Source organism: Cohnella herbarum (genome assembly GCF_012849095.1).
GTDB lineage: Bacteria > Bacillota > Bacilli > Paenibacillales > Paenibacillaceae > Cohnella > Cohnella herbarum.
The window spans coordinates 7336444-7394114 of the sequence record NZ_CP051680.1 but is presented as its reverse complement, the minus strand read 5'-3'; the positions used below and the strand labels follow the sequence as shown (position 1 = coordinate 7394114).

Genomic DNA, 57671 nt, shown 5'->3' with positions numbered 1-57671 from the left:
AACGATATGGGGGGAATATCTTAAACCGGCTCCTCGAGCTGCCGATGTACCGCTATCCGTAGTGATTAACGGGAAAGAGATCCCGAGCAAACCCGTTACGGTAAACAATACGACGTTCCTTGCCTTGAGGGACGTCGCTAACGCGGTCAAAGCGGATCTCAAATGGACGCAGAAAACGAAAACCGCCGTATTCACGAAAGACGGCCGCGAAGTCGTCATTACTATAGGCTCCAAGACGATCCTTATCAACGGAGTAACGAAACCCTTAGATCATCCTGCCTATTTCCAACAAGATGGAAAGACGCAGAAAACTTATGTACCTTTGGCCGTCATTAGCGAAGGATTGGATTTCCAAGTCGTTTTCCGCAAGAAGCTGATGACCGCTTTTATTAATTTGTAAAGCACACGCATTTCCGGTCGCCTAAGAACATCGAGCATGTTTTCTTAATAACGGAAGGATTTTCCGTTATTTCATCGCAAATATGATTTCTCACAGGGATAACGGCAGAATTTTCCGCTATTGATCCAATTTTGCTTCGAAATCATTAAAAATCTTCGAATAACGGAAATAATTTCCGCTACGAGTATGGAACCAACGGGCAACGAGGAATATAACGGAACGATTTGCCGCTATTACTGACAACGCAGCGACCTGAGTCATAGCCAATTTCTTCATTCTTGAGATTAGCATGCCCAAATTAAGCAAAATAAAGGGCTCCATCGGATATCGATGAGAGCCCTTTTATTTTGCACGATTACACTTTAATATCAATGCTTTGGCCTAGGTGAGGCTGCACGCTTTGCTCCATTAACTGGACCATCTGTTGCCCTTGTTGCTTTGCGATATCTAGCGATTTATCTAACACAGCGACACCAACTTGATTTTTCAACGATCCGATTGCAGATGAACTGACACCTTGAGCTAGGCTGCTAATATCCACGTTTCACACCCCTTTACTTGACCGAGACGCGAATCGTAACCGATTTGCCGCCGAATGTACCTTTAATCGTTGCGCTTCCCTTGCTGATAACGGATATTCTACCGTCGGATACAGTCGCTACCGCAGCTTTGGAGCTTACCCAAGTCGCTTGAGTCGTGACGTTGGCGGTTTTTCCGTTTTCGTATAATGCCGTTAGCTCTACGCTATGCTGCGCGCCTGCTACGGTGGCAAACGAAGTATTTGAAGCCGTCAGTTTCGATAATTTTGCCGTGACGACATAAGGGACCTCCAAGCTTTTTCCTTGAACCGTAGCCGTCAGCTTACCGCTTCCTTCCTCAACGCCTTTAACGGAAGAGCCTTTGACGGTAACATGCTCTTCGGACGAAGGATGCCAATCGATTCTCGATCCGAGACTTACCTTTTTGCCGCTTTTCGTCGTTCCGGTCACTTTGACCGTTTGCGACCTCTTCAGGGTCGTGCTGATTTTCTTAGGCTCAATAGCGAAAGAAATAAATTCTTCTTCAACCGTTACTTTGATTTTTACCGTCTGATTCAGATAAGTTCCGGTTAAAGTCGCGGTCGTAGCGAGCAGTCCCTTTAGCTTGGTCGACGTCACCAATAGCTTAGGCGTCGAGGATTTCCAGACAATTTTATCCGAGATCGGATCTTCAGATCCATCCTCGTAGATGAGCTGAACTTTCGGCAGCTCGACTTCTTTGCCGATGACTACGCTTATCGTTTCTTCCGAAGGAATTAGCGCAAGAATTTTTTTATGGACGTTCACGGTAATGGTGTCCGTGATGTCCGGCGTACCAGAAGCGCCTTCCAACGTCGCGCTAAGAGTGACCGTACCGGCTTTCAGCGCTTTCAACTTCCCATCCTCAATCTTAACGATACTCGTATCGCTCGAAGTCCATTCCACGAACTTGCCGATATCTTTCGTATCTCCCGCTACCGTTTTCCCGTTAACTGCAGGCAGCGTTGCCGTATCTTCAACGAACACGTCGAGCGAATCTTTCTCGATCTCAACCGTCGTGATCGTAGGGGACACCGTAATCGATATCGTTTTGGATAATCCAAGATATGAAGCGGTAATCTGAGCGGTACCTGTGCCTTTCGGAACTACGTACACTCTTTTCGTATTTGAATCTTTCTCGATAACGGCTACCGCTTGATCAGCGTCGGAAATTTTCCATTCTGCTAAATCCGTCACAGGCTTGTTAAGCTCTTTACCGCTGCTCGCCGAAGCTGTAAGTTCTACCTTTGCACCGTATAGAGTAACGTTAATCGTTTTTTCAGGCGTTATTTTCAGCGCTTCGAATTCCGTTCTTACGATGACGGTCACGGAATCCGTTGAACCGAATCGTTTGGCGGATATCACTGCCGTACCTGCGCCAACCGCCGTCATTAGCCCTTTCTCGCTTATTTTAGCGACTGCGGAATTACTGCTTGTCCAAGTGGTGTCATTCGTAATATCAACAGGTCCTGATGCACCTGATTTATAGACTGCCTTGGCTTTCAATTGTCTATCATTGCTAGCACCTATCGTAATGTCGATCGGGCTGGAAATTTCCTGATCCGAGTTGTTATTAATTTCAATCTTTTCGTAAGGAGATTTAACCGTTAGGACGATGGAATCCGATTTCCCTTTGCTCTTGACCGTGATGGTTGTTTCGCCAGCTGTCAAAAGTTTAACGACGCCCTTACTGACTGTAGCGACATTCGAATTAGAGCTTGTCCATACCGCGGTATCCGTGAGCGTATCGATTGCCGAGTCGCTTTTCGTTCCGGTTGCGACAAACGTCAGATCCGGACCCAAATTGACATCCTGTTTGTCCGGAGCATCCACGGAATCGATCTTCAACTTAACGTCATTGTAATAATATTGCGAAGAAACGGAGTAGGTATCCGTTTTATCCTTATATCTTGCCGTTATTGTAGCCGAAGATACGACTCCCGTCGCAGTTACGACGCCTTTTGCTACTTTAATCAATGATGAAGTAGATGACCATGTTGCTTCATCCGTTACATTGCGATTTGTAGTCCCACTTCCCCCACTAATATCAGCAGTCGCGAACAAGATAATCGAATTATCGTCGACGTATACTATATTCGAACTAGATTGAGGATCGATATGTACGCCAGTAACAACCTCATCCGCCGCAGAAGCAACCCCGCCGAACGTACTGCCGATTAATGCAAGAACCAGAATCATCGAGAGAATACGATTATAAATGTAGCTGGGACGGGACGACAGTTCTGGATGCTTCTCTGTTTTACTCCACATTTTCATTTTAAGCGGATCCTCCATTGCCAATTATTCATTTTGAACACTCTTCCTTTATAACGGCTTCTAAATCAAGATCCTGAAGATAAAATCCAAAAAACTCTTTTTTCTGACACAAAAAAACCGCGACTTAGGTCCGAGAGACTAAGGCGCGGTCGAATTTCGCAATTTATTCGGTACTTTGGTAACGGCTTACATTCCGTAATCTTTCCGCAAGATGTCCAGCTTCTCCAAACAAAGCTCCGACCACCGCTTCAGACGGTCAATCCGTTCCGTCTCGCTAGCAAGCGCCGACAGCAGCGATTGCCGATACTCGGGCACCGTTCCCTTGTACGGTTGCGCCGTTTGCGCGGGCACCCACACCTTCTCCGTATAGGATAGCGCCCTGCGTTCGTGGAACATAGCCGCATCCGGATCGTAGGAGCTATGCAGGTCTCCCTGCGTCGGATGCTGAAGCACAGCTAGCACCTTCACCAATACTCGGCGATCGTCCCGATCGAAAATCTCTCCGACATATTCCCCCGTTTTATAAGAAATTTTAACAATATCCAGCAAAACATCAGGTTCACCCATCGTTATCCATTCCTCCTTAGCGTTATTCTTATTATCGTACCACTTGTTCCGAGCCCCTCTTCGGCGTAATATGGAAGTAGGAAAAGTGGAGGATTATTTCTTATGCGTAAAAAACGAGTTCTGCTGCTTTCCGAAGGTTTCGGAACGGGACACACCCAAGCCGCGTACGCCCTAGCGGTTGGATTGCGTCAACTTTCTCCGCGAATCCAGACGCGCGTCATTGAGCTGGGAACCTTTCTAAATCCTATTATAGGCCCAATGATCCTGTCTGCCTACCGCAAAACCGTCAGCAAACAGCCCAAGCTAGTCGGGAAAATGTACCGAAGCGGCTATCATAAATCATTAAACCGCATGACGCAATTCGCGTTGCATCGGTTATTTTACAATCAAGTAGCCGATGTCGTCCGACAGCTCAAGCCGGATTCCATCGTCTGCACCCACCCCATTCCAAACGCCGTCGTCAGCCGCTTAAAAAGGCTCGGTTTGGATGTCCCTTTGTATACGCTGATTACGGATTACGATGCGCATGCGACTTGGACCAATCCCGAGGTGAATACGTACTTGGTCAGTACCCCGGCCGTTCGGAACAAATTGATCGCTCGCGGAGTCCCTCCTACATCGATCGAAGTGACGGGTATTCCCGTTCATCCTAACTTCTGGCATCCGCACGACAGAGCGGAGATCCTTAATCAGTTTCATCTCAAGGACATGCCGACTGTCCTCATTATGGGCGGCGGCTGGGGGCTCTTATACGGTGAAGAGCTCGTGGAATACATGGCCGCCTACGCCGACCGGATACAGCTTATCCTTTGCATGGGCAATAACGATAAGGCTAAAGAGAAGCTTCTGGCGGATTCCCGATTCCAACATCCGAACGTTCACGTCATCGGATATACGAAAGAAATCAGCAAGCTGATGGACGTATCCGATCTGCTCGTGACCAAACCCGGCGGAATGACTTGCACGGAAGGAATGGCGAAAGGAATTCCGATGCTGTTCTACGAGCCGATCCCCGGTCAAGAGGAAGAGAATGCCGAATATTTCGTTACTCACGGGTTCGGAGAATTGATGAAGAACACCGAAACGATCGACCGTTGGTTTCGATTGATTCAAGAGCCGTACGCCGCTTACCAGCACCGGGATACGTTGATGGCTTTACGCAACGCGGAATACCATCCCGCCAAGTGCTCGGAAGCTGTACTTGCTTTAATGGAATAATCCGAGAATCCAAACAGACACCCTCTTACCGACGTTCGGTGGAGGGTGTCTGTTTGGGTTACTTACCGCGCACAATCGCCAATTTATGGTGGGAAGTTTTTTTACGATACTGCTGCGGCGTATAACCGGTCTTTTTTTTGAATGTGCGCGTGAAATGGGACAGGTTGTAGTACCCGAGATGATTCATGATGTAGCCGATTTTTAATTCCGATTGCGACAGCATCTCTTTCGCGCTCTCTATACGCTTCTGCACGATGTATTCGGACAACGACCACCCGGTCTTCTTGCGAAAAAATCTGGACAGATAAGCGGGATGAAAATGAACGAATTGAGCGATATCCTCTCGCGTCAAGTCTTCAAGAAGGTGATCTTCGATATAGTTGAGAATTTGATGAAGGACGGAATCTTCGGAAGGGTTCGCTTGCCGCATGCGCAAGAACAGATCGAAATCGGTAGACTGCGACTCTATTGCGGGAGGGATAGTCGAAACCTCTTGCGGCTTTTCCTGAGGGAGCTCGCGCATGGGAACGGTATTTCCGATTCCAATATCGACATCTGCGTATAAAAACGTTTTAGCGAACTTCCGCAATTCGCGGCAGCGCTGTTCAATCCCGGATAAGAGTTGAGTTTGCGTGGGCAAATCGAACAAGAGTACCGCGGTACCATGGCGGATTCGCATCGTCACCCCCGACAACGGATGCCGGATCATTTCATCGGATACATTGCACAAGGCATATTCCAATAGGTTGCGTTCACGATCGGTTAAGGGGATGTTCCATCTACGAACCGAAATCTGAATGGGTAATACCCAAGTATCTACCGATAGTGGAGTGTTCATCAATTCACTCCTTCGCATTCAAAGTCCCTTCAAGTCGCCTGTCGAACGAATTCTAACTACCCTTTTGCGGATGGCTCTTCTTCAACATGGAATGGGTATCCCCTCCTTTTGCCCCTAGGCTGATGCATGGACTATTGAAACAAAGATGAATACGTCAAAAACACCAGAATCCTGATTTCTGATGTTCATTCGGCAATAACAGCACGATTATAGTCATTATCATCAAGACGAAGCCCCTGTGCCGCAATAAGCACTCATTGTTTCGGTGAATTAGTTTGCCGTAGTTTTGTCTGTAGATTTATTGTACAGGAGTACGTTTAGGATGGTCTATCTACTGAGATGACTAACTTAGCACTTTTGTGACTTCTCGCTAATTATTCCAGGATATTCATGTAAAAAGGGACTACCCCCTAAGGTCGAAAAACTTGACCTGAGCGGATAATCCCTATATTCCTACCGTCGATCCGTTAAGGTTCGATACCCCATGTTAGCGTACCATTAACGTACACAGTCACCTTGCTCCAGTCCGTATAAGCCGTCTTCGTCGGATCGTAAGAATAATCGCCCGTTTCATTGAAATTCGTCCAATCCGCCTTCGCCATTCTTAGCTGGATGTCGCCCGTCTGACCATTCGGCGCTATAGAGCCTGCGCCCGCCGCGAACGACAGCTCGACGTACGTATCCGCTCCCGTTGCCGTCACGCTGCCGAACGCGGTTTGAATGTTCGCGCCGCCGACTTGAGCCCAATCGATCCATGCGTTCACCGCCGCGGTTCCGTCCTTCGTGAAGTAATAGCGTACCTTCACGTTGCTAAGGCTGACTGCGGTCGTACCGGTATTTTTAATGTTCAAATGCGGTTTAATCTGATTGTCCGTCGCGTTCGTATCTCCTGCTTTGTACTGCGCGACCAAGCTGCCAGCCGGCGGTAATTGCGGAGTTGCGCTCGCTTGCGCCGAATTCGCGCTCTCGCCGACCGCATTCGACGCGCTAACGACATAATAGTAAGTCGTACCGTTCGTCAGCCCCGTGTTCGTATAGCTTGTCGCCGTTAAGCCCGTCGCGACTGCCGAATACGGTCCGCCGCTTGTCGTCGCCCGTTTCACCGTATAGCTCGTAGCACCGTTTACCGCGCCCCAGCTAACCGTGGCTTGCGCGTTGCCCGCCGCTGCCGCAACCCCGGCCGGCGCGCCTGGAAGCGATGGAGCCTGCGGCGTTGCGCTGACCTGGGCAGAATTGACGCTTTCACCAACCGCGTTCACCGCGCTGACGACGTAATAATACGTCGTACCGTTCGTCAAAGCCGTATTCGTGAAGCTAGTTCCGGTTACGGCAGTCGCTACCGTCGCGTACGGCCCCCCTGTCGTTGCGGCCCGTTTCACGTTGTAGCTCGTCGCACCAGCCGAAGCCGCCCAAGTCAGCGTAGCTTGAGCGTTGCCGGCGGATGCGGTCACGCCCGCCGGAGCTGCCGGAACCGTCGGCACGACCGGACCGGGCGTGTTGCCGAACACTTTCGTGCCGTTGTCATAGACCGGAATATAAGTCGTTTTGACGGGAGTACCGCTCGTTAATCCTTGAGCGGAATAATCGTTGTTCGGATTCCAGAACGTCGTGCCTGCGGGTGCTGCTAAACGGAACTGGATTTCCTTCTTATAATGCGGTTGTCCGCCCGGATAAATTTTCGTACCGGTGAAATCCACCGTAACGTAATAGATGTGATTGGTCGCATCGTGCGCGGTCAGTGCCGATACGGTCGCCCCCTGGTTGTAGTTGGTGCTGACCGTAACGTTGCTAGCGGTATAACCGGCCGCGTAAACTTCGGACAAGTCGACGTAATAGCGGAAGGACAGCTTGTCGCCCATCCGCGCCGGCCATCCCGAGCGATTGTTCAGAAGCGCTTTAATTTCCGTATAGGTAGTACCAGTGCTGTTAAACGACGCTTCGACGAACATCTCGTCTTCCGGCACCGTAACCGGTGCAGGGAAATTCGCCAGCGGCTGCTGCCCGGCTCCGTACTCCAGCTTCATTTTCGCAAGCACGCCTGTAAATGCCGCATTGTAGTCGGTCGCCACTTCGTTGCTGACGTAGTCGCCGATTGAATCCGTATAGGCATCGCTGCTATTAGGACCTCCGACGAGCGCTCCGTAGAGCACATGACGATGGGCCGTTGGAACCGTCTGGCTATCCGCCCATGAACCGTGGGATGTCCGATGATGCGGGCTTTTCGGAGAATTGGTGCCGAAGCCGATGACGTAGCTGCTATTGCGCGGGTTGTCTCCAAGGACGTATAGCGCTTGATTTGTCGCGAAGTTTTTGTATTTCGTTTTTTTGGCGGCGTCCGTCACCCAATCGGAATACACGAATGCCAGGAATGAAGCGTTCATCGAATACCGCAAGGAGCCCCATGTATCCAACCACGCTAGTCCGCCCGGCGAATACGTAATTTTCTCGCCCGTTCCGGCAACGCCGGTCGTCCAATAGTCCAGATTGCGCTCCGTCGAAGTAATGAAGGCCGGATCGTTCGTAATGCGAGCCAACAGCAATTGGGCGCCATAATGCTTGTCGTCCCATGCGTGAGTCCATTTATAGCCCCAATGAGCCGTTTGTCCTTCTTTGCCCCAATTCGCCGAGGCGGCGATCGCTTTCGTCAAGTAAGCACTGTCGTTCGTCGCCAAATAAAGCCACGCCGCCCCCCAGGACAGTTCATCCCAATAGCCGGAATAAGAATTGTAAAACGATGCCGCATCCGTTACGCAGTCGCTATACTTGCCCCGATACGTGTCGCCGAACGAATATAGCTGCTTCGCGTGCTCGAGAAGCGTTGCGGCGTAAGTCGGATCGGTTTCCGCGAATACGATCGAAGACGCCGCCAACGTCGCCGCGGTTTCTCCCGCCACATCGGAGCCGGGACAAGTCGCGGAGATTTTGTAGGAAGGTCTGTTCATCTGCATCACTTCGGCAGGTCCCCACCAGGCATGATCCGTTCCGCCTTGCCCGATCTGAACGTAAAGCTCGTTCGGAGCGGTGTGCGCTTTAATAAAATAGTCGGTCGCCCATTTCAAGTTGTCCAGCATTTCCTCGTACTGCCCCGATTGCTTGAAGCCATCCTCGTATTCGTAGATCGACCAGGCCAACATTGTCGCGGTGGAAGCCATAGGCAAGCCGAATTTAACGTGATCTCCGGCATCGTACCAACCGCCGGTCAAATCCTTGCCGACGTCCGCTCCGTCGGTCATGCCCGAATCTCCCCTCCACTGCACGCGATTGTTCGCCGGCAAATCGCCGGAACGCTGCGCTTCATAGAAGTAGATCGACTTCTGCAACGCTTCGGCGTAGTTATACGAGCTTACCCCTGCGCTTGCTTGCCGAGACCCGATTATCCCCGTTCCGGTTACGACGGTTAAACCGAGCGTTGCGGCCATAGTCAAGTTAAGAGACTTTCTCCAAATCTTCTTCATCTTGAAATCCCTCCTTCAATATGACGGACAGTTCCCCCGCGAGGGAAACTGTCCGCTAGTTCAACCTAAGTTGCTTAAGGCGCCGTTCCCCATGCCAACGTGCCGTTTACGTACAACGTCACCTTATTCCAATCCGCATAGGCTGTCTTCGTCGGATCGTAAGAATAATCTCCCGTTTCGTTGAAATTGGACCAATCCGCCTTCGTCATCCTTAGCTGAATGTCCCCGGTCTGCGCGTTCGGCGCAAGCGACCCTGCGCCTGCCGCGAACGACAGCTCGACGTAAGTATCCGCTCCAATCCCCGTTGCGCTGCCGAACGCCGTTTGAACGTTCGAGCTGCCGACTTGCGCCCAATCGATCCATGCGTTCACCACCGCGGTTCCGTCCTTCGTGAAGTAATAACGTACCTTCACGTTGCTGAGACTCACTGCGGTCGTCCCCGAGTTCTTAATATTCAGATGCGGTTTGATCTGGTTGTCCCCGGCGTTCGCGTCGCCTGCCTTATACTGAACGATTAACCCTCCTCCGGTAGAAGCCGCTTGCGGCGTTACGCTGACTTGGGCGGAGTTGGCGCTTGCTCCCGCCGTGTTGGAAGCGCTGACGACGTAGTAATAAGTCGTTCCGTTCGTCAAGCCCGTGTTCGTATAGCTTGTAGCCGTAATCCCCGTCGCCACCGAGGCGTACGGTCCGCCGCTTGTCGTCGCCCGTTTCACCGCGTAGCTCGTCGCTCCGCTCGATGCCGTCCAATTCAGAGCGGCCTGAGCATTTCCTGCCGTTGCCGTAATTCCCGTTGGCGCGGCAGGCACCGTCGGGTTGCCGCCATTGTTAGTCGCTGCCCGAATTTGATCGCGCACCCATTTGCCGGACGTCGTTAACTGGGCATCCGTCCAGCCTCCGGACGCCGGCGCGCCGGCAACCAGTGCCGCCGAAGATTCCGCTTTATCCGCGAGCGACCAGTTCACCCAGCTCACTTTGTTCGCATTTAAGAAGTCGATCCACTCTTTGGCCTGCGTCAAATAAGGACCGCCGTTGCCGGAAGCGTCGCTCGTGCCCCACTCGGTGACGAAAATGGCAGCGCCTTTGCCCATCGCGTAAGTAATCCGGTCGCGCAAGCTTTGCCCGTGCGTTCCCGCGTAGAAGTGGAGCGAATACATGATGTTGCTGTAAGCTAACGGACTGTCTGCTGCCGAATGAATGTCTTGGCTCCACATCGGAGAACCGACGATGACGATACCGTCGGGGTCGATCGCGCGGATCGCCGGAACGACCTCGTTCGCATAAGATTTAACGTCGTTCCAGCTCACGCTGCCGTTAGGCTCGTTGGCAATCTCGTAGATGACGTTCGGCGTATTTCCGTACAGCGTCGCCATCTCTTGGAAAAAGGAGATCGCTTGCGTTTTGTACGTGTTCGGGTTGCCGTCCGACAAAATATGCCAATCGATGATCACGTAAATTCCAAGATCAATCGCAGCCTGAACAGCCTCTTTCACCTTTTCCTTCAAGGAAGGAGTCGTAATGTAGCCGTCTTCGGCCGTATATAGCGCCGCGCGAAATACATTAATTCCCCAGTTTTCCTTCATCCACTGAATCGCAGGTTTATTCACGTAGTTGCCATACCATTGCAGCCCGTGAGAACTCATTCCGACGAGCTGAACGGCCTGCCCCGCCGAGTTCGTCAGCTTGTTGCCCGTCACCTTGAGTTGACCGAAAGGAACGGTTCCCGCCGCATGGCTTTGTTGGTTACCAAGCGGCAATAGAAAGCTAATTAACAACAGTATTAAGACCAATGGAACATTGAACTTGAATAATCGATCATTCGCCATCTCTAACGCGCCCCCTAAGGCTCGACTCCCCAGATCAACGTACCGTTCTGATATACCGTCACCTTGCTCCAGTCGGCGTAAGCCGTCTTCGTCGGGTCGTACGAATAATCGCCGGTCTCGTTAAAGTTTGACCAATCCGTCTTCGACATTCGAAGTTGGATGTCGCCCGTCTGACCATTCGGCGCTATAGAGCCTGCGCCCGCCGCGAACGACAGCTCGACGTACGTATCCGCTCCCGTTGCCGTCACGCTGCCGAACGCCGTTTGAATGTTCGCGCCGCCGACTTGCGCCCAATCGATCCATGCGTTCACCGCCGCGGTTCCGTCCTTCGTGAAGTAATAGCGTACTTTCACGTTGCTGAGGCTGACTGCGGTCGTACCGTTATTTTTAATGTTCAAATGCGGTTTAATCTGATTGTCCGTCGCGTTCGTATCTCCTGCTTTGTACTGCGCGACCAAGCTGCCGGCCGGCGGTAATTGCGGAGTTGCGCTCGCTTGTGCCGAATTCGCGCTCTCGCCGACCGCGTTCGACGCGCTAACGACATAATAGTACGCCGTGCCGTTCGTGAGTCCCGTGTTCGTATAGCTTGTCGCCGTCAAGCCGGTCGCCACATTTGTGTACGGTCCACCGCTTGTCGTTGCGCGCTTAACCGTATAGCTCGTTGCTCCGCTTGATGCCGTCCAGCTCAATGCAACCTGAGCGTTACCTGCCGTTGCAACAACTCCCGTTGGAGCCGCCGGAACCGTCGGTGCTGAGATCGGGGTCGCGCTTACTTGCGTGGAATTGGCGCTTTCTCCCGCGCTGTTCACCGCGCTAACGACGTAGTAGTACGCCGTACCGTTCGTCAGCCCCGTGTTCGTATAGCTTGTCGCCGTCAAGCCGGTCGCCACATTTGTGTACGGTCCACCGCTTGTCGTTGCGCGCTTAACCGTATAGCTCGTTGCTCCGCTTGATGCCGTCCAGCTCAATGCAACCTGAGCGTTACCTGCCGTTGCAACAACTCCCGTTGGAGCCGCCGGCACCGTCGAAGTTGTAATCGGCGTCGCGCTTACTTGGGTGGAATTGGCGCTTTCTCCCGCACTGTTCCCCGCGCTAACGACATAATAGTAAGTCGTACCGTTCGTCAGCCCGGTGTTCGTATAGCTTGTCGCCGTCAAGCCGGTCGCCACATTTGTGTACGGTCCGCCGCTTGTCGTCGCCCGTTTAACCGTATAGCTCGTTGCTCCGCTTGATGCCGTCCAGCTCAATGCAACTTGAGCGTTACCTGCCGTTGCAATAACTCCCGTTGGAGCCGCCGGCACTTGGACGCTTCCACCCGGGATAACCGGATAAGCATTCTGTACAAGCTGCACGAATTGATTGTGGAACCAGTGACCCGACAGCGGAGCACCCGGCAATGCGCCCGTCAGCGTGCCGCTTGAGCTCGTATAGGTAGGATCGCACATTCTGTCGAAGCTTTTGCCTTCATTGTTCGGAATTTCCGAGCTCGCGCCATCCGACTCTCCCGGCGGTTTCACCCACACGAATGCGTCGAGATGAGACGCCGCATAACCCGAGGGCGCCGCTTGCGGCGGTTGGCCTATCCCTGCGCCGCTAGGATTGCACCAATTTCCGCGATGGTAACGTTTGTCAATGCGGCCGGAATCTACGTAAGCGTTAACCGTAGTGCCGCTAGCTGCTGTCGGCCGGTTCGGACCGCCCCATCCGTTGCGGGAAGTGTCGATCAAGAAGCCAATGCTGGCCGGCCAACCCTTCGCCACGAAGCCGGAGTACAAAGCCGCCGTGAAATCCACTTCGTCAAAGTAAGGGTTGTATTCGAAGTAACTTGCGGACTTCAGCGGTTGCCCGTTAATCGACAAATCCGGATTAGGTAAATTCGGCTCTTCCAACGGAGTGGTGTTCGCCGTGTCGCTGATGAAGCCATCAACGCTGGCAAGACCGGCAGCCGTTCCGGCTACCACCGAGGTAAAGAGGTCAATCGACGGTTGACGGTTGCTATCCCAGCCCAACCATCCGGAGTGACCGATGTCCATATAGGTGTACACATTAGGGATTGCATGCAGTTTGTCTAGCGCGTATCTAGTTGCATCCCGATAGATATTAGTAGAGTTAGCTGCAGCGCATTCCGGGTCGCTTAGATTGGTCACGAGGTTAGGCAGCGAGTCCGGTTCGATGATCGTTACGATCCGAATATTCTGATACGCCGGAAGCGCGAATGCGCTTGCGATTGCATCGATGTACTGGGTTTTGTACGTTTGCAAACCCGCTGCGGTGAGCGGCAGTTCTCCATTCGATGCCAATGCGTGGCAGTCGCGACCCGGCAGGTTGTAGATAACGAACGTTGCCGTGATCGGCGTGTTGCCTTGCTTCTGGGCGAGCACGGCGTCCAGCGTTTGCACTAAGCTCTTGCGGCCTCCGTTCGCTGAACCGCCGGCAATCGCCGCGATGCGGTCAAGCCAGACAGCCGTCGGATAGGTTTTGACCGTCTGCATTTTCGCGATCAAGTTGCTGTCGGTAACTTGCGCGATCGACGTGTCGATCAACGCGGCGTAATCCGGGTTCACGTAAGCGGTCGCTCCCACGAACGGGTTGTCGACGTGCGCTTCGGCGGAAGCGCTCTTGATTCCTAAAGAAATGAAGCTACTGATGACCAATGCCATGATAACGATTAACATTGCCGTTCTTTTCGTTAATGCCGTTGCCATTTTTTCCAACTCCCCAACGTTTTTTTAGGGCTCGATTCCCCATACAAGCGTGCCGTTCTGGTAGAGCGTTACTTTGTTCCAATCGGCGAACGAGGTTTTCGTTCCGTCAAAAGAATAATCGCCGACTTCATTAAAGTTCGACCAATCGGATTTGGCCGCGCGGATCTGTATATCTCCGCTCTGCCCTCCTGCCGCAATGGAACCCGCCGCGGAGCCGAACGAGATTTCCGCATACGTGTCCGCGCCCGTTTTCGCCGGGTTGATCGTCACGAACGCGCCGCTGACGCTACTCGTTCCAACCTGCGCGTAATCGCACCAGAAGCTCAAATTCGCGCTGCCGTCTTTCGTGAAATAATAGCGTAGCTTCACATTGCTAAGGCTGACAGCGGTCGTTCCCGTATTCTTGATATTAAAAGTCGCGTAGATCATGTTGTCGGTCGCGTTGGAATTGTTCAGCTTGTATTGCGCAACGAGGCTGCTCGTGCTTCCAGCCACCGGCGTCGCGCTCGCTTGCGCCGAGTTGGCGCTTTCGCCTACGCTGTTCACCGCGCTAACGACATAATAGTACGTCGTACCGTTCGTCAGCCCGGTGTTCGAATAACTGGTCGCCGTCAAGCCGGTCGCCACGTTCGTGTACGGTCCGCCGCTTGTCGCCGCGCGTTTAACCGTATAGCTCGTTGCTCCGCTTGATGCCGTCCAGCTCAGCGCAACTTGTGCGTTACCTGCCGTCGCCGTAACTCCCGTTGGCGCAGACGGGGGCTGCTGTGTTCCGCCGGATTTGGCGTTCATCTGTTGCGCGTGGTTGGAAATAAGCGTCGCGGTCGCGCTCGGATAGACGACTCGGAACCCGTCGTAATCGGGATACAGTTGCCCGTCATCCTGAATGCCCGTCAGAATCCAGAATTGATCTCCGGCACCGCCCAGTTGATTCACGATCCCCAACCACGTCGCATACACCGAATCGCGCGTCGATGGATCCGTTAAACCGAATTCCTCCAATACGACCGGTTTTCCCGCCGCCGCACCATCGTTGATATGGTTCGCAATCCACGTATTCCCCCATTGAGCCGTTTCGTTCCAATGGTTCGGGTAAAGATGATACGTTCCGTAATCGATGTTCGGAAGCGCGATCAAGCGGGTCCAATCGACTCCTTCGCCGCCGCCATACGGATAATCGGAATTGCCCGGAATGTTATAGAAGCCTTCATCCCCTACCGCTACCAGATGGTTAGGATCGAGCGATTTGATATAGGCGCTCATCTCGTCCGCCCAATTCACAAGCGTGTTTCCGGTCTTATCGGTTTGAGCGCGAGGCTCGTTGGCCAGCTCCCACGTCATGATCGTCGGATCGTCCTTGTACTTGATTCCGGAATACGTGTTCGTCCGGTTCAAGACATAGTTGACGTAATTCTTATAAGCCTGCTTCACTTGCGCATTCGTGTAAAACGCGTCGTGAGAACCGGCTCCGAACCAGTTGACGTAAGTGTTCATGCCGCCGAAATCGTCCCAGTTGTTAATGAACGGAATGACGAGCTTGATGCCCGATTGTCCCGCTTTGTAGATCGCATAGTCCATTTTCGTAAATCCGGCTTCGTTGAACACTCCCGGAGACGGCTGTAGGACGACGTTGTTCGTCGAATTCCCGTTGATCCATCCCCACATCCGAAGCACTTTCAAGTTCATCGCAACCGCGTCGCTGAACACGTCGTCGACCATCGCTTGCGACTGGTATAGCAAATAATAGTTGTTCGTTCCGGAGAAATAAAAGTCGTTTCCATTAAGTTTGAATTTACCCCCGCTCGTCGTAACAAACCCGGCAGGCGCGGCAGAAGCAGTTTTCGGAGCAACCGGACAGATTGTCACGATCAAGGCAACCGCAAGAAAAATCACTAACAAGAACCGACTATTGGAATGTCTGTTCATCCATGACTCTCCTCCTTCGCTCAAATCCTTCGGAGAACAAGCGGCTTACGAGTCGAGATGCCTGTTCTCCGTCGGTGTTTGCCAATCCATAATTCCGTTATTCCGTTATTCCGTTATTCCGTTACGGTTCACTCCCCCATACGAGCGATCCGCTTTGATAGAGCGTCGCTTTGCTCCAGTCGGTATACGAGGTTATCGTACCGTCGAACGAGTAATCGCCGACTTCATTGAAGTTGGACCAGTCGGCTTTCGCCACGCGGATTTGAATGTCTCCGCTCTGGCCTCCCGCAGCTATCGATCCTGCCGCGGAACTGAACGAGAGCTCGAGATACGTATCTGCACCGGTTTTCGCCGGATTGATCGTCGCGAATGCGCCGCTGACATTGCTCGTTCCGACTTGAGCGTAGTCGCTATAGAAACTCAATGCGGCGGTGCCGTCTTTCGTAAAGTAGTAGCGCAGCTTCAGATCGCTCAAGCTGACGGGAGATGTACCCGTATTCTTAATATTGAGGGTCGCATTAATCATGTTGTCGGTCGCATTCGCGTTGCTAACCTTATACTGTGCGACGAGGCTGCTCGTGACGACGTTCTGCGGCGTGGCGCTCGCCTGCGCGGAATTCGCGCTCTCACCCGCGGCATTCACGGCACTGACCACGTAGTAGTAGGTCGTGCCATTCGTCAATCCCGTATTCGTATAACTCGTCGCCGCCACGCCGGTAGCTTCCGTCGCGTACGGTCCGCCGCTCGTTGTCGCGCGCTTGACCGTGTAACTCGTCGCCCCGCTCGAAGCTGTCCAGTTAAGCGCAACCTGCGCGTTGCCCGACACCGCGGTTAATCCGGTTGGAATCGCAGGCAGCGAAACTTGCGGCGTTGCGCTTACCTGTAACGAATTCGCGCTTTCTCCTGCAGCGTTCACGGCACTGATCACGTAGTAGTAGGCGGTGCCATTCGTCAGCCCCGTATTCGTATAACTGGTCGCCGCTACGCCGGTAGCTACCGTCGTGTATGGTCCGCCGCTCGTTGTCGCGCGCTTGACCGTGTAACTCGTTGCTCCGCTCGAAGCCGTCCAGCTAAGCGCTACCTGCGCGTTGCCCGCCGTTGCCGTCAGGCCCGTCGGCGTTGCAGGGAGTTGAGGAGCTACAGGCGTTACACTCGCCTGCGCGGAATTCGCGCTCTCGCCCGCGGCATTCACGGCACTGACCACGTAGTAGTAGGTCGTGCCATTCGTCAATCCCGTATTCGTATAACTCGTCGCCGCCACGCCGGTAGCTACCGTCGCGTACGGTCCGCCGCTCGTCGTAGCCCGCTTCACGTTGTAGCCAGTCGCGCCGTTCGAGGCCGTCCAGCTAAGCGCAGCCTGACCATTACCCGCCGTTGCCGTCAAGCCTGCCGGCACGGCAGGAGGTTGCTGCGTCGTTCCGCCCGGTTCGTTCCCCCAGATCAACGTGCCGTTCTGATACAGGGTAACGTTGCTAGACGGAGCGAAAGAGGTTTGCGTCCCGTTGTAGGAATAGTCGTCCGCTTCGTTGTAATTGCTCCAATTCGCCTGATTAATACGGCTTTGGATTTCGCCGCTGTTCCCTCCGGCCGCGATGGAGCCTGCGCCGGTCGTAAATCCGATCTCCACGTACGTATCGGCTCCGGTTGCCGGCGCGCTCATCGTTGTGAATGAGGTCGTCAAGTTAGCACAACCAACGCCCGCCCAGTCGCAGTTGAAAGTTTCAGACTGCGTCGATCCTTTCGTGTACCAGTAGCGAACTTTCAACTGGTTGAGAGGGACGGAGGACGTGCCCGTGTTTACGATCCGAAGCTGCGGTTTCATCTGACTATCCGTCGCGCTGGAGTCTCCTACCCGGTATTCCGCTTTTAATGTGCTAGGCAATTGCGGAGTCGCGCTCGCTTGTGCGGAATTCAAGCTTTCGCCGGAAGCGTTCACCGCGCTAACGACGTAATAATACGTTGTTCCGTTGGCGAGTCCCGTGTTCGTATAGCTCGTTGCGGCCACTCCGCTTGCCACCGTCGTATAAGGTCCGCCGCTCGTCGTTGCCCGCTTCACGTTATAGCTCGCCGCGCCGCTAGATGCTGTCCAACTTAACGCGACCTGCGCATTGCCTGCCGTTGCGGTCAATGCCGTAGGCGCCGCCGGTATGGCAAATAGCGGAGTCGCGGTCGCTTGCGCGGAGTTGACGCTTTCGCCCACCGCGTTCACTGCGCTGACCACATAGTAATAAGTCGTGCCATTCGTCAACCCCGTATTCGTGAAGGTCGTTGCCGTTACTCCGGTTGCGACGTTCGTGTAAGGTCCGCCGCTTGTCGTCGCCCGCTTCACGTTATAGCTCGCCGCGCCGCTAGATGCTGTCCAACTTAACACGACCTGCTGGTTGCCTGCCGTCGCGGTAAGACCGGTCGGTGCGGCCGGAACCGTAGGAATAGCCGGTACTACGCTAACCTGCAAGGAGTTCGCGCTCTCGCCCACCGCGTTCACCGCGCTGACGACATAATAATAAGTCGTACCATTCGTGAGTCCCGTATTCGCGTAGCTCGTTCCGGTTATGCCGGTCGCAACCGTCGTATAAGGACCGCCGCTTGTCGTTGCCCGTTTGACGTTATAACTCGTGGCGCCGCCGGAAGCGGTCCAGCTCAAGGAAGCTTGCGCGTTGCCCGAAGCCGCGATTACGCCGGTCGGCGCAGACGGCACCGTCGGCGTCGACGATCCGAGCAAGCGGTCGTATTCCGCGTAAGCCGTCGCAATATCGACCTGCGACCAGAAACGATGATACTTAAAGGTCGGGGTGCCGTTTTCCCATTTCTTCGTCGTCGGGTTCCAAGAAGTATTGTATAGATTGGTGAGGTAAGACCATTTAGGATCTTGCGTAATTTTCGGTCGGAGCTCGGGATAGCTGATGTAGACGCCGTTGCCGCCTTTGGCCGGATCGGAAGCAATGCCGCCGTTGCCGGGAATGGCGTTGCCCATACCGTACGTTCCGGACCATCCATTCGGGAAATAAATTTCTTTCTCGAAGTAACGGGAGTAATCTCCGCGCTCCTCGGGTTTAACGATGCCGATTCCGTCATTGAAGCTCCAAGCAACGCCCAGCAACGAATCCGCGAGCGTCTTCGCTTGATTCCCGAGAGTCGTGAAGTTGCCCGTTTCCGCTTTCGTACCGGCCGCGAAGAAGGAGAGGGCTTTGATGTAACTGCCCAACACGCCGACGTCTTGGCTTGGATCCGTAGTGATCACATGGAAGTTCGGATTGCCCGTGTACGTAGCGAAAGAGTTCCACGTGTCTGGCTGCCCCGTCCATTCTTGACCGCCGGGAATATAAAATTCGCCCGGAGCGGCAGTCGTCGCTACGGCCGGATTCGCGCCGCCGAGAATACGCTGGCCGGAAGCGTTCAAGTAATAGCCGTCGGAATCCGTGACCGGTTTCTGATTTACGAAGACGTAATCCATCGACCAATCGATCCATTTGGAAATCACGTTTTTGGCCATTTGGAAATTTTGGGACGTTATATCCCCGCTGGAAGCGAGAATGTAATACATCTCCGCAACCCGCTCAAGCGGCCACGCTTGGAAACCGAACCAAGAGTTCGAGTCCGGATCGGTATATACCGGCGCCTCTTGGTAAGCCAGATTGTAAAACGTGCTAACGCCGGTCGGATAAGTGCTGTAGCTGCCGCCCCAACTGTTCGTCGCTCCGCCGCCGATAGCGCCTTCCGCCGATAGCAGCCAGTTGTAGAACTCGAGCTGACGCGTCAGCGATGCGTTCCAGTCCGCTTGGCCCGTTGCGGATGGCGGCGTTAGACCGCCGGCCGTCGTTCCGAGCGCATAAGCCGCTACCGGGTTCTGATAAGCTTGGTGCGCGTGACTAGCGCCGATCCTCCAAGCCCAGTTGCCGTTGCTGCCGATGCCCCCGCCCCAAGCCGTATACCAAGCTAACAAATTCATGCTTGAGTTTTTGCCGCTCCCCGCCGTCGGCGACCCATCGCTGGCGCTGCCGATTTGCTGGAAGTATTTATCGTAAAAACCGTAGCGCAAATAATCGCCCATCTTTTTCGTCTTATTCAGAATAGCCGTATTGTTGTAGCCGAACTGCTTCGCCCAATAAATGACCTGAATGACCCGGGCGTCCGCATCCGTTGCGTTCGTATATTTCCACTGGGCTGCGGGTGCCGCGGATTCTTTGGTGAACAAGGTCATGAAGCCTTCATTCGTTTTACCGAACGTTTTGTTGTCTTGCGACGGGTGGGTAATCGCTTCCCATACCGATTCTTCTTCCCCGCGTTGGAACGTATTGACATACGTCGCCGTGTGAGAAGGATTCAAAGTATTTCCGAAGCCGTACCAATTGTCGACGTCTACCAGCCAGTGCATCAAATACGTCTGATTGTTGCCGTAGGTGGCTTTCAGTTCGGCGTCCAGCGGGTCGGGTCCGGGAGAATACTGGCCGGACAGCTGGGAGGGATATTGATCGGGAAAAGGTTTCTCCGCAGCATAAGTCGCCGGGCTGGCCGGGTTGTAGTAGTTCATCGTAGGCTGTTCTTCGACGCCGTCTCCTTCATTAATCGGGATGATGTATTTCTCCATATTAGCCCACGCGGCATCCAACCGGGTCCAATCGCCGGTATATTTTCCATATAACGCTTCCAACCAGAGCCAGTAACTATAGGCTTCCGATGTAGTCATATGCCCATAGTCGGGGGCTTCGCTCAACAGCGTCTCGATGGCGTGATAAGGAATCCCTTCGGGCGAAAAATAACCGCTAGCCGGATCTTTGATCTGATTGTAAAGCTGCATGAAACGGGTTTCGTAGATCGTTGCCGCGGAAGCTTCTTTCGGCGCTATCCACAAGCTTGCGTAGGCGGACACGATCATCGCTGCCGCGAGCAGCCAGACGAGTCCCTTACGGTACATGCTCTGAACCATTATCAAATTCCTCCTTAACCGATTTTTTTGCTAGTTCCGTCATCCTGTCGAGGTATTCCGAGCAAGCCTGCCTCCTTTACGAAAAGGTTTTCTGTACATTTCCATTATAAAACCGGGAAACTTTGTAAAATGTGCGTGATGTAACTTGTTTACGCCGCTTATGTAACCGTTTGAGAAAATCCATTCGCGCAAAAAAACCGTTTTCCGGCGTTTGCCGGAAAACGGTTTCGTTCACTTCGCGCCTTATGGCGCGGTTCCCCACACTAACATTCCGTTCTGGTACAGGGTCACACGATCCCAATTGGCATATGCCGTTTTCGTAGGGTCATACGAGTAATCGCCGACTTCATTGAAGTTCGACCAGTCGGCTTTGGAGATTCGTCCTTGAATATCTCCCGTCTGTCCTCCCCCGGCGATCGATCCGGCTCCGGCCGCAAACGAGATTTCCAAGTACGTATCCGTCCCGCTTCCCGATGAGCCGACGAACGCGCCCTGTACGTTCGCGCTGCCGACTTGCGCCCAATCAACCCAGAAGCTCAGCGACTGGTTGCTGTCTTTGGTGAAATAATAGCGAAGCTTCAACGTGCTCAAGTCCACGGCCGTCGTGCCGTTATTCTTGATGTTGAATTGGGGTTTAATCTGATTGTCGGCAGCATTCGTGTCACCCGCGCGATACTGCACGGCTAAATTGCCCGTGCTGCCCGCCACCGGCGTCGCGGTTGCCTGCGCCGAGTTCGCGCTTTCGCCAGCCGCGTTCACAGCGCTCACAACATAGTAATAGGCGGTTCCGTTCGTTAACCCGGTATTCGTATAGCTCGTTGCCGTTAGTCCCGTCGCCACGTTCGTGTACGGTCCGCCGCTTGTCGCCGCGCGTTTGACCGTGTAACTCGCCGCCCCGCTCGAAGCGACCCAGCTAAGCGTCGCTTGCGCATTGCCTCCCGTCGCGGTCAAGCCGGTCGGGGCCGACGGAACCGTCGGATTCGCGACAAGCGGCTTCATGATCCGATCCAGCATCGCTTGCTTCGGCGCGTTCCATGTCGTCCAATCGTCGAGCAGCAGACCGCCCGTATCTCCGCTGTTCGGGTTGAGACACCAGTACGTCCAATACATATCGTTGTCTTTGATATAATCGATCAGCTTATTCTGCCATTTGCCTTCGGCGCTCACCGTATCGACGCTTCTGCCTCCGAACTCCCCGGCTAGAATCGGCGCGATATTTTCCTTGTGAATGTATCCCCAATACGAATCCCACATCGCCGGCATATTATTCGGAAACGTCGGATCGGAGAACCAGGTTTGAGCCGATACTCCCGGACCGTAATCGTGAGGGGAATATACGACGCGATTGGACACGTTGAGCCGCACGGGATTGTTCCGCACGCCTTTCAAGTTGCCTCCCCACCAGTAAGTGCCGGTTTCTCCCTGTACGTTGGATTGAATGCCTTCGACAATAATCAACCAGTTCGGATTAGCCGCAAGAATCGCGTTGCCCGCGCGTTCCGCCGCCAATCTCCAGTCCGTCGCTAAGTTGCCGGTTCCCCAACTGGCCGTACCGTGCGGCTCGTTATGGAGATCTCCGCCAATGACCGTAGGGTTGTTCGCGTAACGCTGCGCTAACATGACCCAATCGTCTATCCAACGCTGTTCGGAGTATTGCGAAGTGTACCAAAGCTCCGATTGCCCTCCCGAATCCGGGCGGTGACGATCCAAAAACACTTTAATGCCTCGTTCGCCCGCTTCCTGTATGACCCGGTCCATTAATTGAATCGGCGTCAGTCCGATCAAATCCGGGTTCGTAAACGTATTAATGCTACTCGGCATGACGCCCGAATCGAACATCTGCGTACTGAACGGCAACCGAAGCAGGTTATAGCCGTGATCTTTGATTTTGTCCATGAAGCTATCCAGCGAATACTGCCATAATCCATGAGGAGAATAATTAGCCGTTTCGAAGCCGAACCAATTAATCCCGTTAAAAACAGCCGGGTTCCCTTCCGAATCCAAAATACGGTTGCCGGATGTATGATAGTACCCGGTCGGGGCCGCGTAACTTTTGCCGATTCCTACGGAAAGCAGCAGGGAGCAGGCCAGCGCCGCGATCACAACGACAATTCCTCCGCGTTTGCATGCGTTGATCAACATTTTCGTATCCTCCGTTCCATTTTGAAAAACATATCGCAAATCCCCTCCCTTTCATCCGACATCTCTCTCTAGAAATCAATTTCCCTCCTTCGATAAAAATGATTCTCCTATAAACAACTCCATTATAAAACGGAACGAAAACAAAGAATGTGCGTCATGTAACCTTGTTATTGCGTATTGTATCTTCTTCGAAATCGTTTTCTATCCGGAATAAAAAAAACGCCTCCGAGGCTGTAAGCCCCGAAAGCGAATGCGATTTTAATGTGCTATAATGCACTGCCGCCGTAGAGAAAGCGATACTCCCAGTGTTTACCCGAGATCACGTCGGTGCGGACCCCGCCCGATTCCTTGGAATACGTATGCAGCACTTTGCCGTCACCTAAATAAATTCCCGCATGAGTGATTTTGTCTCCGAACGGAGACTTGCCGGTATAGCTCGATGCCTTCGTCCCTTTGTACGACATGAAGAACATCAAGTCGCCGCGCTTCAATTGCTTCCAATCCGTCTTCACTGCGCCTTTGCCCCTGACATAATCGCCCTGTCCGCGCGAATCCGCAGGTAACGTGACGCCTATCGCGTCCTTGAACATTTGCCGGATGAGATCCGAACAATCGAACGTATTCGTGTTATCGCGACTAGATCCATATTCATAAGGCGTGCCTAAGTACTTCATGCCCGCGGCGATGATCGCTTCTACTCGATTAGATCCCGGGACGGCCGGGGGCTCCGATGGGCCAGTTACCGCACCCGATACCTGTATGTACTTATCATCCGTGCTCACGTAACCCGTTTGCCCTTTGGAATCGGTCACTGCGTACCAGTACGAGTTCGGCTTGTCGGTTACAGTCACTTGCTCGCCCTTGGATAAATACCGAATGCGCGAAGCGCTCGTCGACGGGGAAGTTCGGAAGGAAACGCTGCCGATGATCGTTGCTTTCGTGCCGGATACGGTCCCGCTTCCACCGGATGAAGAGCTGTTTACGCGAATATATTTGCTGTCGGAAGAGATATAACCGATGCTTCCGAATACATCCTGCACTTGTAACCATTTGCTATTCGGAGTGCCCAGAACAACGACTTCCTCCCCCTTGCCGATCATGCGTATGACCGAACCCGACGTGCTTGGAGACGTTCGGAAATTAACCCCCGACTGGATCGAGCCCGTCGTTACGGCTGCCGCCGCTTTCGGCGCGGAATAGGGATACGATCCGACTACGATCGCCGCCGCTAAGAGATACATCAATGTTCGTTTCACTTGCGCAGTCCTCCTCTGGATTATGCATGAAGGGGATCGTCCCCTTACCTGCTTAATTATAGAGGCATGTCCAAGCCCTTCCATCGGACGTCGAGCCCAAGCAACCGGGACCATTATGGGGAAATAGTTCCATCCGACCCTGGGTCTATAGCACGTCAACCCCCGTCGTCAACGGACGAAGAGGAGCCGTTTTCCCCAAACTTACCAGCGTAATTCAGCCGAAACGGCAAAAAAACCGGCGCGAATACGCGTCGGTCTAGACTCTCTGTCGTCTCCTATTGGAATAAGTAGGCATTTAAGATGCGTTAGACCCATTTGCCATCGGGAAAATATCCCGGATTCACGGAGTACCCTCCTCCGGTTCCACATGCACCTGAACGTTCAGAATATCGTGCTTGCGCCTTAATCTTTGCTCCACCGAATCGCTGATCCCGTGACTCTGGATGAGCGACAATCGAGGATCAACGGTCACGATAACATCGACGAGAACCGTACTGCCGTGAAGACGGGCGCGTATATCTTTAATTCCGCGCACCCCTTCCGTACACTCGACGACTCCCCTCAGCGTCTTCAGTTGCTGGACATCGAAGCCATCGGTCAAGTCATGGGTTGCCGACCAGAAAATATCCCAAGCCGTTTTCATAATCAGCATCGCGACGACGACCGCGGCAACCGCATCGAGCCAAGGCCAGCCGAGCACGGCTCCGAAAATACCGACGGCGGCTCCAATGCTGACGAACGCATCCGATCGATTGTCCTTGGCGGCAGCCAGCAAAGCCTGACTTTTGATAGTTGCAGCTAGACGGGCGTTATATGCGTAGACGACGAACATCGCCGCCGCTGCGGCAATCGCTATCCAACCCGCGGCAAGGTCGGGCTCCGAATAATGACCATTCCATAAGTTGCGAACTGCGGCTTGCCCGACTTGTAAGCCTACCGTCGCCATAATGAAAGAAGCGAGCAACGCAGCGATCGTCTCCGCGCGCAAGTGGCCGTATGGATGGTTAGCATCCGGGGGACGGCGGGAAATCTTGAGGCCGATTAACACGGCCACGGACGCCACGATATCGGTGACGTTGTTGAACCCGTCCGCCAACAACGCTTCGGACGAGAATGCCCATCCCGCCGCTAGTTTTAGGCCGGAAAGCACAAGGTAGGCTCCTATGCTGACCCATGCGCCTTTTTCTCCCTTTTTGATATCGCCGTAGATGTCCATATCGTCATCCAGCCCCCTTCCGCTCCGTATACTCATTTATATCCGTTCAGACGCAGTCGCAACCCTCGTATTCGCGTAAGCTTCCTCCCATTTGCGAAACGACTACGCGGCGGGGGTGGGTTGAGTTGACTAGACATGGTCGGATTTTTCGACTACGGGCGTGGGGGTGAGTGGGTGGTTGGATTCGTCTCGTATAGTCGCTTTTTCCGACTATGAGAGCGGGGTTGGTTAGTTTCTCCTCGCTATAATCGCTTTTTCCGACTATGAGCGCGGGGTTGGTTGGGATTGCTTCGCCATAGTCGCTTTTTCCGACTATGAGAGCGGGGTTGGTTAGTTTGCCCTCGTCATAGTCGCTTTTTCCGACTATGGGAGCGGCAGCGTGTGGTTTCGTCTTCCCATTGTCGCAAAATGCGACTATGGGAGCCCTTTTACCCAACACTCACCCCCCATTGTCGCAAAATGCGACTATGGGAACCGAGTCTCGAGCCTCCCCCTCGCGCCCCTTTGCCCCCGCGTTATCAAAAAACGCTTGCCGGGCTATCCCGGCAAGCGTCGCAATTTTATTTTCTGTCTTCTTCGGGAATCAGCTTCGCGCGAAGAGCCTGAACTTCCGGATGCTCCAAGTACTCGTCGAAGGTCATCATCCGGTCGATGATGCCGTTCGGCGTAATCTCGATAATCCGGTTAGCGATCGTCTGCATGAACTGATGGTCATGCGAGGTAAAGATGATCGGACCGTCGAAATCGATCAATCCGTTATTGAGCGCCGTGATGGACTCCAAGTCCAAGTGGTTCGTCGGCTCGTCGAGCAGCAACACGTTGCCGTTCGTCAGCATCATGCGGGAAAGCATGCAACGCACCTTTTCTCCCCCGGACAATACGGAACCCTTCTTTAATGCTTCGTCGCCCGAGAACAGCATCCGGCCAAGGAAGCCGCGGATGAACGATTCGTCCGGATCCTTGGTATATTGACGCAGCCATTCGACCAAGTTCAAGTCCACGCCGTCGAAATAAGCCGAGTTTTCTTTAGGGAAGTACGCTTTAGTCGCCGTTACGCCCCAAGTGATCGTACCTTCTTCGGGTTCTTTTTCACCTACGAGCATTTGGAACAGCAGCGTCTTGGCATGGCCGTAAGGACCGACCAACGCGATCTTGTCGCCTTTGTTGACGACGAAGTTAACTCCGTTCAGAACCTTCTCGCCTTCCAGCGTTGCCGATAGATTCTCGACCGTCACGACTTGCTTGCCTACCTCGCGCTCCGGCTTAAAGTTGATGAACGGGTACTTCCGGTTGGAAGGACGGATGTCGTCCAGAGAGATTTTATCCAATAGCTTCTTACGGCTGGTCGCTTGCTTCGCCTTGGATTTGTTCGCGGAGAACCGTTGAACGAATTCTTGCAATTCCTTGATCTTGTCTTCCTTCTTCTTGTTCTGGTCTCGCATGAGCCTCATCGCCAATTGGCTTGACTCGTACCAGAAGTCGTAGTTGCCTACGTACATTTGAATCTTGCCGTAATCGATGTCGGCGATATGCGTGCAGACTTGGTTCAAGAAGTGACGGTCATGGGATACGACGATTACGGTACCTTCGTAACGGGACAAGAAATCTTCCAACCAATTGATGGATTCGAGATCCAAGTGGTTGGTAGGCTCATCGAGCAACAGAATATTCGGGCTGCCGAACAAAGCTTGCGCGAGCAATACGCGAACTTTCTCGTTACCGCTAAGCTCCGCCATTTTCTTGTCATGAAGCTCGGTAGTAATGCCGAGACCGTTCAACATGCCGGCCGCTTCGCTTTCCGCTTCCCAGCCGTTCATCTCGGCGAATTCCGCTTCGAGCTCGCCCGCGCGCATGCCGTCCTCGTCGGAGAAATCCTCTTTCAAGTAAATGGCGTCCTTCTCTTTCATAACCTTGTACAGACGATCATGGCCCATAATAACCGTTTCAAGCACGTTGAACTCATCGTACTCGTAATGGTTCTGCTTAAGGACCGCAAAACGTTCGCCCGGGGTAATATGAACTTCGCCCGAGGAGGATTCCACTTCGCCGGACAGGATTTTCAGGAACGTGGATTTCCCCGCTCCGTTCGCGCCGATCAAACCGTAACAGTTGCCGGGCGTGAATTTGATGTTAACGTCTTCGAATAGGGGGCGCTTGCCGAAACGCAGGCTAACGCCGGATACGGTAATCATGAGTCTAATCCATCCTTTTCTTTTGGGGTTTCTGTTTCAAGACTATGGCTTTCAAAACGTAATGTTTCTCCATGTTGCAGCAGCAATAGCTTCTCTTCGGGGATGCCAAGCTGCACCCTTGCCGATTCCAACCGTTGCAATGCTTGCTCCGGAGTGTCGTCCGAAAGCTTAAATGCACCGTAATGCATGGGTACGAAATACTTTGCCTTGACGTCCAGAAAAGCCTGCATGGCTTCTTCAGGACTTACGTGCTGGGAGGCCATGAACCATTCCGGGTCATAAGCTCCGATAGGCAGCAAGGCAATATCGATATCGAACTTCCGTCCGATCTCGCTAAATCCGCGGAAATAGCCGCTATCCCCGGCAAAATAGATCGTCGGACCGTGATCGATCTGCAACACCCATCCGCCCCAATGCGACGTATTCATATCCCAAGGGTTGCGGCGAGTCCAATGCTGGGCGGGAACGAAAGTAAACTTTACGCCGTGGAATGAAATATCCTCCCACCAGTGCAGCTCCTGAGACTGAAGAAAACCTCGTAAAATGAGCTTTCTCCGCAAGCCTGCCGGAACGATCATTTTTTTCGGACCTCTGAGCCTACGCAGGGACGACATATGCAGATGGTCATAGTGGGCATGCGAGATCAGTACAACGTCGATCGATGGCATGTCCGATAATTCGACTCCCGGGGGAGACAGCCTTTTCTGAAACGCCATTCTCCTAGCCCAGACGGGATCGGTCACGATATTCAAACCTGCCATCTGTATGAGAAAAGTAGAGTGTCCGATCCATGTAATGGACGGTTCGCTACGGTTATGCTGCAGGAAACGCAGGTCAGGCGCCACGCAAGGAATGCACTTTCCGTATTCCTTGTTGCGCATTTTGCGCAACCGATCCTCACGCCAACGGTGCAATTGATCCATGGATGCTTTGCCCGCACCTACGGAATCCAAGTTGCCGAAGCGTCTTCTAAGCATGAAATCCCTCCGATGATGTGCTCATGTATACTATAGCAGGAAACTCCCGAATGTACCAAGGTTGACGATAAAAAGACTGCAATCATCACTTATTAATCGCTATAGAAAAACTTAAAACGCCATCGGCTCCATATTCCTCGGAGCCGATGGCGTTTTTATCGATGGACGGGACATTCGTAAGCTACTCCTTTACTCCGCCCAGAATGATCCCTTTGACAAAGAACCTTTGCAGGAAGGGATAAACGAACAGAATCGGAACGGCACCGATAATAATTTGCGATGCGCGCAAAGAGCGTTCGGAAATATTTTTCAGTTCGGATACGTCCATATTGATTTTCGTAAAGTCTTTCGCCACCACGATCGTTTGCAAGAAGGAGGACAGCGGATATTTTCGATAATCCGTCATATAGATCAAGCCGTCGAACCAGGAGTTCCAATGGTAAACCATCGAAAACAAAGAAAGCGTCGCGATAGCCGGCATAGACAACGGGATATAAATCGTAAATAACGTGCGGAATTGACCCGCTCCGTCGATCAGCGCCGCCTCTTCCAGCTCCTTCGGAATGGAACGGAAGAAATTGATCAGCAGAATGAGACTGAACACCGCAACCGCCCCGGGAAGAATGAGCGCGAACAACGAGTTCAACAGGCCGAGTTTCTGCACGACAATATACGAAGGGATCAGTCCGCCGCCGAACAGCATCGTAAACAAGAAATACCAAGCAAAAAACGTTCTCCCGCGATAAGGCTTATTATCTTTCGACAGGGCATACGCCGCCATCGCTATCAATATCATCGTAAGCGCGGTTCCAAGTACCGTACGCTGAATGGCTATCCAGATGGAGATGAGAAAGTTGTTGTTACCGAACGTTTTCGCGTAGGAACCGACCGTAAAGTCGACAGGCCAAAAATAAACAAGATTCGCGCTGGCCGCGGCTTTAGAGCTGAAGGAAACCGCCAGAATATGCAGCAGCGGGGCAATGCACAGCAATGCCAGCAAGCCGACGAACGTATAGTTGAACACCGTAAAAACGCGGTAGGAAACGGATTGGGTCTGCACGATAACGCCCCTTTCTTAGAAGATGCGGTATTTCCCGAAGCGGTAAGCCAGGTAGTAAGTGACGGCGATCAGAATAAAGCTGATGACCGATTTGAATAAGCCGACAGCCGCGCCGAAGCTGAAAGCACCGCCGACAAGACCGTTGCGGTATACGAATGTATCGATGACGTCGCCCTGCGAGTAGACTAGGGGATTGTACAAATTGAAAATTTGGTCAAATCCCGCATTTAAAATGTTGCCCAGCGACAGCGTGCCGACTACGACGACGACGGGCATAATCGACGGAATCGTCACGTACAGCGTTTGTTTCCACCGGTTCGCGCCATCAATGACAGCCGCTTCGTACAGAGAGGGATTGATACCGGCCAGAGCGGCCAAGTACACGATCGCCGAGAAGCCGAACTCTTTCCAAATATCCGTCACGATAACGGTGACCCTAAACCAGAAACCGTCGCCGAGGAAGAAAATCTCATCGACTCCGAATAAACCGAGAAATTGGTTGACGATGCCGCCTTTTACGGAGAGCACGTCGATCAGAATGCCGCCCAAAATAACCCAAGATAGAAAATAGGGCAAATAAACGAGGGTTTGCACCGTACGCTTGAAGAGCATATGGCGCACTTCATTGAGCAGCAGCGCGAACACGAACGGTACCGTAATCCCGGTAACGATCTTCATCGAGGAAATGACCAGCGTGTTGACGATAACTTGCCTGCTGTCCGGAAGCGTAAAGATTGCGCTGAAATTATCCCATCCGACCCACGCCGAGCCGGTGACGCCCTCCCACGGCTTAAAGTCCTGAAAGGCGATAACGATTCCGAACATCGGCAAATATTGAAAAATAAAAGTCACGATAAAGGCGGGAGCCAGCAGCGCATAAAAGGGCCAGGCCCGCTTCATGCTTAAACGGCTTCGCCGAGGCTTAGAATGGTTGACGACTTGTTCGCCCATGCTGCGTTCACTCCGTTTCGTGGAAGGCGGCAAAGCACGTCACTTGCTTCGCCGCCGACTTTGAATCTATTTGGCGTTTTTGCTCTCTTTGTACCAAGCGTTTACTTCTTCCGTAATCTTGTCGCCGCCGTTCGCTTTCCAATCCTTGACGAATTGATCGAAAGCATCCGCCTGCTTTTTGCCGTAAATAATGCTTGAGAACGTTTCACGCTGCATTTTGAGAAGGATTTCGTTCTGCTTGACCATCGTCTCCGTAGGGATAGTCGTAAACTTGTTATAGATCGCGTCCTTCATCTGGGAGTAAATGACTTTGCCGCCCTCGATGACGATCGGATCGTGGCCCGCCTGACGGATTTCCGCCGGCGTCTCCGGCGTTTTGCCGGTTGCGAGCCGGTTGTACACCTCGACGAGACCGCCCGGCACTTCCGGGAAGTCCGGCGTCAGCAAATATTTCTGCGCTTCGATAAAGCCTCCCGGAATTTTGCTTTGATCAAACGACGGCTTACCGTTCTCCATGATGTAATCGTAGCCTTCCGCCCAACCGTATTTGAAATCGGAGTTCGGATCATCGAACGCGAAGCCGTAAAGTTGATCGACATACTGCAGCATCTTGTCCATATGCTTGAAGTCTTTATTGAAGACGAGCGTAAACGAGATCGGAACCTGCCCCATGACGCCTCTCTTGCCGTCCGGACCGCTTGGCACGGGATAAGGCTTGTAGACGGCATTCGGATCGTTCTTCACAAGATCGCCTAGCGGCCAAAGCGGAGCCCACCAGGAAGCGAAGACAATACCCGACTTGCCTTGGATGAAGCTTTCCGTCGCCTTCGCCGCATCGTGAATAGCCGCTTCCCGGTCGATGTAGCCTTTGCTATACCATTCGTTCAGTTTCGCCAGTACGTCCTTCACCTTAGGATCGGTGTTACCGCTTCGCAAGGTGCCGTCTTCGGCTTCATGCCAGTAATCGGGGATTTGCGCTCCCATCGCACCCACCAGGAAGCTAGCATCGCTCATATGCGGCGTAATCCCATCCTTCAGAGATAAAGACATGCCAATCGTATCCTTCTTATTGTTGCCATCGGGATCTTGGTTCACGAAAGCGTCCATGACGCGTTCCATTTCTTCGATCGTCGTCGGTGCCGTCAGCTTGAGCTTGTCCAACCAGTCCTGGCGAATCCACATGACCGATATCGGCTCGCCCCCCGTAAAGAACGGCAGCGCGTATTTCTTGCCGTCGCGCGTAACGTAGTTCCATACTTCCGGGTGTTTGGCATACAGTTCCTTCATGCGCGGGGATGCATACTTCTCGAACGCCTCGGTAATATCCATCGACTTGCCGGCTTCGGCGAAATTGGCCACGATGTCTATATCCGAGGTGGCGAATACGTCCGGCATCTGTTCACCGGAAGCGAGAATCATGCGCAGCTTGGTCTTGTACGATTGGCTTTGATCCGTAATGATCCAGTTGTATTTGATATTCATTCCGAGCTTTTCCTTAGCCCATTTGGTATGCCAATTGTTTTCGATCGTTTCGCCGTTTTTGAATTGGGTATCTCCTCCTAATCCTCTCACGGTCGTAATGGTAACCTCTGCGTTTTGTTCGCCCGATCCGCTCGCCTGACCGCTCGAAGCAGAATTGCCGTTGTTCGATGAACAGCCGATGACCAGAGTCAAACAGAGCAAACCAATCAGAACCCCCGCTGCCTTTTTTCGCATCCTAAGCACTTGTCTCTTTTTCATTGATAACCCTCCCATTTGTTAGTTGCAGCCTTTCTCGGCCGAATCTATTTCCAAATGCTTGTGGAGCCACTCGCCTATTTTCGTGAAAAGAGCTTCTTTATACCTCATCCCGGAAAATGGATGGTCCGCGCCGTCTACGAGATATAGCTCGGCACCCATGGCAGCATAGGCGTAAGCGTTCTCAATCGGAACCTCGATATCGTTCGTTCCATGTATCGCAAGCACGGCGCTAGCGACTCGCTCCATTGCTGCGAGAGGATCCATCTCGCGCAAGCTTTCGATGAAGGGTCGTCCTACGGACCAGCCGAGCCAGTCCATCCAGCCGGTTCGCTCCAATTGATCCCAATGCCGCGACTGGAAAAAGGCGGGAAACACTTTGCTTGGATACGCAACCGGAGCAAGGAGAGACACCGCCCGAACTCCGGAATTCGTAGCGGCGATCTCGGCTGCGAACGTCCCGCCCAAGCTAAAGCCGACGATGCCGATCTTGCCGGGATCTACTTCGTCTTGCCGACAGAGAAGCTCGAGAACGGATGCTGCATCCTCTAATCCGCGGCTAAGAGTAAACTTAGCGAAGTCTCCGTCGCTTTCCCCAAGCCCCCGGTAATCGAAACGAACAACCGCATAACCTGCGCGGGCGAGACGATCCGCCAACTGAACGTGCATATTGTGCGGTCCGACCGCCGTATCCGCGAACCCGGGAATGACGAGAATCCCTGGAACGGGACTTGATTTGTCGCCGCGTACGGGAGCATGGAAGCGGCAACGAATCGTATCATCTCCGGCTTGGCACGCCAGTTCTTTTACTATTCTCGCCGGCAATCCGATCACGCCTTCCCGCCGCAGCCCCAAATTTCGATTTTGCGTTCAACCGACTGTTGCACGGCGGAACGCATGTCCGCTAACGCTTGGGTTATGCTGTTCGTCCCGGAATGCAAACTGAGTCGATTGCGTATGGAATCCACGGCCGCCTTGGAAAGCTCGGCGTAGAAATTGATTTTGCACATCCCGTTGCTGACCAATTGCCCGTACGTGTTTGCCGTTAGCCCCGAACCGCCATGAATGACAAGCGGTACGGAAATCCTATCGCGGATGGACCGCAATCGCTCGAAATCGATTCTCGGCTCCCCCTTCATCAATCCATGCACCGTCCCTACGGATACGGCAAGACAATCGACCCCGGTCGCCGTCGCGAAGGCGGCAGCTTGCTCGGCGTCCGTGTAGATCGGCTCTTCGCCAACTACCCTGGAGCTATGGTCTCCTTCATGTCCGGAAACGTAGCCAAGCTCTCCTTCCACGGACACCCCGACGGCATGCGCGACTTTCACGACCTCCCGCGTTTGGCGAATATTGTCCTCGAACGGAAGGTGGGCGGTATCGATCTGAATCCCCGTGTATCCAAGGCGAATGGCTTGGATCGCCATCTCGAGATCCGTTCCATGATCCAGATGAAGCGCGACGGGAATCGGAGCTTCCTCCGCTAATCTGACTAGGCTAGGTGCAAGCGATTTCATGTTCACATAATCAAAGTGAACGGCGGCAGTGCTTAATATGACCGGAGCTCGCCGTTGTACGGCTCCAGCGATTATCGCTTCGGCGAACTCCAGATTAATCAAGTCGAACGCGCCTACCGCATAGTTCTCTTGCCGTGCCCGAAGCAGCATGTCATTCATGTTTACGAGAGCCATTCGTCTCCTCCGTCCTATTTGAGTTGTTCCTCGATTCTATCGAACCGCATGTAAATTCCCTCGTATCTTTCTTTGTTCCTTAAATCCGGAAAATAAGAAATCAAGTCCGACGAAGCGGCTTTAGGCTCAAGATTTAGCATTCGCATAGCCGTCATTGCCGCTCCCAAGACGGTCGTATCCGGCGGGTCCACAGCTGAAACCGGCAGTCCGAATACATCCGCTTTGATTTGATTCCAAAGCCCACTTCTAGCTCCCCCGCCGCAAACGACGACTTCGCGAACGGCAGAGCCCGATCGTTCCAGCAACTCGATTCGCTGACGGAGAGCGAGCGCCACGCCTTCCAATACCGCTCTCGCCATATCCCCTTGCGTATGCCCGAGATGCAGTCCGATGAACCCGCCCGGCCGAGTCGGCACGTCGCGTTCTCCTCCGCCCAGATGGGGCAGGAACAACAAACCGTTCGCACCGGGTTCGATTTTATCCGCTTCGTTCATCAGCTCGGCGAGTGTCTTACCAAATAACTTCGCAAGCCAAGAGAGCGCAATCCCCGTCGTATTTAAGCCTACCTCGGCCAACCATTTGCCCTGCTCGAGGTAGGGATACGTATTGACCGCATACGATTCAACAGGCCGATCCACCGCAAGATGCAGGCATGTCGATGTGCCGCTTACATCGTATAACACGACCGGTTCGTCTTTTTGTATCGCATAGACGGCGCATAGGCTGTCCGCCGCCCCCATGGCAACGGGAATTCCCTCAGGTAACCCGGACAGTTTCGACGCTTCCGCGCTAAGCTTGCCGAGCATGCCGTTCGACGGGATAATCCGAGGCCAACTTAGCCTATCTAAGCCTAACCGTTCAAGCCAATCCCGCATCCAGTCCCCCGTTTCGATATCGTAAGCCAACGTGCAGGCGGCGTGAGTTGGATCGGTTGCCATCGTGCCGGTCAGAAACCAACCGACGGCATCTCGCGGCTGAACAACGACAGCCCCGTCGACTAAGCAATCCGGCCGATGCTCTTGCAGCCACATCAGCTTCGGAACGATATAAAACGGACTCGGAGCCTCCCCCGTTCTGCGATGCAGCTCCGCTCGGCCAAACTTCTCGATCAGCCGTTCGCTCTGGGTAATCGCGCGATTATCCTGATACAAAAGCGCGGTATGCCACATTTTACCGTCGGGATATTGCAGCGTAAACGTTGGGCATTGTCCCGTTAAACCGATCCCCTGCACTTCATTCGCTCGTCCGCCCAACTTAGCGGTTAGCGTTTGCAGTGACGCGAATAACGCCCTCCGCCAATCTTCCGGATTTTGCTCGACATAACCGGTGCCCGGATATGCGGTGTTCAGCTCCGTCCTGCCTTCTTCTAACGTCTCTCCCCGTTCGGTAAAAGCGACAGCTCTAATGCCCGAGGTTCCGATATCCACTCCTAAGAATATCGACATGCGATTTGTACCTTCCCTTCGAGAAAAGCTCCTTGACGTTCAACGATCAATTTCGCGGCTTCTTTGTCCGCTACAACCGTTACATTCGGGACGTTCTGCAAGTAAGAGGCAGGAACGTCGGCCGTTACCGGTCCCGTCAATGCCTGGAGCAGCGACTCCGCCTTCGATGCTCCGGACGCCATCAGCACAATATGCTTCGCCGCCAATATCGTCGCCAGGCCGATCGTCATTCCGTATTGCGGAACCGAATGATGCCAATATTGATAATTGTGGTCCAGTGTCTCGTTAGTCAGTGCTACGATACGCGACCGGGCGGCGGGCAACGATCCGGGCTCATTAAACCCGATGTGGCCATTGCGGCCGATTCCTTCGACGATCAGGTCGATCCCGCCGGCATTCCGTATCTCTTCATCAAACTGCTCGCAAACGAGCTGAGGCTCCATATCTTCTCCCCGCATGCGAATAATCCGGTCGGGAGCGATTCCGCATGGATGTATGAATACTCGGTTCAGCCAAGAAAAGAGACTGCGCTGATCTTCCGGAGGTACGCCTAAGTACTCTTCCGTCGAGATCACGCGGACTTCATTCAATAGAAGGTTTCCTGCACGGTATCGTTCGCATAAACGGCTATAAAGTCCGACCGGAGTATTACCGGTAGTTAATCCGAGCTTCAGCGATGGATTCGCCGTTATCGCGTCGGCGACAAGCTCCGTGGCGGCCTCACTCATCTCCTCGTAGTTATTGACAATGATCATTTTCATAGGCAACCTCAGTCTATAAGTCTGTAGTCGATCGTTAATCTATCCGTAGCAAGTGGGCGGAAGTAATCATCCGCGTAAGCGACATGTACCGGGTGATGCTTGTAACTCTCGATAACGCTTTCATCCGTAAAATCAATAGCCAGGCTATATCTATACCTCGCGTCTAAGTTAACCGAGATAGCGAAGGAAAAATGGATAACGCCGGGTATGGTCAGCAGTTGCTCCCGGCCTCGTTGAATAACTCGCATGCATTCTTCTTGCGTGGCGCCTGTTCGTATGTTAAACACGATTAGATGTCTAATCATCGTAGCCGCTCCTTCCTAAGCGCATTGTTGCGTCGATCCATTGCCGCCTTACGAACTCCCTCGATTCGGGAATACGTTCCTCCGTCAAATGCTCCAAAATAAGGGGACCGCTATACCCGCTACCTATCAACAACTCCATAAACAAGGGGTAGTCGATCTCGCCTTCTCCGGCGCCCAGCCATTGAAAATGGCCTTCCGGGTCCGGGCGGCAATCTTCGACATGAACGAGCCCGATATGAGGAGCGATATACCGGAACATGTCCGGTAAGAATGTTGCCTGTGTATTTAACGTGGACGCCGTCAACATGCCCGCCGGATCGGCAACAAGCTTCACGTTATTCATCGCCAACCGTCTTATGAATTCGTCCGCTCGTCGCGGAGAATGAACGACGTTCATCACGTATGGCTCGAAGCCGAGGTTAATGCCATGCTTGCCCGCTTCGACGGCGAGCGGTCGGATCGATTCGACCAATTGCTCCATCGCTTGCTCCGTTACGTTATCCGGGCTCCATTCCCACTCGTTCTTCGGATGGAAAGTGCCCGTCTCCGAGCAAAGCATCGAAGCGCCTATTCCTTCGCAGAGCCGCATGCTTCCGACAAATCGACGATGAATCGTCTTCCTGGCGTTCTCGTCCGGGTGAAGCAGGTTGCTGTACCCGGAAACGGCAGCGATTTCAATCCCAGCTTGCGCGAAAGCCGTCTTGATGCGATGGCAATGTTCTTTCGAAGGCCGATCGAAGTCTATGTCCAAACCCGGATAGGAACTAAGAACGACGCTTCGCAAATTCATTTCTCCGATGTTGAACGCAAGCTCTTCTATCGTTGCCGCGGAGATATATTCCGTGAATACGCCGAGATTCATTTCCTCTCTCCTCTACAGAAACCCATCCTGCTGAAACTTTGCTTTATTGTCCGGCAAGCGGAGCGAAGGAGGATTCGATCTCTACGCGCCGTCCGGTTTCCGCGGCTTCATGCGCCGCGTCCATGATCTCCATAACATGAACGGCATGCTCTCCGGTCATCAAGGGTTTCTTGCCCGTGGCAAGACATTCCGCTATATAGCTCGCCCCGCCATCCCATGCGTAATCCCCTTGATCCCGACATTCCGTCGTCCATATTCCGGTCGCTCCGTTGCATACGCGGACTCCGCGCGGATCCCAATCGAAGCCTTCCATCACCATTGCTCCGCCGGTTCCGATAATTTGAATCGTCCAATCCTCCGATTGGGCTCCGTAGACGAATCCGCTTTGCACAACGGAAAAAACGGCATTGCCATGATTCATTACGAGCGCGATATTGTCGTCCGCTTCGACCTTCACCGTCTCGCCTTCAATCGTGCGTTCCGGTATCGCGATGCCGGACATGGCCACGACGGATTTGGCCGGGCCCAACAATCCCGTAAGCGTCGTGACGTTGTATACTCCTAGGTCGAACAGGGAACCTCCGCCTTTCTTGTAAAACCACTGTCCCCAAGAAGGGCCGGTCGTTCCATAGATTCCATGGGCGGTAAACGGTTTGCCGATCGCCCCGGATGCAATCTTCTCGGACATATAGCGGAATGCCGGGGAAGCGGGTGAATTCGGAGCAGCCCATAAACCTAGACCGCGCTGCTTGGCAAAAGCAACCAATTCATGTGCGGATTTAATCTCGGTTGAGATCGGTTTTTCGACCCATACGTGTTTTCCCGCCTCCAAAGCAAGCCGACTATAGGGTTCGTGAAAAGGCATTGAGGTCAAATTGACGAGAAGATCGAACTCGACATCTCTTAGCAATTCTTCGTAATCACCGTAGTAACGATCGATTTCATACTTTTCGGCCAACGACTTCGCCCGTTCGATTTGATTGTCGCAGACGGCGACCACTTCGACGTAAGGGCTTTTTTTCATGTTCGGAATATAACAAGTTGCCACATTCCCGCATCCGACGACAGCTGCGCGCACTTTGCTCATGGAATCCCCTCCATTTTGTTTTTCTCATAAATTCGTCCAGACAGAAACCGGTAATAACAGCCAAAACAAAATTGGTCCGGACAATTCATATGGTTGTCCGTATGAATTTAATATACATCAGTACACCTAGGTGTGACTACCCTTCTTTTAAAAATATTTTTTTATTTTAGCGTGAACGAAAAAGAAACCTTCGGAAGTAACCTCCAAAGGTTTCTTTAAGGATCGAGCGCATTCCTCGAATCTTCAAATCGCAACAATCGACGCCGCATTTTAGACTCGAAACAATTCGACGAAATATCTGCATCGATCGCCGCGAACGACCGACTGAGACAGCTCCACGCGGACATCCTTGTCCATGTAGCCGATCCTTTCAATATATAAAGCCGGGGCTCCGACGGGGACCTCCAGCATTTTCGAATGAAAGTCGTCCACGAGGATAGGCTCGAAATAGTCGACGACGTGGTCCATCTTAATCTCGTACTTTTCCTCGAACAAGGAGTACAAAGACTTGTGGTTCTGTACTTCCTCCTGCGTCAGACGGCTGAAGAGGTTATACGGAACGAAGGTCGTTTCGAGCATGATCAACTCATCGTCCACTAACCTTAGACGGACAAGCTTGATGACCAACTCGCCATCCGCAAGATTGAGCTTTTCCTTAACCGCAGGCTTCGGAAGCACGATCTCGAACTCGATGACGCGCGATTCCGGATTCGACCCCCGTTCGATCATGTCCTGAGAGAAGCTGTACAGGTTACGCAGCTTCGTCTCGATTCTCGGTCTATTTACGAAAGTTCCTCGTCCCTGCTGTCTGACCAACAGTCCTTGATGCACCAAATCCGTAACCGCCTGACGGACCGTTGCCCTACTGACCGCATACTGCTCGGAAAGCATCGATTCCGGGGGGATCGGCTGCCCCGGCTGCAATTTGCCTGTACGGATGTCTTCTGCTATTATTTCTTTTATTTGCACGTAAAGTGGGATTTTGCTATCCGTTTGAAGCTTCTCCATAAGATTAGATTAGACCTCCTTATCTCTCAAGGCATCCACTTATACGGATGTCCGGCCATTTGATTGTAGCATTTCGTAAAATAAAATGAAATATGGTAACTCCTGTGAATGTGAATAAAGTATTGCATCGCGCTTCTTTGGCAAAATAGTCGGAATTAAGGTATTGTGGAGTAAACAGAAGAAAGCGAGGGGTATTCCATGAAATTATTATCCATCGAGCCTACCCCAAGTCCAAATACGATGAAGCTGAACGTGGACGTCAGGCTCGATCCAGGCGTTCAGTTGAATTACGGCAAAGACTCCAAGACGCCCGCAACGCCTCTGATCGCGAAGCTGTTAGCAGTTCCCGGCGTGAAGGCGATCTTCCATACTTCCGATTTCTTGGCGCTGGATCGCAAGGGCAATGCGGATTGGGCAGCGATATTGGATGGCGTGAAACAAGTATTCGGTGTCGCGGATAACGGATCGCTGACCTTGTCCGCGGCGGATACGGAAGGATTCGGAGAGGCGCATGTCCGCGTCCAAATGTTCCGCGGCATTCCGATGCAGCTCCGGGTGCGCAGCGGCGGTCAAGAATATCGGGCGGCGATGCCCGAACGATTTTCTCAAGCCGTAAGCGAGGCGGCGGGATCCACGATGATTCGCGAACGCATGTTGGAAGATCTCGGCGTACGCTATGGCGAACCGCAAGAGGTGTTGGACGAAGTTCAACGCGAGCTTGAGGCGGCGTATTCCGCGGCGAGGCTGCGCGACTTGGTCGAGCAAGCGAAAGCCGCAGGGCCGGAAGCGGCGCCTCCGGTTCCGCCTGCTCCGCTAACCGGTGAACAGGTGCTGCAAGCGCTGGACTCTCAAGATTGGCGCGAGCGTTACGCGGCGTTGGAGCGGTTGAAGCCGACGCCGGAAGAGATTTCCGTCGTCGCTCGCGCGCTCAGGGACAGCCAGATGTCGGTACGAAGACTGGCGGTCGTTTACTTGGGAGACCTACGTACGCCGGAGTCGTTCCCGCTCTTGTTCGAAGCGCTTAAGGATTCATCGGGAGCCGTTCGCCGAACCGCAGGCGATACTTTATCCGATATCGGCGATCCGATCGCGATCGGACCGATGATCGAAGCGTTGGAGGATTCCAACAAGCTCGTCCGTTGGCGCGCCGCGCGGTTCCTCTACGAGGCCGGCGACGATACCGCATTGGAAGCGCTGCGCCGGACGACGGCTAGCGAAAGCGAGTTCGAGGTAAAGCTGCAAGCGGAAATGGCGGTCGCCCGCATTGAGAACGGCGAAGAAGCCGCGGGTTCCGTATGGCAGCAGATGACGCGAATGAGGGAGCAGGAACGCGAAGGCAACTAAGACATAACCGCTGAATCTAAGAGATGGTCATCGAGTACAAGAGCATTCTGTACTTGACGGCCATCTCTTTATTGCTTATCCCTAATCCGGCCTCCCGTATTCAAAGAAGAGCTTGAAGGCGAATGATCGCCTGCGCTCGGTCGACGACCTCCAGTTTGCCATACAGACTGCTAATATAGTTCCGAACCGTGCCCTCCGCGATGTGCAGAATGTCGGCGATCTCCCGGTTATTCATCCCGCGTAAAATTAAGTTGGCGAGTTCCTCTTCCCGCTCGGTCAGTTTAATTCCCGCAACGCTTGATTTGTGCCAAAGCTCGTAATCCCCCGCGAGCTGGCTCATTCTCGCCGCGAGTTTGGCCCCTACGGCGGCAGGAAGAACGAACTGGCCGGCGACCGAGTCGCGAATCGAAGCGATCATTTTATCCCCATCCATATCCTTGAGCATGTAGCCGCTAGCTCCGCTCGCCATCGCTTCAACGATGTAATCCGTGTCGATGAACGTGGTCAGGATTAAGATTCTCGTATCGGGACAATTCAGTATGATCCGCTTCAATGCAGCAATACCGTCCATTACCGGCATCTGGATATCGAGTAAGACGAGACTAGGTTGGTGCGCTTCTGCCAACTCGCAAGCTTCCTCTCCGTTCTTGGCTACGCCGATCACTTCCATGTCGTCTTCCAAGTCCAGAATCGTTCGAAGGCCTTCCCTCGTCAGCATTTGATCATCGGCAATAACAAGCGAAATCCTCTTCATTTTCTATCCCCCGTCCTACGTATCGGATACGGCAAATCGATGTGCAAATGAAAGCCTCCGCCCACCCCGGAATCGATCGTAAGATCTCCTCCCAATTGCTCGACCCTATCCTTCATGGCCCTTAGGCCGAACCCCAATTCGATCGCGTCCGCGCTCTTACCGAAATTCGCGAGTCTGAATTGAATAGACGCTCCGACAAGGACCAATTCGAAATGAAACTCCGATGCGCCGCCATGCTTTATCCCGTTGGTCAAACCTTCTTGCAACGCATGATAGAGCATTTTCTTATGCGCGGTCGTGAGTTCCGGCAAATCTTGAACGGTCGATCGCACGATCACTCCCGCATTTCGCTCCGTATCCCGAATAAGCTGGTTCATCATCAAAGCGACATTGTTGTATTTGTCCTCCTTCAACATATGAACGGAACCGCGAATTTCGGTGAGGCTGTGCCGAACGAGATCCTGCGCTTCGTTCAGACGCTGAGCTGCGCCTTCCGCGTCCTTATTCATCAACCGCTTCCCCGCTTCGATCTGAATAACCGTAGAAGTGAGCGTATGTCCGACGATGTCGTGGATTTCTTGGGCGATCCGATTCCGTTCCTCATAGACGGACGCCTCAGCCAATGCCGCCGACGTCTCGAGCATCGAGCGTTCCAGGCTCCGCGTCCGTTCCTCCACCTGATTTTCCAAGCTATTCTTAAGCTTCTGAATTCCCGTGAACAGCTTCGCATTCGCGATTGAGATGGCGCATTGCGCCGCGAGCAGCTTCAAGACGTCCAACCGCTCCGACGTGAAAACGTTGGGCGATAGCTTATTCTCCAAATAGAGCATGCAAATCAGCTTATTCTGGTGAATAATCGGTAAGCAGAGAATGGATTTGATCCCGTTGTTCCTCACATAAGAGTTATGGACAAACATCCCTTCTTTCGCGGCATTGTGCAGAACGACTTCTTCTCTCGTTCTGATCGTGTATCCGACAATAGCCGCAGGCATCAAGTCAAATTGTTCGCTCGGGATGGATTCGACCGGTATGGACCCGATATTAAGCTTCTCCGCCGTTCCGTACACTTCGACCGCCCAGCCGCTATCTTGCTCGAACAAGAGCGCTCCGAATTCCGCCCCCGAATTATGAAGCATCATGCGCATCATCGTGTCCAGTAAGTTACCCATTTCCATTTCGCCGGACATCGCTTGCGCAGACCGGGCTACCGACAAGTAATCCATGCGATCTATTCCGGACTCCCGCTTAATATTCAAAAGCTGTCCATATTGTTGCTCCATATCGACCGCTTTCACCTTGGCTCCCCATTGAAGATACGCTTCATAGGCCTCCGTCAAATAAATTTTCGCCAGATGCAGATTGCCTTGACGAAGGCCGTATTTCCCGCAGCATTCCGCTGCTATGGCTACATCATGAATTAAACCGTAAGTTCGAGCCGTTTCGATCGATTGGACGTACAATCGTTCGGCTTGACGGTTATTCTTCTTCAGCCGGGCCATTTCGGCTTGAATGAGCAAGTATTTATGCAGATAGTTTTCGGGGCAGCGCTTGGCATATGCGCCGATGATTTTCAGAGCTTTGCGCATGCTTGACCAGCACGCCCTTTGCTCCTTGGAGGGAAGCTCCTCGTAGAGCTGCGCGCAGACGAGCGCCTCGTAGGTGCATTGATGTGTATGGGCAACGTCCTCTCTCGAACGCGATGAGATAATCGCAGCGGATTTCTTCAAAGCCTCATTCGCTTCTTGATATCGGCCAAAAATATACCCAGGGATATATTGATAGCCACAGACCATTTCCTCAATTAATCGAGTGTTATCGCCATGAACCGAATCGCTAAAAACCGGCTTGAGAACGTCCTCGATCGGGAATGGATCTCCGGGTGCGCGATAGCCCGTAAGCCTTACACAGGTTGCGACTAATACGATCGCCTGCTTCCATAATAACTCGTTGTTATGTCGCCGAAGGTCTCCGTAATACGCAAGCAACCGTTCGTAAATCTCCCTAAGCGGACGCCCGAACTGAAACATTGTACCGCAACTGATCAATACGCTCTGATTGCCTTGCCACAGATCGCCCGACTCCAATCCGACTTTGCCCGCACGTTCGATGAACAAGTCAAGCAATTCCGGCTTATATTTCCGCCAGCTATCATTACACAGGGAGAACGCCGTAAGCGTCTTAACGTGCAATGTCGGATACGGTCTGGATAGATCATAAGCGAGCATGCCCCATTTGAATGCCTCCACAAGACGTTTGAAGGTAAAGCACTGGTACATTGCATATCCGACAAAACCGATCGAAGCTTCAGGAGTCATCCCCTCATCCAGCGTCATCTCCACCATCATGAACGCCGCTGCGAGCCACCCCTTCTTATCGGTGAAGAACCAAGCATTACTTGCGTGAACCAAAGTGGACATCGCTACCTTGCTTACTTCATTACTCATGGGGGGCAAGAGGGAAATCGATTCGATCGTATGCTTTCGAAGCTTGCGGTTCAACCGAAACCCTTGACGTAGCAGTTGAACCGACTGACGATGAAGCTTGATGTTCAATAAATCCAATGCTTTAAGTCCCAAGGAGATGACTTCAGCGTAATTATCTTGGCTGGCTTCTCCTTGAATCATCAAATTATAGACAAGCGCCTTGTCCATATTGGAATTCGCTTTCGTCAACAACAACCGAAACAGCTCGCTTGCCTTTTCGAAATTCGAACATAGAAATTCAAGCTCCGCCCGTTCTCTGTATATGCGAAAAGCAAGCGTGTATTCCGTTCTCCAATCGACGTCGGCGAGCAGCGCCATTGCGCGACGCATATATTCTAGAGCCGTCTCGTACGCGGTTGATTGCTTGGCAGTTATTCCCGCCAATAGATTCAATTGTGCCAATTCTTGTTTTTGTTCCTGAAGTTCAAGCCTATGCCATGCCCGATTTAAATGGTTAACCGCTTCGAACTCGTTAACGTCTCCGACCAATCTCATACGCTGTGCCAACGATGTTCCTATTCGCATATGAAGATCGGAGCGTTCCGGCTCATCGATCAATTCGTAAGCTGCCTGCTGAATCCGGTCATGTTGAAACCGGTACAGCCCTGTGACCTCGCTGACGACTTGCAACAACCCTTCACGTACGGCTTGATCCAAAATTTCCGATAATTGCTCCGCGGAGTGTTCGACAAAAGGGAGCAGACTCTCCAATGTAAACGGACTCCCTAAAAATGCCGCTCGACTTAGTGCCATAGCGATGGGAGAAGGGAGATGCTTAAGCTTCCCCGAGATGTAAGCAGCGGCATTATCGGCAACGTTAGTTTCCGCTATACGCAGTAAATCCCATTTCCATCTACCGCTGAATTCATCGAATGCAACCAGTTTGGACTCGAATAAATCTTTGAGAATCTGCTTAAGAAACAGAGGATTTCCGTCTGTTTTCTGCAGCAGTACCGTGACAAAATCATCAGTATTCCCACTGATATCGCGCATGGCTTCGCCCAGCATTTTCTTCAAATCCTCAGCCACGAGTGGGTTCAGATGGATACGGCTCATCGTTGCGCCTCGCTCCGTCAATCGAGTCTCCATATGGCTGAAAGCATTCTGCACCCTGAATCCCTCATCCCGATAAGCCGCGACGACAAGCAGATGTTTCGTCTCCCAGTCTTCCAACAAATGAGCCAAATACTGAAGCGAAGCTTCGTCCGCCCACTGAAGATCGTCGAGAAATAGAATAAGAGGCCGTTCCCTTAAAGCGAAAAGCTGGAAAAATCGATTTAGAACGAGATGGAACTGACGTTGAGCATCGAGTGGAGGTAACGGCTGCACGGAAGGTTGCGGTCCGATCAACAATTCCAGCTTAGGAACCCGTTCGATCAGAATTTGAGCATGTCCCTCTAATGCGGCTAAAATACGCAGTTTCCATACTTCGATCTGTAATTTACTTTCCGACAACAATCGACCAACCAATTCGCTAATCGCCTGAATCCATACGTCGTAAGGAGAAACAGCCCGATGGGAATCGATTTTGCCTTTCGCAAACACCCCACCGTTAAGCACCTGTTGACTAAGTGTTTCCATGACGAAGAAGGTTTTTCCGATTCCGCCGCTGCCGATGACCTCGACTAATTCTACCTTCCCTTCCGACGCGCGTTTCAACGCATCGAGAAGGCGCGCTTGCTCCGCGCTTCGACCGTACAACAACGGAGGAAGGGTCAACCGATTCGAAATATCCCGAGTAGCCAGCGTGAACGGTTCTACCTTTCCCGTTCTCTCCAATTGAGATAGACAGGTTTCCAAGTCCGACTTGAGCCCGTACGCGCTTGAATATCTATCATCGGGGCTCTTCTCCATACATTTGCCTATAATATCGGACACGATTCTAGGAATCGAGACAAGCTTATCGTGAAGCGGCTGAGGCACGATCGCAAGATGATGATAGACGATGTTCAACACATCTTTGAGCTCGAACGGCAAGCTGCCGCACAGCCATTCATATAGCGTAACGCCAAGCGAATAGATATCCGATCGGTAGTCCGGAGTCAATCCAGTCCTACCTGTCTGCTCGGGCGATATATAAGGCAGAACAAAATCAGAACGGTCTGTTAGGGAAGAAAGAGGGCTCTTCGCCGAGCCATGAGAGCATAATCGAATATCAAGGAATCTAGCTTCGAAGGTGTCGGGGTTAACGAGAATATGACGAGGCGTAATCTCATGAAGCATAACTTTCTCCCTATGAATTTGCATTAGACTGTCGACTGCACAAATGGCGATACGAAGAAACTCGCGCAGTTCCAATTCAGCCCCCGCGCGTTTATGATTTGTTCGAGCGTATAACCCCCGATATCTTGGAGAAGCAATACCGGACGCCCCGCTACATTTTCTAGGCTATACGCTTCTAACGCTCCCTTACCGCACAGCTTTCTGAGCATCTCGTACTCATGGCGAAAGGCCGCAGCCAGTTGCTCGTTCGAATAAGCATCGCGCGTCGTCTTGGCAATGACGTTCAGACCATCCTCGTATCGCTGCAACCGGAACAAGCTGATATTTTCTTGGCTTCCAAGATTCTCTATCCTACGATAACCCTGCAATTCAAACATGACGTCAAGCTCCCCGGTTGCATCGATTGTCGGATCTCTCATGATACCGTCCTTTCCGCCTATTATATCATCGGTTCTAGCAAAATTGATCCTTGAAAAGAAGAGGTTATTCCTCCGGTTGCCTATATAGGCTCCATCGGAACAACCTCTTTTTTCGCTTACCCTACTCTTAATTGCTCACTTGCGCCAACATTTTCAGCAGAACGGTTACGGCTTCCGCTCTCGTCGTCGTAGCGTTAGCATCGAACTTGTTGCCGCTCTTGCCTTGCATAACGCCAGCCTTGGTCAACGCGTCAATTGCGCCTTTCGCCCACGTAGCGATCAGCTTGTCGTCCGCGAAGCCGGTTGCCGCGTTCTTCTCGGCGACAAGCTTCAGCGCGTTCGCGACGATAGCTGCCATCTCCGCACGAGTCAGCGGCGCGTTCGGACGGAAGGTGCCGTCCGAGAAGCCTTTGATGATGCTCGCCCGCACGGCTTGCGCGATCGCTTCTTGCGCCCATGCGCCGATCTTCGCATTGTCCGAGAAGCTTAGCTCAGAACCCTTGCCCGTAGGCTTCAGCGCGTTGTTCAGCATGACCGCGAATTCCGCGCGGGTTACCGTCGCGTTCGGCTTGAACGTTCCGTCCGTATAGCCTTTAACGATACCTTGTTTCACGGCTTGCTTAATATTTGCTTCCGCCCAATGACCGGAAATGTCGCTAAGCTTCACTTCAGCGTTCGTATCGGTTGGCTCCGTCGTTGCGGTCTCGCCTACAGGCTTGCCCGTTTTCTCGTCCACGACTAGCACCGCGAACTTCGTGAAGTGATCGACGTCCGCGCTAATGCGATCGCCCTTGATCTTGCCGCCTTCGACTTTCACCCACGTTTTCTTCGTTTCATCGTAATAGAAGATTGCTACCGTCTGGCCGCTCTTCACTTTAGATGCATCGAACTTCAAAGTCAGCGTAATCGCTTTGCCGAAGTTTTCAGGGAAATTCTTCAACGCTTCGTATACCGCGCTGGCGAGAACCTCTTTGTTGCCAAGTAGCCCTTGCGTGCTTAATATTTTCTCGATCGTAATTTCCAATTGCTTGCTGGAAGCGTTGGCCGGAATGGTAATTTCAATATCGCCGTCCAGGGTCACTTCTCCCGCCCTGCCGACCGGTATCGTGATCTTTCCGTTTTTCGAGGTTACGGGGCCAAGGACTCCACCACCGCCTCCGTTTGAAGAAGTAGGGGCAGCCGCTCTATTTACCGTAACCGTATAGGTCGTACCGCTGCCATCTACAGCCAGAACGATGATTTGGATTTTATTAATGCCTACACTTAGCGGAACTACCTCGCTCATTTGTCCGCTTGCCAAGTTAATCGGACCATATATAAGCGTATCCGCGCTATTATACACGTTCGCGACCACGCTGCCGTAGACCGCTTCTTGTACCGTAGCCGTTAGTGCCGTACTAGATACAGAGTAAGGGACTTGAGCGGTATAGGAATAGACGCTTCCGCTTACGGTTTGGTCCAATGTAATACCGCTTAATGCAATCGCATTCAAGCTGGCATGAGAGCCAAGTGTTGTAAAAGTAACATTTTGTCCGTAGAAAACAATACCATCTTTAAGTACATAAGCTCGAGCATGATAGGTCGTATTGGATTGAAGTCCAACTATATCAACAGAAAAGGCTCCTGTTCCCTCTGCGACGACTTTAGCATCATTAAAAGTCGGATTTGTATTCAAGGAATACACGATCCCCTGCTCTGTGACTGAGCTGCTTCCACTAGTAATAACGTTGCCTCCAGCAGTTGCTGTCATAGAAGTAATCGAACTTACTTGATTAGTAACGACAGTTGTCGTTGGATTAGAGAATGGTACTTTGAACCGAAAAGTGTTTGACACTGTATACCCAGTATCATTAAGTGCGAGGACTTTCCAATAATATACTCTGCCTTCTTCAAGTTCGCTCGTGTCCAAATCCAATATGGAGTCAGATGTAAACCTCGCATTTGTTGCCACCAACAATTCGTAGGAATCCGCTCCGCTAGTAATACTCCACTCAAAATGTACTTCACTAGAAGAGCTGGATCCATCCGCTGGACTTAGAAGCGTGGGTTGAGCTGGAAAATTAGCAGGAATCATTAATAGTGGATCATACTCGGCATTTGTTGTCATTGTATAGCTGGTCTCTCCGATTGGTATAAAGCGGATCGCTTGTTTCTCAGTCAATTTTCCTGTATACGAAACATCCCGATAATCATCATCGTCATTATCACTACTGAGTCCAATCCATTGTGCCTCATAGCCGGTATCATTGGCTAAGAGATAAGGATATTGAAATTGGATGGATTTATCCGATTCAAGGAACATAACTTGAAAAGTTCCAAAAGAGTTGATCTCATCATAGATTGACATATTCGTATATTGGATCACGAGCTTGCGATTAGGCGCATCTCCTAGAGTAGCATATAGAACTTTGCTTCCGGGATTAAAAGATAGATCTTGAGCAAAAGGAGCAATTTGCCCATAATAATCACCACTGTTAAACGTCAATTGTCCATTCCTTCGGACTGTGACCTCACTAGAGCGGGCGTTAAATACTTGAAGTTCGAACGGAAGCACGATTTCCGCTGAATCATTACCGTTAAACCCGATTTCTTTAACTTCTATTCCGTCTATTCCGTCTTGAACTAGAACTTCAACAGGCTGATTTATTGGCAATGCTGGATCAGTGTCGATTGGTAATGCGAAGCGATAGGTGTTTGAGAAGGAATAATAACCCTCAGCGTTTATCGCGATGACCTTCCAATAATAGCTAGATCCTGCTTCCAACTCACTCACTTCGAAATAGTTTTGCCCGATGGCTCTTTGATCCATAACGACCTTTAGGAATTCGGCATCCTCGGCAATCAATAAACGATAGGAGACCGCGTCAGTAATATGTTCCCATTGAAAAGTAAGAGTTCCATAAGAACCATCTGCCGGACTTATTGGTGTCGGAGTGTCAGGCAAGGAATTGAGGCTCAACAAAAGGGGTGCATATTCAGCATCAGCCTCAACAGTAAATACACTACCACTATCTGGGGTAAACAATATGGCTTGTTTCTCTTTCAAACTCTTAGTCTCATCGGAGTATTCTACTTCGCTCTGATCATTTTTGATCCCTATTAAAGCACCAGAACCGAAGGCCCAATCTCCGTATTCGCTTCCAACTAGAGTTGGATACTGGAATTGAACGTTATTCCCATCTTTACTTAAAATGACTTGGAAGGTTCCGAACAAATCGTTGTCGGAGTTACCATCGATAGATAACATATTGGTATATTGGATGATGAATTTTTGTTCCGAACCCTCTCCGATTGTTGTGTACAACACTTTACTATATGGGCTAAGTGTCAAATCGTCATAAAACGGAGCAATGTATTCCGTTGGCCTAGTTCCATTCGGATTGTACGATGTAGATGCGCTCGTAAACGTTAGATGACCGTTGGTCGAAACGTACAGTTGATTGAATGAGGCACCATTCGTATTAAGCTTAAAATCGAACCCAATCGGAATAAGAGCGGAAGCGCAATCATCGTAGCAATCAATGAAAACGACTTCCTGTACCCCGTCAGTAATAACTTCCTCGGTAGGTTGTCCCATCGGACTCAAAGGAGTGCTAGCAGCCTTCACAAACGTCGGGTTCAAAGTTGAAGCCCAACTCGCAATCAACGCAAAAGATAAGAACAAGATAAAAATTTTTCTCAAACGCTTAGTCATTCCCATTAAGACGTCTCCCTTATTGTTCGTTATTTCTTCCATAATTCTACAAAATGTCGGACATTTCATAACTATAGTCGAAAATATCTATTTGTTTTAGTGAGCGTTGTCATCACTTTGTCATATGACAAAATGGAAATTTATTCATAATTTATCAACTTAAATCGCAATACCACTAACCAAAGTTGAGAAACAATAAAAAGTATAGTAAAATACACCTTAACGAAGGAGGCGGTTCATAATGGCCGATCTGGCACAAAACATGGAAATAGGTATCAGTACGTTTTTGGAGGCGACGCCGAATCCGGTAACGGGGAAGGTCATCAGTCACGCCGAGCGGCTGCGCGACGCGGTAGAGGAGATCGTGCTGGCCGATCAAGTCGGCCTGGACGTCTATGGAATCGGGGAGCATCATCGGGCGGATTATGCGGGCACCGCGCCAGCCGTTGTTCTAGCCGCGGCGGCCGGAATGACCAAGCGGATAAGGCTTACGAGTGCCGTAACCGTGCTGTCCTCCGACGACCCGGTTCGCGTCTATCAAGCCTTCTCTACTTTGGACGGAATCTCTAACGGGCGTGCGGAAATTATGGCAGGACGGGGCTCGTTCATCGAATCGTTCCCTTTATTCGGATATAGCCTGGATGATTATGATGAACTGTTCGAGGAAAATCTGGAGTTGTTGTTGAAGATCAGAGCTTCTGAGAAGGTCACGTGGCGCGGCGGTCATCGTCCCGCTATCAACAACCTAGGCGTCTATCCGAGATCCGTCCAATCCCCGCTTCCGGTATGGATCGCAAGCGGAGGAAATCCGGAGTCGGCTGTTCGCGCCGGGACGTTAGGCCTTCCTATCGCATTCGCCATCATTGGCGGAATGCCCGAAAGGTTTGCTCCGCTAGTGAATCTGTACAAAGAAGCTGCCGCGAGGGCCGGGCATAACCCGGATACGTTACAGATCGCGACGCATTCCCACGGATTCGTCGGGGAAACGACTGACCAAGCTGCAGATCTATTCTTCCCTTCGACACAAGCGCAGATGAACGTTATCGGGCGCGAGCGCGGTTGGCCCTCTTACGATCGTTCGGCGTTCGATGCCGCGCGAAGTCTTCGAGGTGCTCTCTATGTCGGAGACCCGGAGTTCGTCGCGGAGAAGATCATTTTGCTGCGCAAAAATCTGGGCGTTACCCGCTTCTTCCTTCACGTGAACGTCGGTACGATGCCTCACCGCGAGGTCATGCGTGCTATCGAGCTGCTGGGTACGAAGGTTGCTCCGATCGTGCGCAAGGAGCTTGCTCCAACATTGTAATGAGAACGTAACATTACCTTCATCTTCTCTTCATGTTCAAAGGGTAAGATACATACATGACCCCCCTTTGAAATATAAAACTTGAGGCTTGCGGCCCGTTGCCGCAAGCCTCCTTTTTTATGGCTTATGTAAGAGGAACCTCGGAATCCAGAAGAGCATATTAAATAAATGGATATATCCATTAAATTCTTTGAAATTCCCCCTATTAATCAAAAATAAATGGATAAGTACATGTATTTCGTTTCTCTCTCCCTCCGGATTGAACAAACTCATAGATTAACTGTATTTTTCTATTTATTTGGTTAAATACCTTGATTTGAAAAGAAATTAACGGGATAAATCCTGTTAATTTTAGAAACACATCGAAGGAATCTAAGTTGTAGCGGCTGCGCCGCTTTAAATCGAGCAGAGAGCCACCTTGGGAGGAAATAGAGCGGCTGCGCCGCTTTAAATCGAGCAGAGAGCTACCTTGGGAGGAAATAGAGCGGCTGCGCCGCCTTAAATCGAGCAGAGAGCCACCTTGGGAGGAAATAGAGCGGCTGCGCCGCTTTAAATCGAGCAGAGAGCTACCTGGGGAGGAAATAGAGCGGCTACGCCGCTTTAAATCGAACAGAGAGCTACTTTGGGAGGAAATAGAGCGGCTACGCCGCTTTAAATCGAGCAGAGAGCCGCCTGGGGAGGAAATAGAGCGGCTATGCCGCTTTAAATCGAGCAGAGAGCTACCTTGGGAGGAAATAGAGCGGCTGCGCCGCTTTAAATCGAGCAGAGAGCCGCCTGGGGAGGAAATAGAGCGGCTACGCCGCTTTAAATCGAGAAGAAAGCTACTTTGGGAGGAAATAGAGCGGCTGCGCCGCTTTAGCTCGCCCCAAAAAGCACCCGGTACAAAGCGGAAAATTCGCCCTGAACCGAGTGCCGTAGGCACCTTAATAGCTAACGTGTAGAACAAATCCGCATCATTTGGCAGCCGCCATAAAGGCGTCGACTTGCGCCTGCAGTTCCTGCATATATTTCTCGCTTCCGGCTTGCTTCAGCTTCTCCTGGAACACCGTAATCCCATGCTTCGGATCATTAGGTTCAACCAATCCGTAAGCCAATGGTTTACCGTAAGTGTCCATGACGTTGTTCATGGCCGCGCCTTCGTTCTTCACCTTCGAATCGTCGAACACGAACGTTTCCAACGGATGATTGATCGTCGTTTTCTTGAATTCCTCGATCACTTGGTTGTATTCTTCGGCCGTATCCACGTTCTGCCGTTCAAACGAACTATTCCATCCCCAAGGGCATACGCCCGCCGGAGGAAATTTCGTCGAATCCGGTAACGACCGATACTGATCGTCGCCGACCGCTTCGTAATGCTTTCCTTTGATTCCGTAGTTGGTAAGATCATGAATCTCCTGGTCATAACGTAACAAGTCGATCGCCATTAAAGCGCGCTCCGGGTTTTTGCTGACGGCGTTAATCGACATTCCGTTTCCGATAAAGGGAACCGAAAACCGCTTTTTGTCCGCGCTTATGTCGATGATTTCGATTTTCCAATCCGGATGAGCCGTCTTAATGACCGCTTTCGCGCCGAGCAGCGTTCCCACGTTCCATTCGACCGAAGCAAGCTTGCCATCCTTGAAAGCTTGCAATCTATCCATCTTGCTCACGATAACGTCTTTGGCCCAAGCGCCCGTATTCGCCGCTTTATGCATTTTATCGATATAAGTCGCGTACTCCGGCGTATCGACGTAATTGAATACATTGCCTTCCGGATCCGTCATCTTGAATACGAAAGGAAGAGGAACTTGTAAAAAGTAAAATTCCGCGGGTTGGATAAAATCGAAGTTATTGCCTTCGCCGGCGCCCATACTAGGTACCATACCTTTTTCTTTATCCGCGATAACCGCTAAAAATCGATGATAATCGTCGAGCGTCTTGATCTCCGGGATTCCATACTTTTCTCTTAAGTCGCCGCGCACGGCTAATATTTTATGACCGTATTCGAAATTGTTTTGCGGTACCATGAAGATTTTCCCGTTGACTTTGGCCTGCTCCCACGCCACTTTCGGCTCTTGTTCCCAAGTGTTCGGCGCATACGTCTTCAGCAGGTCTTCGGTTAATTCCTTAAATCCGTTTTTCGTACCGATCTGGCTGTAGAAATTCCAAGAGGCGGTGTACACCAAATCGAAATCTTCGTTAGCCGCGAATAACAACGGATATTTCTGCGACACGTCGCCCCAGTCGATGAACGTAACGTTCAGCTTCGCGTTGATCTTCTGCTTCATGATTTTATTGACTTCGCCGTAAACCTCGTCGAAATCGGCGGGTTTGCTGCCGAGCAGAACCATCTTCAATACGACTTCTTTGCTGGTATCGATGGCGGGACGCGGCGATGCGGACTGCGATTCCGATGCCGGCTGCGATTCGGAAGCAGGTTGCGATTGCGAAGCTGAAGCGCTTTCGGGTTGTTGCGTAGACGCCGACTTTCCCGAACACCCCGATACGACTAAAGCGAGTATTACGAATACCGTAAGCCCCCACGTCCATCTTTTCGAAGCCACTCTCATTTCTTTTCCTCCCTTTACTCTCTCATTATATGCGATAAACCGGAAGCTCCGGGATTATCCTTTCACCGTGCCGATCGTCAGCCCTTGAACGAAAAAACGTTGAACAAGCGGGTATAAAATAACAATCGGGCCGGTAGCGATGATAGCCAGCGCCATTTTCAAGTTCTCCCCAGGCAAGTCCATCACCTGAACGCCTGTAATCTCCATGATTCGTCTTACGCCCTCGATATTTCCTAACGTTCGATAAAGAAGATATTGCAGCGTATAGAGATTTTCGTTCGATACGAATAGCAGCGAATTAAACCAATCGTTCCAGTAGTTTAGAGCCGAGAACAGCCCGATGGTCGCAAGCCCAGGCTTAGCCAACGGCAGGATTAAGCGGATGAATATCGTAAAATCGCCCGCGCCGTCGATCTTGGCGGATTCGGTAATGGCGTCGGGAATGCTGCGCATGAACGTTCGAAGAATCAGAATGTAGAAGACGCTCAGCATCGGCGGCAGGAGCAACGCCCAATAGGTATCTTTAATCTGCAAATAATTGACCATCAGAATGTACCAAGGCACGAGACCTCCTCCGAATAAGGTCGTGAAGTAGAAGTAAAACGACAGCCCGTACCTCCAGGCAAAATCTTGCCTCTGAAGCACGTAAGCAGCCAAGGCGGAAACAAACAGTCCGACAAGCGACCCGACAATTGTCAACGATAGGGTAAGGAAATACGCGTTGAAGAGCACCTTCGGCGATTGGAACGCAAATTCATATGCGCTGACTGAAAACTCCCTTGGCCATAAACCGAACCCGTCATTAAGAATGGATTGCTCGCTAGTTAACGAACCGCTAACGACCAGTATTAAGGGAAGCACGCAGAACAGGACAAGCAATCCGATGAAAATGTAACCGATAATGTCGAGCAGTTTTTTGTCAAGCCGTACGATTTTGTTGGATTTGATCGCATTCATAAGCGCACCGGCACCTTCCGTTCCGTTCCCTCAAAATAAGGCGTAATCTTTTTCGACTCGTCGAACCAAATAGTTAGCGGAAATGATCGTGATAAAGCAGAGTGTGGATTGGTAGAATCCGATAGCGGCCGACATGCCGATCTCGTTATCGACGACGAGAGAGCGGTAAGCATACGTATCGATGACGTCGGTGGAATGGTAGAGCAGCCCGTTGCCTCCGATAAGCTGATAGAACAATCCGAAATCTCCGCGGAATATACCTCCGACCGATAATAAAACCAAAATAATAATCGTAGGACGAATAGCCGGAAGCGTGATGTGGTAGATTCGTTGGAACAAATTCGCCCCGTCGATATCGGCCGCATCGTAGGATTCCCGATCCACGCTCATAATCGCGGCCAAGTAAAAGATAGCCCCGTATCCGACGGCCTTCCATGCCGATACGATAACGAGAATGTATTTCCAATATTCCGGACTGACGTAGAATTCCAACGGCTCTAGATTCAGCCACGTCAAGAACGTATTGATCGCGCCGTGCTCGAAGTTGAACAGGTTATACGCGATCGCGCCTACGACGACCCAAGAGAGAAAATAGGGCAATAACATGAAAGTCTGGGCTACCTTGCGAAAAAATTTGCTACCTATCTCCGCCAGCAAGATCGCCGCGGCGATCTCCAGGACGTTGTTCACGATGATAAACGCCGCGTTGTACGAGAACGTATTGATCGTGACCCGAAGCGCGTCCCCCGCCAGGAAGAAAAAACGAAAATTGTCCAATCCGACCCATGGCGAGTGAACGATTCCCAAATCGTAACGAAACTCCTTAAAGGCAAGGACGACTCCCATCATCGGAAGATAACTAAAGATGAAAAAATAAAGAACCGCCGGCGAAATCATTAAAATCAATGTCTTGTTATTAATCAGTCTAGAGACGAAACCTCGTTTCATATCCACCCTCCCATCTGTCTTCTGCAGTTGTCTCTCCTCCAAATTAACAGGTTCCATAGAGGGCGATAACCCGTCAAAATATCGGTTTCCCGGAGGTTTTATCGATTTCGTCAATTGAGCATGGAAATCGAACAAGTAAGCGGTTAAGCTTTATTCAGGGAGGGATGCCATCATGAAACTTCTGCTCGTGGAAGACGAAAGACTGACTAGAGAAGGCATTCGGAACGATATCGCATGGGAACGATTAGGCATCATGGAAGTCATGGAAGCAACAGATGGCGTCCATGCTTTGTCGATCACGGAGCAATTCTGTCCCGATATCGTTCTAACCGATATTCGCATGCCGCGAATGGATGGCGTGGGACTCGCGACCGAACTTCGACGGAACAACCCCAGATGCAAAATCATCTTTATGAGCGGCTACGCGGACAAGGAATACTTAAAAGCCGCCATCTCCTTAAAAGCGGTTAGCTACGTCGAAAAGCCGATCGATATCGATGAGCTGCGAGAGGCTTTGGAAAGTGCGGCGATACTTTGCGCAGAAGAAAGACGGCATCTCGAAAGAGAAGCCGCCGCGAAAGAGACGATGGAAGCAAGCAGGGAACTGGTTAAACAGGAGATCGCTTTGCGATTGATCGGCGACGCTTACGAGGGCACCCTGCTGAACAGTAGACTGGAGATCGCCGAATTTCCGCTTTCCCTTGCGGCTCCTTGCGTTACCGTACTTCTTAAGATCGTGGCTCCGCAACCGAGCCCAAATCATATAATCGCCATCGTAGAGACTTGTATCTCAACATCAGGACTTCGTTATCTTTTCGCCGCCAAAAACGAACTTCACTCCGTTCTTCATCTATTCGGATCGGAGCGCGCGCCGTTGGATCCCTTCGTCCTACGTAACGTTTGTCATTGTCTGTCTTCGGAACTGAATGGCCATTATGACCGGTATTCGATTACGGCTGGCGATATCGTCGACGGCTACGTTTTATTGATACAATCCTACACTTCGGCTGTCGTGCGCATGCAAGAAGCTTTCTACCGTCCTCCTTGCTCCATCGCGACGAGCGACTACCCTGTTGCTCCGCCTTCCGAATCCGACAATGACGCCAAGCGCCAAGTCGTCAAGGAAATGCATGAGGCGTTGCGCAATGAACGGTTTGCCGAATTGGAGGCGCTTATCCGCCGTTTAACCGACTTCCTAAGGCAACGGCCCGATGAACTCGTCTCCGCCACTAAAGAAATCTTTTACCGATTCATGCTGGAGATGGACGGATTCGCGAATCAGCGTGGCATCGCTCTCTTTCCGTTGTCCGCGGAAACCGACCAGCCATGGGAATTGCTGCTGCAATGCCATTACCTGGAGGATGCCGAAGACGCTGTTCTGCTTAAAATGCGGCAGTTAATGGAAGCGGTTACGAGCGAAGGAAAGGGAGGTATGGCTTCCCGGATCATGAAATACATTCATGAGCATTATGCGGACGAGAGTTTGTCGGTCGGGGAAATCAGCGAGCGAATGGAGATGACGAGTTCTCATCTCATTGCCGTATTTAAGGAAAGCACGGGGACGACGATCAAACAATACTTAATGGAATACAGAGTGGAGAAAGCGAAACAATTGCT

At 51.9% G+C, this 57671-nt stretch carries 38 protein-coding genes (2 of these 38 only partly in view); 5 read left to right on the top strand and 33 right to left on the bottom strand.

Going from position 1 to position 57671, the window contains the following annotated elements; genetic code table 11:
• Nucleotides 1–400 carry the 3' portion of a stalk domain-containing protein gene (locus HH215_RS30985; RefSeq protein ID WP_169283412.1) on the top strand. It extends 884 nt beyond the left edge of the window, so the window shows 400 of its 1284 coding nt (coding positions 885–1284); its start codon lies beyond the left edge, outside the window; its stop codon occupies nt 398–400.
• A gap of 355 nt (nt 401–755) precedes the next feature.
• Here the strand turns inward: HH215_RS30985 and HH215_RS30980 are convergent, their stop codons facing one another.
• The 3 genes from HH215_RS30980 to kapB all read right to left on the bottom strand — a co-directional run bounded on the left by HH215_RS30980 (nt 756) and on the right by kapB (nt 3801).
• Complete coding sequence (locus HH215_RS30980; protein ID WP_169283411.1) at nt 756–941, bottom strand: YjfB family protein; 186 nt, start codon at nt 939–941, stop codon at nt 756–758.
• Nucleotides 942–954: 13 nt separating this feature from the next.
• Nucleotides 955–3234, bottom strand: a complete 2280-nt coding sequence (locus HH215_RS30975) for an Ig-like domain-containing protein (protein WP_169283410.1) — start codon at nt 3232–3234, stop codon at nt 955–957.
• Between the two features lie 186 nt (nt 3235–3420).
• Nucleotides 3421–3801 (bottom strand): sporulation phosphorelay system protein KapB, encoded by a 381-nt coding sequence (gene kapB / locus HH215_RS30970; RefSeq protein ID WP_169283409.1) that lies wholly within the window; start codon nt 3799–3801, stop codon nt 3421–3423.
• A gap of 102 nt (nt 3802–3903) precedes the next feature.
• Between kapB and HH215_RS30965 the strand changes: the two genes are divergently transcribed.
• Nucleotides 3904–5019 (top strand): MGDG synthase family glycosyltransferase, encoded by a 1116-nt coding sequence (locus HH215_RS30965; RefSeq protein WP_169283408.1) that lies wholly within the window; start codon nt 3904–3906, stop codon nt 5017–5019.
• A 58-nt stretch (nt 5020–5077) separates the two neighbouring features.
• Here the strand turns inward: HH215_RS30965 and HH215_RS30960 are convergent, their stop codons facing one another.
• From HH215_RS30960 to HH215_RS30855, 22 genes are all read right to left on the bottom strand, one after another.
• Nucleotides 5078–5857, bottom strand: coding sequence for a helix-turn-helix domain-containing protein (locus tag HH215_RS30960; RefSeq protein ID WP_169283407.1), 780 nt, complete (start codon nt 5855–5857; stop codon nt 5078–5080).
• Between the two features lie 467 nt (nt 5858–6324).
• Nucleotides 6325–9312 carry a glycoside hydrolase family 9 protein gene (locus HH215_RS30955; protein WP_169283406.1) on the bottom strand — a complete coding sequence of 996 codons (2988 nt, stop codon included), beginning with the start codon at nt 9310–9312 and terminating at the stop codon, nt 6325–6327.
• 74 nt (nt 9313–9386) lie between these two features.
• Nucleotides 9387–11135: a cellulase family glycosylhydrolase gene (locus tag HH215_RS30950; protein ID WP_169283405.1), complete on the bottom strand. Its 1749-nt coding sequence runs from the start codon at nt 11133–11135 to the stop codon at nt 9387–9389.
• A 14-nt stretch (nt 11136–11149) separates the two neighbouring features.
• Nucleotides 11150–13795: a glycoside hydrolase family 6 protein gene (locus HH215_RS30945; protein WP_254450626.1), complete on the bottom strand. Its 2646-nt coding sequence runs from the start codon at nt 13793–13795 to the stop codon at nt 11150–11152.
• Nucleotides 13796–13864: 69 nt separating this feature from the next.
• Nucleotides 13865–15763, bottom strand: a complete 1899-nt coding sequence (locus tag HH215_RS36590; protein WP_254450282.1) for a cellulose binding domain-containing protein — start codon at nt 15761–15763, stop codon at nt 13865–13867.
• A 121-nt stretch (nt 15764–15884) separates the two neighbouring features.
• Entirely contained in the window at nt 15885–20690 is a 4806-nt protein-coding gene (locus tag HH215_RS30935) for a glycoside hydrolase family 48 protein (RefSeq protein ID WP_254450281.1), read from the bottom strand.
• 243 nt (nt 20691–20933) lie between these two features.
• Nucleotides 20934–22832 carry a cellulase family glycosylhydrolase gene (locus HH215_RS30930; protein ID WP_169283403.1) on the bottom strand — a complete coding sequence of 633 codons (1899 nt, stop codon included), beginning with the start codon at nt 22830–22832 and terminating at the stop codon, nt 20934–20936.
• Nucleotides 22833–23098: 266 nt separating this feature from the next.
• Nucleotides 23099–24088 (bottom strand): C40 family peptidase, encoded by a 990-nt coding sequence (locus HH215_RS30925; RefSeq protein WP_254450280.1) that lies wholly within the window; start codon nt 24086–24088, stop codon nt 23099–23101.
• Nucleotides 24089–24428: 340 nt separating this feature from the next.
• Entirely contained in the window at nt 24429–25304 is an 876-nt protein-coding gene (locus tag HH215_RS30920) for a cation diffusion facilitator family transporter (RefSeq protein ID WP_169283402.1), read from the bottom strand.
• A 560-nt stretch (nt 25305–25864) separates the two neighbouring features.
• Nucleotides 25865–27496, bottom strand: coding sequence for an ABC-F family ATP-binding cassette domain-containing protein (locus HH215_RS30915; protein ID WP_169283401.1), 1632 nt, complete (start codon nt 27494–27496; stop codon nt 25865–25867).
• The gene (locus HH215_RS30910) at nt 27493–28473 is read right to left on the bottom strand and encodes an MBL fold metallo-hydrolase (RefSeq protein ID WP_169283400.1); all 981 of its coding nucleotides are present in this window, start codon (nt 28471–28473) and stop codon (nt 27493–27495) included. The genes HH215_RS30915 and HH215_RS30910 overlap by 4 nt, the downstream gene beginning before the upstream one ends.
• A gap of 181 nt (nt 28474–28654) precedes the next feature.
• A complete protein-coding gene (locus HH215_RS30905; RefSeq protein ID WP_169283399.1) occupies nt 28655–29533 on the bottom strand; it encodes a carbohydrate ABC transporter permease in 879 nt (292 codons plus the stop codon).
• A 15-nt stretch (nt 29534–29548) separates the two neighbouring features.
• A complete protein-coding gene (locus tag HH215_RS30900; RefSeq protein WP_254450625.1) occupies nt 29549–30433 on the bottom strand; it encodes an ABC transporter permease in 885 nt (294 codons plus the stop codon).
• Between the two features lie 117 nt (nt 30434–30550).
• Nucleotides 30551–32224, bottom strand: a complete 1674-nt coding sequence (locus tag HH215_RS30895) for an extracellular solute-binding protein (protein ID WP_169283397.1) — start codon at nt 32222–32224, stop codon at nt 30551–30553.
• A gap of 18 nt (nt 32225–32242) precedes the next feature.
• Nucleotides 32243–33046 (bottom strand): alpha/beta hydrolase family protein, encoded by an 804-nt coding sequence (locus HH215_RS30890; RefSeq protein ID WP_169283396.1) that lies wholly within the window; start codon nt 33044–33046, stop codon nt 32243–32245.
• Nucleotides 33047–33051: 5 nt separating this feature from the next.
• Nucleotides 33052–33912, bottom strand: coding sequence for a class II fructose-bisphosphate aldolase (locus tag HH215_RS30885; protein ID WP_169283395.1), 861 nt, complete (start codon nt 33910–33912; stop codon nt 33052–33054).
• A 14-nt stretch (nt 33913–33926) separates the two neighbouring features.
• Nucleotides 33927–35357, bottom strand: coding sequence for a xylulokinase (locus HH215_RS30880; protein ID WP_169283394.1), 1431 nt, complete (start codon nt 35355–35357; stop codon nt 33927–33929).
• Nucleotides 35342–36118 (bottom strand): 6-phosphogluconolactonase, encoded by a 777-nt coding sequence (locus HH215_RS30875; protein WP_169283393.1) that lies wholly within the window; start codon nt 36116–36118, stop codon nt 35342–35344. Before HH215_RS30875 ends, HH215_RS30880 begins: the two co-directional genes overlap by 16 nt.
• An 8-nt stretch (nt 36119–36126) precedes the next feature.
• Nucleotides 36127–36423 (bottom strand): Dabb family protein, encoded by a 297-nt coding sequence (locus tag HH215_RS30870; protein ID WP_169283392.1) that lies wholly within the window; start codon nt 36421–36423, stop codon nt 36127–36129.
• Nucleotides 36416–37285, bottom strand: coding sequence for a sugar phosphate isomerase/epimerase family protein (locus HH215_RS30865; protein WP_169283391.1), 870 nt, complete (start codon nt 37283–37285; stop codon nt 36416–36418). Before HH215_RS30865 ends, HH215_RS30870 begins: the two co-directional genes overlap by 8 nt.
• A 43-nt stretch (nt 37286–37328) precedes the next feature.
• Nucleotides 37329–38372, bottom strand: a complete 1044-nt coding sequence (locus tag HH215_RS30860; RefSeq protein WP_169283390.1) for a Gfo/Idh/MocA family protein — start codon at nt 38370–38372, stop codon at nt 37329–37331.
• 270 nt (nt 38373–38642) lie between these two features.
• The gene (locus tag HH215_RS30855; protein WP_169283389.1) at nt 38643–39380 is read right to left on the bottom strand and encodes a GntR family transcriptional regulator; all 738 of its coding nucleotides are present in this window, start codon (nt 39378–39380) and stop codon (nt 38643–38645) included.
• 198 nt (nt 39381–39578) lie between these two features.
• Between HH215_RS30855 and HH215_RS30850 the strand changes: the two genes are divergently transcribed.
• A complete protein-coding gene (locus tag HH215_RS30850; protein ID WP_169283388.1) occupies nt 39579–40724 on the top strand; it encodes a virulence factor in 1146 nt (381 codons plus the stop codon).
• A gap of 100 nt (nt 40725–40824) precedes the next feature.
• Here HH215_RS30850 and HH215_RS30845 read toward each other — a convergent pair whose 3' ends face one another.
• The 4 genes from HH215_RS30845 to HH215_RS37240 all read right to left on the bottom strand — a co-directional run bounded on the left by HH215_RS30845 (nt 40825) and on the right by HH215_RS37240 (nt 50180).
• The gene (locus HH215_RS30845) at nt 40825–41478 is read right to left on the bottom strand and encodes a response regulator (RefSeq protein WP_169283387.1); all 654 of its coding nucleotides are present in this window, start codon (nt 41476–41478) and stop codon (nt 40825–40827) included.
• On the bottom strand, nt 41475–46208 hold the full coding sequence (locus HH215_RS30840; RefSeq protein ID WP_254450279.1) for an AAA family ATPase: 4734 nt from the start codon (nt 46206–46208) through the stop codon (nt 41475–41477). Before HH215_RS30840 ends, HH215_RS30845 begins: the two co-directional genes overlap by 4 nt.
• A complete protein-coding gene (locus tag HH215_RS36585) occupies nt 46208–46603 on the bottom strand; it encodes a hypothetical protein (protein WP_254450278.1) in 396 nt (131 codons plus the stop codon). Before HH215_RS36585 ends, HH215_RS30840 begins: the two co-directional genes overlap by 1 nt.
• 127 nt (nt 46604–46730) lie before the next feature.
• Nucleotides 46731–50180, bottom strand: a complete 3450-nt coding sequence (locus tag HH215_RS37240; RefSeq protein ID WP_510549643.1) for an NIDO-like domain-containing protein — start codon at nt 50178–50180, stop codon at nt 46731–46733.
• Nucleotides 50181–50559: 379 nt separating this feature from the next.
• On the opposite strand from HH215_RS37240, the gene HH215_RS30830 reads away from it, so the two are divergent.
• Nucleotides 50560–51600: an LLM class flavin-dependent oxidoreductase gene (locus HH215_RS30830; protein ID WP_169284662.1), complete on the top strand. Its 1041-nt coding sequence runs from the start codon at nt 50560–50562 to the stop codon at nt 51598–51600.
• Between the two features lie 205 nt (nt 51601–51805).
• Here the strand turns inward: HH215_RS30830 and HH215_RS30825 are convergent, their stop codons facing one another.
• The 4 genes from HH215_RS30825 to HH215_RS30810 are packed head-to-tail and all read right to left on the bottom strand — an operon-like array spanning nt 51806 to nt 56054.
• Complete coding sequence (locus tag HH215_RS30825) at nt 51806–52546, bottom strand: hypothetical protein (RefSeq protein ID WP_169283385.1); 741 nt, start codon at nt 52544–52546, stop codon at nt 51806–51808.
• A gap of 7 nt (nt 52547–52553) precedes the next feature.
• On the bottom strand, nt 52554–54149 hold the full coding sequence (locus tag HH215_RS30820) for an ABC transporter substrate-binding protein (protein ID WP_169283384.1): 1596 nt from the start codon (nt 54147–54149) through the stop codon (nt 52554–52556).
• Between the two features lie 54 nt (nt 54150–54203).
• Nucleotides 54204–55106, bottom strand: a complete 903-nt coding sequence (locus HH215_RS30815) for a carbohydrate ABC transporter permease (protein ID WP_169283383.1) — start codon at nt 55104–55106, stop codon at nt 54204–54206.
• Between the two features lie 30 nt (nt 55107–55136).
• Nucleotides 55137–56054: an ABC transporter permease gene (locus HH215_RS30810; protein ID WP_169283382.1), complete on the bottom strand. Its 918-nt coding sequence runs from the start codon at nt 56052–56054 to the stop codon at nt 55137–55139.
• A 172-nt stretch (nt 56055–56226) separates the two neighbouring features.
• Between HH215_RS30810 and HH215_RS30805 the strand changes: the two genes are divergently transcribed.
• Nucleotides 56227–57671, top strand: the 5' portion of a protein-coding gene (locus HH215_RS30805) for a response regulator (RefSeq protein WP_254450277.1). It continues 133 nt past the right edge of the window; 1445 of the gene's 1578 nt are visible here — the first part of the coding sequence; it begins with the start codon at nt 56227–56229; the stop codon falls past the right edge of the window.

Excerpts from the sequence above, each read along its gene's own strand:
- HH215_RS30815 (WP_169283383.1), bottom strand. The coding sequence starts at position 55,106 with ATGAATGCGATCAAATCCAACAAAATCGTACGGCTTGACAAAAAACTG.
- HH215_RS30875 (WP_169283393.1), bottom strand. The coding sequence starts at position 36,118 with ATGAAAATGATCATTGTCAATAACTACGAGGAGATGAGTGAGGCCGCC.
- HH215_RS30885 (WP_169283395.1), bottom strand. The coding sequence starts at position 33,912 with ATGGCTCTCGTAAACATGAATGACATGCTGCTTCGGGCACGGCAAGAG.
- HH215_RS30935 (WP_254450281.1), bottom strand. The coding sequence starts at position 20,690 with ATGGTTCAGAGCATGTACCGTAAGGGACTCGTCTGGCTGCTCGCGGCA.
- HH215_RS30860 (WP_169283390.1), bottom strand. The coding sequence starts at position 38,372 with ATGAGCAAAGTGCGCGCAGCTGTCGTCGGATGCGGGAATGTGGCAACT.
- HH215_RS30845 (WP_169283387.1), bottom strand. The coding sequence starts at position 41,478 with ATGAAGAGGATTTCGCTTGTTATTGCCGATGATCAAATGCTGACGAGG.
- HH215_RS30910 (WP_169283400.1), bottom strand. The coding sequence starts at position 28,473 with ATGCTTAGAAGACGCTTCGGCAACTTGGATTCCGTAGGTGCGGGCAAA.
- HH215_RS30830 (WP_169284662.1), top strand. The coding sequence starts at position 50,560 with ATGGAAATAGGTATCAGTACGTTTTTGGAGGCGACGCCGAATCCGGTA.
- HH215_RS30900 (WP_254450625.1), bottom strand. The coding sequence starts at position 30,433 with ATGAAGCGGGCCTGGCCCTTTTATGCGCTGCTGGCTCCCGCCTTTATC.
- HH215_RS30840 (WP_254450279.1), bottom strand. The coding sequence starts at position 46,208 with ATGCAAATTCATAGGGAGAAAGTTATGCTTCATGAGATTACGCCTCGT.
- HH215_RS30920 (WP_169283402.1), bottom strand. The coding sequence starts at position 25,304 with ATGGACATCTACGGCGATATCAAAAAGGGAGAAAAAGGCGCATGGGTC.
- HH215_RS30870 (WP_169283392.1), bottom strand. The coding sequence starts at position 36,423 with ATGATTAGACATCTAATCGTGTTTAACATACGAACAGGCGCCACGCAA.
- HH215_RS30865 (WP_169283391.1), bottom strand. The coding sequence starts at position 37,285 with ATGAATCTCGGCGTATTCACGGAATATATCTCCGCGGCAACGATAGAA.
- kapB (WP_169283409.1), bottom strand. The coding sequence starts at position 3,801 with ATGGGTGAACCTGATGTTTTGCTGGATATTGTTAAAATTTCTTATAAA.
- HH215_RS30930 (WP_169283403.1), bottom strand. The coding sequence starts at position 22,832 with ATGTTGATCAACGCATGCAAACGCGGAGGAATTGTCGTTGTGATCGCG.
- HH215_RS30820 (WP_169283384.1), bottom strand. The coding sequence starts at position 54,149 with ATGAGAGTGGCTTCGAAAAGATGGACGTGGGGGCTTACGGTATTCGTA.
- HH215_RS30975 (WP_169283410.1), bottom strand. The coding sequence starts at position 3,234 with ATGAAAATGTGGAGTAAAACAGAGAAGCATCCAGAACTGTCGTCCCGT.
- HH215_RS30965 (WP_169283408.1), top strand. The coding sequence starts at position 3,904 with ATGCGTAAAAAACGAGTTCTGCTGCTTTCCGAAGGTTTCGGAACGGGA.
- HH215_RS36590 (WP_254450282.1), bottom strand. The coding sequence starts at position 15,763 with ATGAACAGACATTCCAATAGTCGGTTCTTGTTAGTGATTTTTCTTGCG.
- HH215_RS30880 (WP_169283394.1), bottom strand. The coding sequence starts at position 35,357 with ATGTCGATATTCTTAGGAGTGGATATCGGAACCTCGGGCATTAGAGCT.
- HH215_RS37240 (WP_510549643.1), bottom strand. The coding sequence starts at position 50,180 with ATGGGACAACCTACCGAGGAAGTTATTACTGACGGGGTACAGGAAGTC.
- HH215_RS30915 (WP_169283401.1), bottom strand. The coding sequence starts at position 27,496 with ATGATTACCGTATCCGGCGTTAGCCTGCGTTTCGGCAAGCGCCCCCTA.
- HH215_RS30895 (WP_169283397.1), bottom strand. The coding sequence starts at position 32,224 with ATGAAAAAGAGACAAGTGCTTAGGATGCGAAAAAAGGCAGCGGGGGTT.
- HH215_RS30945 (WP_254450626.1), bottom strand. The coding sequence starts at position 13,795 with ATGGCATTGGTCATCAGTAGCTTCATTTCTTTAGGAATCAAGAGCGCT.
- HH215_RS30955 (WP_169283406.1), bottom strand. The coding sequence starts at position 9,312 with ATGAAGAAGATTTGGAGAAAGTCTCTTAACTTGACTATGGCCGCAACG.
- HH215_RS30810 (WP_169283382.1), bottom strand. The coding sequence starts at position 56,054 with ATGAAACGAGGTTTCGTCTCTAGACTGATTAATAACAAGACATTGATT.
- HH215_RS30950 (WP_169283405.1), bottom strand. The coding sequence starts at position 11,135 with ATGGCGAATGATCGATTATTCAAGTTCAATGTTCCATTGGTCTTAATA.
- HH215_RS36585 (WP_254450278.1), bottom strand. The coding sequence starts at position 46,603 with ATGAGAGATCCGACAATCGATGCAACCGGGGAGCTTGACGTCATGTTT.
- HH215_RS30855 (WP_169283389.1), bottom strand. The coding sequence starts at position 39,380 with ATGGAGAAGCTTCAAACGGATAGCAAAATCCCACTTTACGTGCAAATA.
- HH215_RS30850 (WP_169283388.1), top strand. The coding sequence starts at position 39,579 with ATGAAATTATTATCCATCGAGCCTACCCCAAGTCCAAATACGATGAAG.
- HH215_RS30960 (WP_169283407.1), bottom strand. The coding sequence starts at position 5,857 with ATGAACACTCCACTATCGGTAGATACTTGGGTATTACCCATTCAGATT.